General features: G+C 72.3%; 50 protein-coding genes, 1 tRNA gene and 1 pseudogene (2 of these 52 cut by a window edge). 36 read left to right on the top strand and 16 right to left on the bottom strand.

All coding sequences use genetic code 11. From position 1 onward, the window contains the following. Positions 1-496 carry the 5' portion of a lysozyme gene (locus ACZ66Z_RS06500; RefSeq protein WP_469932876.1) on the bottom strand. 344 nt of this gene lie to the left of the window's left edge, so only the first 496 of its 840 coding nucleotides appear in the window; the start codon lies at positions 494-496; its stop codon lies off the left edge, out of view. A 235-nt stretch (positions 497-731) separates the two neighbouring features. Here ACZ66Z_RS06500 and ACZ66Z_RS06495 point away from each other — a divergent pair, with 235 nt between their 5' ends. Then, positions 732-1,214: a MarR family winged helix-turn-helix transcriptional regulator gene (locus tag ACZ66Z_RS06495; RefSeq protein WP_469932875.1), complete on the top strand. Its 483-nt coding sequence runs from the start codon at positions 732-734 to the stop codon at positions 1,212-1,214. Between the two features lie 15 nt (positions 1,215-1,229). On the opposite strand, the gene ACZ66Z_RS06490 is transcribed toward ACZ66Z_RS06495, so the two are convergent. Beyond that, positions 1,230-2,057, bottom strand: coding sequence for a hypothetical protein (locus ACZ66Z_RS06490; RefSeq protein WP_469932874.1), 828 nt, complete (start codon positions 2,055-2,057; stop codon positions 1,230-1,232). A gap of 371 nt (positions 2,058-2,428) precedes the next feature. On the opposite strand from ACZ66Z_RS06490, the gene ACZ66Z_RS06485 reads away from it, so the two are divergent. The 6 genes from ACZ66Z_RS06485 to ACZ66Z_RS06460 all read left to right on the top strand — a co-directional run bounded on the left by ACZ66Z_RS06485 (position 2,429) and on the right by ACZ66Z_RS06460 (position 8,933). Then, positions 2,429-5,314, top strand: coding sequence for a sensor histidine kinase (locus tag ACZ66Z_RS06485; protein ID WP_469932873.1), 2,886 nt, complete (start codon positions 2,429-2,431; stop codon positions 5,312-5,314). Beyond that, positions 5,311-5,802, top strand: a complete 492-nt coding sequence (locus ACZ66Z_RS06480; protein ID WP_469932872.1) for a roadblock/LC7 domain-containing protein — start codon at positions 5,311-5,313, stop codon at positions 5,800-5,802. Before ACZ66Z_RS06485 ends, ACZ66Z_RS06480 begins: the two co-directional genes overlap by 4 nt. Positions 5,803-5,807: 5 nt before the next feature. Then, positions 5,808-6,221 carry a DUF742 domain-containing protein gene (locus ACZ66Z_RS06475; protein ID WP_469933190.1) on the top strand — a complete coding sequence of 138 codons (414 nt, stop codon included), beginning with the start codon at positions 5,808-5,810 and terminating at the stop codon, positions 6,219-6,221. Then, positions 6,202-6,915, top strand: a complete 714-nt coding sequence (locus ACZ66Z_RS06470) for a GTP-binding protein (RefSeq protein WP_469932871.1) — start codon at positions 6,202-6,204, stop codon at positions 6,913-6,915. Before ACZ66Z_RS06475 ends, ACZ66Z_RS06470 begins: the two co-directional genes overlap by 20 nt. 46 nt (positions 6,916-6,961) lie before the next feature. Beyond that, complete coding sequence (locus ACZ66Z_RS06465; protein ID WP_469932870.1) at positions 6,962-8,197, top strand: styrene monooxygenase/indole monooxygenase family protein; 1,236 nt, start codon at positions 6,962-6,964, stop codon at positions 8,195-8,197. Positions 8,198-8,402: 205 nt separating this feature from the next. Next, complete coding sequence (locus tag ACZ66Z_RS06460; RefSeq protein ID WP_469932869.1) at positions 8,403-8,933, top strand: DUF6584 family protein; 531 nt, start codon at positions 8,403-8,405, stop codon at positions 8,931-8,933. A 131-nt stretch (positions 8,934-9,064) separates the two neighbouring features. Here the strand turns inward: ACZ66Z_RS06460 and ACZ66Z_RS06455 are convergent. The 4 genes and pseudogenes from ACZ66Z_RS06455 to ACZ66Z_RS06440 all read right to left on the bottom strand — a co-directional run. Further along, positions 9,065-10,117, bottom strand: a pseudogene (locus tag ACZ66Z_RS06455) (MFS transporter); the annotation flags it as partial. A gap of 130 nt (positions 10,118-10,247) precedes the next feature. Next, positions 10,248-11,717: a C40 family peptidase gene (locus ACZ66Z_RS06450; RefSeq protein WP_469932868.1), complete on the bottom strand. Its 1,470-nt coding sequence runs from the start codon at positions 11,715-11,717 to the stop codon at positions 10,248-10,250. Positions 11,718-11,791: 74 nt separating this feature from the next. Continuing rightward, complete coding sequence (locus ACZ66Z_RS06445) at positions 11,792-12,109, bottom strand: hypothetical protein (RefSeq protein ID WP_469932867.1); 318 nt, start codon at positions 12,107-12,109, stop codon at positions 11,792-11,794. Positions 12,110-12,151: 42 nt separating this feature from the next. Beyond that, positions 12,152-12,874: a TetR/AcrR family transcriptional regulator gene (locus ACZ66Z_RS06440; protein WP_469932866.1), complete on the bottom strand. Its 723-nt coding sequence runs from the start codon at positions 12,872-12,874 to the stop codon at positions 12,152-12,154. A 343-nt stretch (positions 12,875-13,217) separates the two neighbouring features. On the opposite strand from ACZ66Z_RS06440, the gene ACZ66Z_RS06435 reads away from it, so the two are divergent. Both ACZ66Z_RS06435 and ACZ66Z_RS06430 read left to right on the top strand, forming a co-directional pair. Next, positions 13,218-14,330 (top strand): ferritin-like domain-containing protein, encoded by a 1,113-nt coding sequence (locus ACZ66Z_RS06435; protein ID WP_469932865.1) that lies wholly within the window; start codon positions 13,218-13,220, stop codon positions 14,328-14,330. A gap of 49 nt (positions 14,331-14,379) precedes the next feature. Continuing rightward, complete coding sequence (locus ACZ66Z_RS06430; RefSeq protein ID WP_469932864.1) at positions 14,380-15,198, top strand: hypothetical protein; 819 nt, start codon at positions 14,380-14,382, stop codon at positions 15,196-15,198. Positions 15,199-15,248: 50 nt separating this feature from the next. Here ACZ66Z_RS06430 and ACZ66Z_RS06425 read toward each other — a convergent pair whose 3' ends face one another. The 5 genes from ACZ66Z_RS06425 to ACZ66Z_RS06405 form a co-directional block, all read right to left on the bottom strand. Next, the gene (locus ACZ66Z_RS06425; RefSeq protein ID WP_469932863.1) at positions 15,249-16,727 is read right to left on the bottom strand and encodes a penicillin-binding transpeptidase domain-containing protein; all 1,479 of its coding nucleotides are present in this window, start codon (positions 16,725-16,727) and stop codon (positions 15,249-15,251) included. Positions 16,728-16,786: 59 nt separating this feature from the next. After that, positions 16,787-18,151 (bottom strand): FtsW/RodA/SpoVE family cell cycle protein, encoded by a 1,365-nt coding sequence (locus ACZ66Z_RS06420; RefSeq protein WP_469932862.1) that lies wholly within the window; start codon positions 18,149-18,151, stop codon positions 16,787-16,789. A gap of 213 nt (positions 18,152-18,364) precedes the next feature. Beyond that, on the bottom strand, positions 18,365-19,813 hold the full coding sequence (locus ACZ66Z_RS06415; protein WP_469932861.1) for an ATP-binding protein: 1,449 nt from the start codon (positions 19,811-19,813) through the stop codon (positions 18,365-18,367). Further along, positions 19,810-20,598 carry a hypothetical protein gene (locus ACZ66Z_RS06410; RefSeq protein ID WP_469932860.1) on the bottom strand — a complete coding sequence of 263 codons (789 nt, stop codon included), beginning with the start codon at positions 20,596-20,598 and terminating at the stop codon, positions 19,810-19,812. The genes ACZ66Z_RS06415 and ACZ66Z_RS06410 overlap by 4 nt, the downstream gene beginning before the upstream one ends. Before the next feature lie 307 nt (positions 20,599-20,905). Further along, a complete protein-coding gene (locus ACZ66Z_RS06405) occupies positions 20,906-23,128 on the bottom strand; it encodes a PBS lyase (protein ID WP_469932859.1) in 2,223 nt (740 codons plus the stop codon). 1,086 nt (positions 23,129-24,214) lie between these two features. On the opposite strand from ACZ66Z_RS06405, the gene ACZ66Z_RS06400 reads away from it, so the two are divergent. Further along, positions 24,215-25,825, top strand: a complete 1,611-nt coding sequence (locus ACZ66Z_RS06400; RefSeq protein ID WP_469932858.1) for a M4 family metallopeptidase — start codon at positions 24,215-24,217, stop codon at positions 25,823-25,825. Between the two features lie 814 nt (positions 25,826-26,639). Here ACZ66Z_RS06400 and ACZ66Z_RS06395 read toward each other — a convergent pair. Then, positions 26,640-26,711 (bottom strand) — tRNA-Arg (locus ACZ66Z_RS06395). A gap of 43 nt (positions 26,712-26,754) precedes the next feature. On the opposite strand from ACZ66Z_RS06395, the gene ACZ66Z_RS06390 reads away from it, so the two are divergent. From ACZ66Z_RS06390 to ACZ66Z_RS06270, 25 genes are all read left to right on the top strand, one after another. Further along, positions 26,755-27,360 (top strand): response regulator, encoded by a 606-nt coding sequence (locus tag ACZ66Z_RS06390; RefSeq protein ID WP_469932857.1) that lies wholly within the window; start codon positions 26,755-26,757, stop codon positions 27,358-27,360. Between the two features lie 69 nt (positions 27,361-27,429). Continuing rightward, on the top strand, positions 27,430-28,512 hold the full coding sequence (nrtL, locus tag ACZ66Z_RS06385) for an ArgS-related anticodon-binding protein NrtL (RefSeq protein WP_469932856.1): 1,083 nt from the start codon (positions 27,430-27,432) through the stop codon (positions 28,510-28,512). Positions 28,513-28,526: 14 nt separating this feature from the next. After that, positions 28,527-29,918 (top strand): diaminopimelate decarboxylase, encoded by a 1,392-nt coding sequence (gene lysA, locus ACZ66Z_RS06380; protein ID WP_469932855.1) that lies wholly within the window; start codon positions 28,527-28,529, stop codon positions 29,916-29,918. Positions 29,919-30,063: 145 nt separating this feature from the next. Then, entirely contained in the window at positions 30,064-31,362 is a 1,299-nt protein-coding gene (locus tag ACZ66Z_RS06375) for a homoserine dehydrogenase (RefSeq protein WP_469933189.1), read from the top strand. Positions 31,363-31,368: 6 nt separating this feature from the next. Continuing rightward, positions 31,369-32,439, top strand: coding sequence for a threonine synthase (thrC, locus tag ACZ66Z_RS06370; protein WP_469932854.1), 1,071 nt, complete (start codon positions 31,369-31,371; stop codon positions 32,437-32,439). A 282-nt stretch (positions 32,440-32,721) separates the two neighbouring features. Continuing rightward, positions 32,722-33,639 (top strand): homoserine kinase, encoded by a 918-nt coding sequence (gene thrB / locus ACZ66Z_RS06365; RefSeq protein ID WP_469932853.1) that lies wholly within the window; start codon positions 32,722-32,724, stop codon positions 33,637-33,639. Between the two features lie 416 nt (positions 33,640-34,055). Beyond that, positions 34,056-36,131 (top strand): transcription termination factor Rho, encoded by a 2,076-nt coding sequence (gene rho, locus ACZ66Z_RS06360; protein WP_469932852.1) that lies wholly within the window; start codon positions 34,056-34,058, stop codon positions 36,129-36,131. A 205-nt stretch (positions 36,132-36,336) separates the two neighbouring features. Further along, entirely contained in the window at positions 36,337-37,422 is a 1,086-nt protein-coding gene (locus ACZ66Z_RS06355; RefSeq protein ID WP_469932851.1) for an LCP family protein, read from the top strand. Positions 37,423-37,568: 146 nt separating this feature from the next. Further along, entirely contained in the window at positions 37,569-37,787 is a 219-nt protein-coding gene (rpmE, locus tag ACZ66Z_RS06350) for a 50S ribosomal protein L31 (protein WP_030321069.1), read from the top strand. A 97-nt stretch (positions 37,788-37,884) separates the two neighbouring features. Further along, a complete protein-coding gene (gene prfA, locus ACZ66Z_RS06345) occupies positions 37,885-38,961 on the top strand; it encodes a peptide chain release factor 1 (RefSeq protein ID WP_469932850.1) in 1,077 nt (358 codons plus the stop codon). Positions 38,962-39,001: 40 nt separating this feature from the next. Beyond that, the gene (prmC, locus tag ACZ66Z_RS06340) at positions 39,002-39,847 is read left to right on the top strand and encodes a peptide chain release factor N(5)-glutamine methyltransferase (RefSeq protein ID WP_469932849.1); all 846 of its coding nucleotides are present in this window, start codon (positions 39,002-39,004) and stop codon (positions 39,845-39,847) included. Between the two features lie 40 nt (positions 39,848-39,887). After that, positions 39,888-40,535, top strand: a complete 648-nt coding sequence (locus ACZ66Z_RS06335) for an L-threonylcarbamoyladenylate synthase (RefSeq protein ID WP_469932848.1) — start codon at positions 39,888-39,890, stop codon at positions 40,533-40,535. Further along, on the top strand, positions 40,532-41,179 hold the full coding sequence (locus ACZ66Z_RS06330; protein ID WP_469932847.1) for an arsenate reductase/protein-tyrosine-phosphatase family protein: 648 nt from the start codon (positions 40,532-40,534) through the stop codon (positions 41,177-41,179). Before ACZ66Z_RS06335 ends, ACZ66Z_RS06330 begins: the two co-directional genes overlap by 4 nt. A gap of 269 nt (positions 41,180-41,448) precedes the next feature. Beyond that, positions 41,449-42,696 carry a serine hydroxymethyltransferase gene (locus ACZ66Z_RS06325; protein WP_469932846.1) on the top strand — a complete coding sequence of 416 codons (1,248 nt, stop codon included), beginning with the start codon at positions 41,449-41,451 and terminating at the stop codon, positions 42,694-42,696. Positions 42,697-42,803: 107 nt separating this feature from the next. Beyond that, positions 42,804-44,147, top strand: a complete 1,344-nt coding sequence (locus ACZ66Z_RS06320; protein ID WP_469932845.1) for an MraY family glycosyltransferase — start codon at positions 42,804-42,806, stop codon at positions 44,145-44,147. A 264-nt stretch (positions 44,148-44,411) separates the two neighbouring features. Further along, positions 44,412-44,825 (top strand): hypothetical protein, encoded by a 414-nt coding sequence (locus ACZ66Z_RS06315; protein WP_469932844.1) that lies wholly within the window; start codon positions 44,412-44,414, stop codon positions 44,823-44,825. Positions 44,826-45,050: 225 nt separating this feature from the next. Continuing rightward, entirely contained in the window at positions 45,051-45,860 is an 810-nt protein-coding gene (gene atpB, locus ACZ66Z_RS06310) for a F0F1 ATP synthase subunit A (protein ID WP_190154774.1), read from the top strand. 91 nt (positions 45,861-45,951) lie between these two features. After that, entirely contained in the window at positions 45,952-46,218 is a 267-nt protein-coding gene (gene atpE / locus ACZ66Z_RS06305) for an ATP synthase F0 subunit C (protein WP_024761915.1), read from the top strand. Between the two features lie 41 nt (positions 46,219-46,259). Next, complete coding sequence (locus ACZ66Z_RS06300; protein WP_469932843.1) at positions 46,260-46,805, top strand: F0F1 ATP synthase subunit B; 546 nt, start codon at positions 46,260-46,262, stop codon at positions 46,803-46,805. Continuing rightward, entirely contained in the window at positions 46,802-47,617 is an 816-nt protein-coding gene (locus ACZ66Z_RS06295; RefSeq protein ID WP_469932842.1) for a F0F1 ATP synthase subunit delta, read from the top strand. The genes ACZ66Z_RS06300 and ACZ66Z_RS06295 overlap by 4 nt, the downstream gene beginning before the upstream one ends. A 152-nt stretch (positions 47,618-47,769) precedes the next feature. After that, positions 47,770-49,365 (top strand): F0F1 ATP synthase subunit alpha, encoded by a 1,596-nt coding sequence (gene atpA, locus ACZ66Z_RS06290; RefSeq protein WP_469932841.1) that lies wholly within the window; start codon positions 47,770-47,772, stop codon positions 49,363-49,365. Between the two features lie 20 nt (positions 49,366-49,385). Further along, entirely contained in the window at positions 49,386-50,303 is a 918-nt protein-coding gene (locus ACZ66Z_RS06285) for a F0F1 ATP synthase subunit gamma (RefSeq protein ID WP_469932840.1), read from the top strand. Next, positions 50,303-51,745, top strand: a complete 1,443-nt coding sequence (gene atpD / locus ACZ66Z_RS06280) for a F0F1 ATP synthase subunit beta (RefSeq protein WP_469932839.1) — start codon at positions 50,303-50,305, stop codon at positions 51,743-51,745. The genes ACZ66Z_RS06285 and atpD overlap by 1 nt, the downstream gene beginning before the upstream one ends. 112 nt (positions 51,746-51,857) lie before the next feature. Next, on the top strand, positions 51,858-52,232 hold the full coding sequence (locus ACZ66Z_RS06275; protein ID WP_469932838.1) for a F0F1 ATP synthase subunit epsilon: 375 nt from the start codon (positions 51,858-51,860) through the stop codon (positions 52,230-52,232). Positions 52,233-52,378: 146 nt separating this feature from the next. Then, positions 52,379-52,825 carry a DUF2550 domain-containing protein gene (locus ACZ66Z_RS06270; RefSeq protein ID WP_469932837.1) on the top strand — a complete coding sequence of 149 codons (447 nt, stop codon included), beginning with the start codon at positions 52,379-52,381 and terminating at the stop codon, positions 52,823-52,825. 55 nt (positions 52,826-52,880) lie between these two features. Here the strand turns inward: ACZ66Z_RS06270 and ACZ66Z_RS06265 are convergent, their stop codons facing one another. The 3 genes from ACZ66Z_RS06265 to ACZ66Z_RS06255 all read right to left on the bottom strand — a co-directional run bounded on the left by ACZ66Z_RS06265 (position 52,881) and on the right by ACZ66Z_RS06255 (position 56,665). Next, complete coding sequence (locus ACZ66Z_RS06265; protein ID WP_469932836.1) at positions 52,881-54,728, bottom strand: glycosyl hydrolase family 18 protein; 1,848 nt, start codon at positions 54,726-54,728, stop codon at positions 52,881-52,883. A 123-nt stretch (positions 54,729-54,851) separates the two neighbouring features. Further along, positions 54,852-55,490 (bottom strand): response regulator, encoded by a 639-nt coding sequence (locus ACZ66Z_RS06260; protein ID WP_469932835.1) that lies wholly within the window; start codon positions 55,488-55,490, stop codon positions 54,852-54,854. Continuing rightward, positions 55,487-56,665, bottom strand: a complete 1,179-nt coding sequence (locus tag ACZ66Z_RS06255) for a sensor histidine kinase (RefSeq protein ID WP_469932834.1) — start codon at positions 56,663-56,665, stop codon at positions 55,487-55,489. The genes ACZ66Z_RS06260 and ACZ66Z_RS06255 overlap by 4 nt, the downstream gene beginning before the upstream one ends. A gap of 161 nt (positions 56,666-56,826) precedes the next feature. On the opposite strand from ACZ66Z_RS06255, the gene ACZ66Z_RS06250 reads away from it, so the two are divergent. Beyond that, entirely contained in the window at positions 56,827-57,450 is a 624-nt protein-coding gene (locus ACZ66Z_RS06250) for a hypothetical protein (RefSeq protein WP_469932833.1), read from the top strand. Here the strand turns inward: ACZ66Z_RS06250 and ACZ66Z_RS06245 are convergent. Next, on the bottom strand, positions 57,367-57,671 hold the 3' portion of the coding sequence (locus ACZ66Z_RS06245; RefSeq protein ID WP_469932832.1) for a cob(I)yrinic acid a,c-diamide adenosyltransferase. It continues 268 nt past the right edge of the window; only the last 305 of its 573 coding nucleotides appear in the window; its start codon lies beyond the right edge, outside the window; the stop codon is at positions 57,367-57,369. The two genes, ACZ66Z_RS06250 and ACZ66Z_RS06245, sit on opposite strands and share 84 nt — an antisense overlap.

Genomic DNA, 57,671 nt, shown 5'->3' with positions numbered 1-57,671 from the left:
GCACGCCCGGCAGGGTCCTGCCGTCCCTCGACCAGCCCCCGCCGTTGTTGACGAAGTAGTCGGCCTGCGCGGCTCCGCCCGTCGTGTCCGGCGTGGCGAAGTGGTACGTGCCGCGGATCATGCCGACGTTGTAGGAGCCGTTGTACTGCTGGGTGAAGGACGTGTTCTTGTAGTACGTGCCTTCCGTCGCCTTGACGTAGGCCCACTTGACCCCGCTGTTCCACAGGGTGGACCAGGCCACGTTGCCGTTGTGGCTGGAGACGTCCACGCCCTCCGTCTGCGCGGCCAGGGGGGAGGCGCCGCCGGGCTTGGCGCCCTGGCCGTCGTGCGCGATCACGCCCATGCCCATGTAGGCGGAGCCGCGCGCGGGGGTCGCCTGCCGGGCGCCCGGGTCCTGGGCCGCGCCGGCGCTGCCGGAGAGGCCGAGGGGGAGGAGGAGGGCCAGGGTCGCGAGGGCGGCGCCGGCGAGGGTCGTTCCGGATCTGTGCACACGCATTGCGTGCCTCCGAAAGGCTCGGTGGGGAGCGGTGGCGGCAGGCCGCACGACACGACCTGGAATGGACATGTCATTCAGGGCTGCCGGGAAAGACGCTACGCACGTAGACCCGTCCGGCGGAAGGGGGCCTGGTCGCCGCCGTTGGTCTACGCCTGCGAAATACTGAAGGAGCTGCGGCGATGGACGCCCCGGCGGGAAACTTTCAGCGACCGGAAAGCGCGCGGGAGGTGCTGACGTGCACGGAAGCGGTACGGGAAACGAAGGCCGGGTCATCGCCGGAGGTGGTGTGGACCAGGAATTCCTGGCCCTCGAACGGGAGCTGGCGGTCTTTCTGCGCCGCGCCCGCGCCCAGTCCGGCGAGATGGCCCGCGAGGTCCACCCCGAACTGGAACCGGCCGCCTACGGCCTCTTCGTGCGCCTCGACGACGCAGGGCCCCAGCGGGCCACCGAACTCGCCGGCTACTTCGGCGTCGGCAAGGCCACCATGAGCCGCCAGCTCCGCGCCCTGGAGGACCTCGGGCTCGTCGCCCGCGACCCCGACCCCGCCGACGGCCGCGCCTCGCTGGTCCGCCTCACCGAGGAGGGCCGCAGCCGCTTCCGCAGCGTCCGCGACGCCCGGCGCGAACGGTACGTCCGCAAACTCGCCGACTGGGACCGCGCCGAGGTCGCCGAACTGGCCCGCCTCCTGAACCAGTTCAACGTCCGCTCGGAGGGCTGACGCGGGGGCCGCCGCTCAGCGGTCCCACAGCTCCGCGTACACCGCGGTCGCGTCGTCGTGGAGCTTCCAGCGGCGCGGCCGGCCCGCCCGGGCGCCGTCCCCCGGACCCCGTCCCGGGGCGCCCCCGGCGCTTCGCTCCTCCAGGTCCCGCACCCGGTGGAGCAGACCGGTCGGCCCCTCCTCGCGCAGCACGCCGAAGCAGTCCGTCCAGTCGCCCTCGCCGAACAGCTCCACCCAGCGGCTCGCCCCGTCCGTGAGCGCCGCCAGGGCCCGCACCTCCGCGCGCGGGGTCGTCCCGGCGACCGCCCGCGCCGCGACCGCCGGGTCCGCCGCCGCGGTGAAGAAGCCGCCCTCGCGGTTCCGCAGCCGGTCCGTCGCCTCCAGGGAGCGCCGCACCTCGTCCGGCACCCGGTCGAGCCGGTCGTCGAGCACCGCCCGTACCGTCCCGTCGGGAGCCTCCAGGAGGAGGGCGGAGTCGGAGAGGACGAGGTGCTCGACCCGGGCCTCGTCCCAGCGGACGAGCACCACCGTCGTCTGCGGCGTTCGCACGTGAGAAAGGTCACAGGTGTCGCGGTGGGCGTCCGCGGTGCGCCGGATTGCCAGCGACAGGATCCCGGACAGGGACATGTCCCGGCGGGAACCGGACAGTTCGGTCAAAGCTCCGCCCAGGTGCGCGGTGAACCACGGGACGGTGTGCACACAACCGTCATCACCGGCGGGAGGCGTGACGCCGTCCAGCAGGACGACCGCCCCTCCGCCGTCCGAGGTGGAGGGAACGGCGGCCACCCAGTCCTCGTTGGGGCGTTCGGGGTTGCCGGGAAGGGAGGCGACTTCGCTGCGCATGCCGTCCAGTCTGCCCGCCCCCGCGCACTCCCCCCTGAACTCCTTCACCGGACCTGCAAAAGACCGGAAAAGGCCTGTACCAACCTCGCGAACGCGACCCGGGGGACGGAAGGGGCACCTCCGGGAAGCTGCGGGCGGGCATCTTGCCAAAGCCCGCCCGGAAGATCCAACCGGCGCCCCGCACGAGCTCCCGGAACCCGCCTCCGGAAGTTGTTCGCCAACTACCGAGTGTTGTTCACTCGTTCGGGTGGCGGAGCGGCCGATGCCCGTCCCCCTGCCGTAAGCGCTGGAATGGTCGGAAGCCGTACCAGGGGTGGGGGCGCTCCATGTGACCGGCCGTCACCTCTGCTTCATCGGCGGACGAATCAAGAATGCGAGCACCGGTGCAGAAGAAGCGGCCTCGGAGCAAGAACGGCACGCAGAGCCAGACCCCCGGTGAGCCGCAGGCCCCCGCCGGCCGGCCCAAGCGCGTCCGCAACCGGCTGGTCGCCGGCGTCGCCCTCGTCGGCGTCACCGTCCTCGCCGCCGGAGCCCCCGCGATCCTCGCCGCCTCCGCCGAGCTCACCGAGTCCCAGCACCTCGTCACCCTCGCCGAACTCGACCGGCAGGCCGTCACCCTCGCGCACTCCCTCGCCGACGAGCGCGACGAGGTCGTGGCGTACATCGCCGCCGGACGCGAGACCCAGAGCGGCGACGCCCAGCACCGGCGGAAGGTCACCGACGCGCGCTCCACCCGCGTCGACCGCCAGATCGACGAGATCCGGGCCGCCGCCCCCACCGAACTCCGCCGCGACCTCGCCGGCGTCCCCTCCGCCCGCCGCAACGCCCTCACCGGCAAGGGCACGGCCCTGGAGGCCCACAGGGCGTACTCCGACGTCATCGGCAAGCTCCAGGCCCTCGCCGACGAGCTCGCCGACAAGACCCCGGCCCGCGCCTCCGACGCCGCGCTGACCGGAGCCACCCGCGCCCCCGCCGCCCTCGGCCGCGCCGTCGAACAGGCCTCCGCCACCCGCGGCCTGCTCCTCGCCGCGCTCACCGTGCCGCAGCCCGAGGCCACCGGAGAGGTCCACTACGACCCCCGGACCGGCACCTACGTCGCCGACGAGCCCGAGGGCGCCGCCGAGGCCGACCGGGCCCGCGACGGCCTCACCGCGGCCGCCCAGCAGGCCCGCGTCCGCGAACTCGCCGCCCTCGGCGACTTCGACCAGGCCGCCGGTTCGACCGCCCGCGACTCCCTCGCGGCCACCGTCACCGGCCCCGACGTCAAGACCGCCGAACTCGCCCTCGCCAGCCTCACCGACCAGCCCAGGCTGACCGAGGCCGAGCGCCGCACGGACCCGGTCGCCCTGGAGTCCGCCCTCTCCGCCCGCATCGAGCAGATGCGGGGCGTCGAGTCCGCCCTCGCCACCCAGCGGGTCGAACGCCTCGCCGCGCTCCGCGACGACGACGTCACCGCCCTCGAACTGCGCATCGCCTTCCTCGGCGGCTGCCTCCTCGTCGCGATCGGCATCTCCACCTACGTCGCCCGCACCCTCACCCGGCCGCTCGCCGTGCTCCGCCTCGGCGCCGCCCGGCTCGCCGCGGCCCCCGAGCCGCACGCCGAGGAAGCGGTCCGCTTCACCGGCCGCAACGACGAGTTCGCCCAGGTCGTCCGCTCCCTCAACGCCCTGCACGGCAAGCTCGCCGGCCTCGCCGCGCAGACCGAGCGGCTCACCGACGAGCGCGCCGACCTGGCCGCCGCCAAGGACGCCGTCGGCTCGGAACTCGCCACCCAGCGCGCCGAGCTCCAGGGCCGGGTCGCCCTCCTCGCCGCCGACCTCGAACGGCTCAGGGGCACCGTCCACCACACCTTCGTCAACCTCTCGCTGCGCAGCCTCGGGCTCGTCGAGCGGCAGCTCGGCGTCATCGAGAAGCTGGAGGAGCGCGAGCAGGACCCGGACCGCCTCGCGACCCTCTTCAAGCTCGACCACATGGCGACCGTCATGCGCCGCCACAGCGAGAACCTCCTCGTCCTCGCCGGCCACGAGCACGTCCACGGCCACGCCGGGCCCGTGCCGCTCGTCGACGTGCTGCGCGCGGCCGTCAGCGAGATCGAGCGGTACGAGCGGGTCACCATCCAGGCGCTGCCGCCGCACGCCCAGGTCGCCGGCTTCGCCGCGGACGACCTGAGCCACCTGGTCGCGGAACTCCTGGAGAACGCCACCTCCTTCTCGCCGCCCGACGCCGAGGTCCAACTCTCCGGCTGGCTCCTGGAGAGCGGCGAGGTGATGCTCTCCGTGCAGGACTCGGGCATCGGCATGACCGCCTCCCGGTCCGCCGAGCTCAACGCGCGCCTCGCCGAGGCCGACCCGGAGGCCTTCGAGGGCGAGGGGCTCGGCATGCGGGTCATCGCCCTGCTCGCCGCCCGCCACGGGGTGCGCGTCGAGCTGCGCGAGCAGAAGCAGGGCGGCACGGCGGCCGTCGTGGTCCTGCCGCTGCCCCTGCTGCCGACCGCCCCGCCGACGGCCGTGTCGGAGCCCGTACGGGTCGCCGGCACCGCGCCCGCGATCCAGCTGCCCGGCTCGATCGCGGAGGCCAACTCCAACACCCTGCCGCCCCGGCACCGCGACCCCCTCGTGGAGGCGGCGGAGGCCGCGTTCCTGACGGCGAACACGGAACAGCGGCAGGCACAGGAGCAGCCGCGGGAGCAGGCGCAGGAGCCGCCGCACGCCCCCGAGCCGGAACCGGCCCCCCAGCCGGAGGCGGCCCACGAGCCGGAGACGGCCCCCGAGCCCGCGCACGGCACCGAACCGGAGGCTGCCTACGAGCCCGCGCACGCCCCCGAGCCGGAGGCCGCGCCCGAGCCGTCGTACGAGTCCGTCTCCGAGACCACGCTCCAGGTCCGGCTGCCCGACCCGCCGCCGGAGCCGGACACCCACGAGCGCGCCGCCGACGGCGAGGAGGCGGCCCCCGCCGAGGCGACCGCCGCCGACGGGACGGTGCCCGGTCCGCGCCCCGCGCAGTGGGAGCGCGTCACCGACAAGGGGCTGCCCAAGCGCACCCCGCAGGTGGTCCGCCAGCCCGCCGCCCCCACCGCGCCCCGCCGGGGCGGCGTGGACGCGGAGGCCCTGCGCCGCCGGCTCGGCGGCTTCCACCAGGGCGCCGAGGCGGGACGCCGGGACGTGGAGGCGGAGCTGGGCACGACGGGCACAGAAGCCACGAAGACCGCACGTACAGGGGAGAACACGGGGGACACAGTCGAGGAGGCACGCAGTTGACCGCGACGGGAACGTTCGGACTGAGCACGGAAGCCCGCAACCTGCAATGGCTGCTGGGGAATCTGGTGGAGGAGGTCCCGGGTGTCCGCTCGGTGGCCGTCGTCTCCTCCGACGGCCTGATGCTGCTCTCGTCGGACCCGGCCACCCAGCAGGCCGCACCGGCCGCCGAGGACGCCGGCCGCCCCGACGGGCCGCGCGGCTCCAGCGCCGACCTGGCCACCATCGTCTCCGGCATCGGCAGCCTCACCATCGGTGCGGCCCGCCTGATGGACGGCGGCGGCGTCAAGCAGACGATGGTGGCGATGGAGGAGGGCAGCGTCTTCGTCATGTCGATCAGCGACGGCTCGCTGCTCGGCGTGCACGCCACGCCCGACTGCGACATGAGCGTCGTGGCGTACCACATGGCGCTCTTCGTGGGCCGCGCCGGTCACGTACTCACCCCCGAAGTCCGCAGCGAGCTGCGCAAGTCGATGGAGAGCACCCAGTGACGGCCATGTCCTCCGCGCACCACGCCTTCAACCTGCCGGTACGGGGGGAGGGCCGGCGCCCCGCGCGCGTGCGCCCGTACTCGCTGACCGGCGGCCGGACCCGCTTCGGCCACATCCTGCTCGTCGAGACCTTCGTGGCGGCGCTCGAAGCGCCCGCCGCCCGCAAGGTCCTGACGGACGGCGGGCCCGCCGCCCGCGGGCTGATGCCGGAGATGCGGGCCATCGTCGAGATCTGCCGCCGGATGCGGACGGTCGCGGAGATCTCGGCGCTTCTGAAGATGCCGTTGGGGGTCGTCCGGGTGCTGCTCAGCGACCTGGCCGACCAGGGAAAGATCCGTGTGTACGGGACCGGTCACGGCACCGGCCAGCCCGACCGCGCGCTCCTCGAAAGGGTGCTGAGTGGACTCCGTCGTCTCTGACGCCACCGCCGTCTCCGAAACGCCGACGGTCGCCGTCGGCATCCCCGCCCAGCCGGGGTCCGAACCGCGCGAACCGGTCGCCGACGGAACCGCCGCCGGGGTCGACACCGAAGAGGGCGCCCAGGACTGGCAGCTCGACCACTCCCGCGCCCCGATCGCGACGAAGATCGTCGTCGCGGGCGGCTTCGGCGTCGGCAAGACCACCTTCGTCCGCGCGGTCTCGGAGATCACCCCGCTCCAGACCGAGGCGCTGATGACCCGGGCGAGCGAGGAGACCGACGACCTCACCGCCACGCCGGACAAGCTCACCACCACGGTGGCGATGGACTTCGGCCGGATCACCCTCGACAACGACCTGGTGCTGTACGTCTTCGGCACGCCGGGACAGCAGCGCTTCTGGTTCATGTGGGACGACCTGGTGCGCGGGGCGATCGGGGCGATCGTGCTCGCCGACACCCGCCGGCTCACCGACTGCTTCCCGGCGCTCGACTACTTCGAGAGCTGCGGGCTGCCGTACATCGTGGCCGTCAACCACTTCGAGGGCACCGAGCTGTTCGAGGCGGACGACGTGCGGGAGGCCCTGACCGTGCCCGCGCACGTGCCCGTGGTGATCATGGACGCGCGCAAGCGGTACAGCGTCGTCGAGAGCCTGCTCACGATGGTCGCGCACGCCCTCGACGCCACGCCCGAATAGCCCGCCCCCCCGAACAGTTCGACCCGTCACGCCAGGAGCCCCGCCCATGCGGAAGATACTCATAGTCGGCGCCGGCCAGTCCGGCCTGCAGCTCGCCCTCGGACTCCAGTCGCAGGGGTACGAGGTCACCCTCATGTCGAACCGGACCGCGGACGAGATCCGGACCGGCCGGGTCATGTCCACGCAGTGCATGTTCGACACCGCCCTCCAGCACGAGCGGGACCTCGGCCTCGACTTCTGGGAGTCCCAGGCCCCGAGGATCGAGGGCCTCGGCGTCTCCGTCGCCGGCCCCGAGTCCACCCGTCTGATCGACTGGGTCGGCAGGCTCGACGGCCACGCCCAGTCCGTCGACCAGCGCGTGAAGATGGCCGGCTGGATGGACACCTTCGCCCAGCGCGGCGGCCAGCTGGTGATCCACGGCGCGGCCGTCGGCGACCTGGACTACTTCTCCCGCGGCTACGACCTGGTGCTCGTCGCGGCCGGAAAGGGCGAGCTGGTCTCCATGTTCGGCCGGGACGCCTCCCGTTCGCCGTACAGCGAGCCGCAGCGCGCCCTGGCCGTCGCGTACGTCCACGGCCTCGGCCCGCGCCCCGAGCACCCGGACTTCGACGCGGTCCGCTGCAACGTCGTCCCGGGCGTCGGCGAGCTCTTCGTCATGCCGACCCTCACCATCGGCGGCCGCGCCGACATCCTCTTCTGGGAGGGCGTTCCCGGCGGCCCGCTCGACGTCTTCCAGGGCGTCAAGGACCCCTCCGAGCACCTGGCGCTGACGCTGGAGCTGATGGAGAGGTTCACCCCCTGGGAGTACGCGCGGGCGACGAAGGTCGAGCTGACCGACGCGGGCGGCACCCTCGCCGGGCGGTACGCGCCGACCGTCCGCAACCCCATCGGCCGGCTCCCCGGCGGCGGTCTGGTCCTCGGCGTCGCCGACGTCGTCGTCGCCAACGACCCGATCACCGGCCAGGGCTCCAACTCGGCGTCCAAGTGCGCCGCCGCGTACCTCGCCGCCATCGTCGAACAGGGCGACGAGCCCTTCGACGAGGAGTGGATGCAGGGCGCCTTCGACCGCTACTGGAAGACGGCCCAGCACGTCACCAAGTGGACGAACGCGATGCTGGCGCCCCCGCCGGAGCACGTCCTGAACCTGCTCGGCGCGGCCGGCCGACTCCAGCCCGTCGCCGACCGCTTCGCCAACGGCTTCAACGACCCGGCGGACTTCGAGAACTTCTTCTTCGACCCGGAGAAGACGAACGCCTACCTGGCCGAGGTCTCCGCCGGCTAGCGGGCCGCCGCCGGCCGGTGCCCGCGCGCCGGGCCCGGCCGCCGGATCCGCCGTCACCGAGCCCCCTGGGATCCGGCCGTCGGGATCCGGCCGGTCCGGCGGCTCCCGAAACCGGTCGGTGCGGCGGCTCCGAAAACCGGTCGGTGCGGTCCGGCGGCTCCGAAAACCGGTCGATCCGGCGCCTCCCCGTGTCCGATCATGGGGCATGCCCCTGTCACAGACCCTCGCCCGCGTGGACGCGGACCTGGCCGCCGGTCGCGTGCCGATGGCGCGCCAGCGCCTGCGCGGACTCGTCTCCTCCTTCCCGTACGACCTGACCCTCCGCCACCGGCTGGCCGAGGTGTACCGGATGTACGGCGACGCGGCGCAGGCGGGGCGGTGGTCGTACCTCGAGGAGGACCGGCGTCCGGACGAGACCGCCGCCTTCGAGGAGCGGTACGGGTCTCCCGGGCGGCGCATGAAGGCCCTCGCGTGGCGCGGGCCCGAGGCGCTGGCCGCCACCGCGTTCGCCGAGCGGCAGCTCGTGTCCGTGCGGGCGGCCCGCACCGAGGAGCTGGGGCGGCCGGTCGACTGGGACGATCCCGCCTCCTACGAGGAGGACGCGGCCGAGGAACACGAGCCGGACACCGGCAGGTGGTCGCTCGGCGGCTTCGTCGCGGGCGCCGGCTGCCTGATGGGGACGGTCGTCTTCGCGGGGGTCTGGGTGCTCGGGGTCATCTCCCTCTTCAGCGACTGACGGCCCGCCTCCGCGCGCCGGACGGCGAGCGGGGTCAGGAGGCCGGTCAGGGCGAAGAGGGCCCCCACGGCGAACCAGCCGGGCCGGCCCCAGCCGATGCAGAGCGCGATGAGCAGCCCGGGGCCGAGGGCCTCGGAGAGACCGGAGCCCAGACCGAAGACGCCCAGGTACTGACCGGTGGCGTGGGGCGGTGCGAGGGCGTACGAGACCTCGAAGCCGCCCGCCGCGTGCCAGAGCTCGCCGACCGTGTGGACGACCACGGCGGTCAGGAGGAGGGCCACGGCCACCGCGACGGGCGTCCCGGCGGAGAGCGGGACGAGGGCGCAGGAGACGAGGAAGGCCGCCCCCGCGCGCCGGTAGGCGCGGCCGCCGGCCCGGGGCGAGTCGACGCCCCGGCTCGCCCGCACCTGGAGGCCGACGACGAGGACGGTGTTGGTGAGCATGGTGCCGGAGACGAGCCAGTGCGGGGCGGTGGTGGACCCCACGAGCCAGAGCGGGACCGCGACCGTGAGCACCTTGAACTGGATCGCCATGACCCCGTCGAGCGCGGTGAGCGCCAGGTAGGGCCGGTCCCGCAGCGCGACCCACCGGGGCCCGTGGGCGACGGGCGCGGGGGCGAGGGGCGGCAGCAGGAGCAGGACGGCGGCGGAGGCCGCGAACGCGAGGGCGTTCCCGGCGACCAGGACCCGGTAGGCGTCGAGGGTGCCGACCTGGACCGCCCACCCCGCGAGGAGCGCGCCGAGGGAGATGCCGATGTTGGTCACGGCCCGCAGGTGGGCGCGGAACTCCTGCGGCCGGTCCCCTCCGTGGTGCCGGACGAGCGGAGCCCGGGCGGCGAGGCCGGCCGCCTTCGCGCCGGTGGCCGCGGAGACGGCGAGGACGAACGGCCGGAAGCCGTCGACGAGTACGAAGGCCGCCGTGGCGAGCGCCTGCACCGCCAGGGTGGTCACGAGGACCCCGCGCGCGCCGCGCCGGTCCGCGAGGTGACCGACGGCGATCCCCACGGCCAGCGAGAGCAGTCCGGCGACGCCGAGCCCGAGCCCGACGGCGGCGGCCGGGAGGCGCACGGCCTGGGTGAAGTACAGCACTCCGGCGGTCAGGAAGAGGCCGCTGCCGACGGCGTTGACGAGGTTCGAGGCGGCGAGCACGCGTTGGGGCCGGGTGTCCGGCAGCGTTCTGGGCATGACGGGGCTCCGTGTCCGGGAGGGGCGGTCGGCCGTCGGTAAGGACCCGTCAAGCATGTTGCTTATTACTCGCGAGGGCAAGGGGGGTGGGGAGGGCGCGGGGGGCAAGGGGGAGGTGGTGGAAGGGAGTTCAGTTCCGGTCGTAGCCCTCGTCGCCGCCGTCCCCGGCACCGGCGGGGAGCTCGGGCGGGACGTACGCCTCCAGGGCCGTCGCCCCCGGATCGGGCCGCACGGCCCCGAGCACCGGGTTCGCCGCGAGCGGGGAGACCTTCACCTTCCCGCCCGGTCGCGGGGCCTGCACCACCAGGCCCTCGCCCAGATAGAGGGCCACATGGGTCGCGCCCGGGAAGTAGACCACCAGGTCGCCGGGGCGGAGCTCGGCCAGCGGCACCCGGGGCAGGCCCTCCCACTGCTCCTGGCTGGTCCTCGGCAGTTCCCGGCCGGCCGCCGCCCACGCCTGCTGCGTCAGCCCCGAGCAGTCGTACGCCTCCGGGCCCTCCGCCCCCCACTCGTACGGCTTGCCGATCTGGTCCACCGCGAAGCGCAGCGCCTCCGCGCCCGCCCGGGACGGGGCGCGCGGGCCGTCCAGGGCCCCGGAGTCCAGCAGCTCGCGCTGCGCGCCGGCGGTCTGGACCCGTTCGAGCTCGGTGATCCGGGTCAGCTGGTCCGGCGACAGGGCGGCGAGCAGCTTCTCCACCTCGAGCAGCTTGGCCCGCACCTCGTCGCGCCGGGTGCGCTGCGCGGCGGCGAGCCCCTGCTGCCGGTCCAGGGCCTTGCGGGAGGCGCTCGCGAGGCCGTCGGCCTGCCGCTCGGCCCTGGTGAGCCGGGCGACGGCGGTGGCCCGGTCGCGGGCCGCACGGGCCATCAGGTGCCCCTCGTCCAGGGCCGACTGGGGGTCCGCGGCGAAGAACAGCCGCAGGTACGGGGGGAACGGCGAGAAGTCGGACCTGCCCTGGTACTGGTCCCGGGCGATCCGCCCGGCCGCGGCACGGCCCTGCGCCAGCGCCGTCCGGGCGGCGGTGAGCCGGGCGGTGACCTTCTTCGTGTCGGCGGCCTGGCGCTTCAGCGCCTCCTCCGCGGCGTTGTACCGCTCGGTCGCGGCCTCGGCCTGCTGGTACGACGTCCGCAGCCGGGTGAGCAGCCCGCCGACGGAGCTCCCACCGGGGGCGGGAAGCGCGGCGGCGTCGTCCTCGGCGGAGGCGGAGGCGGAGGCGGGGGTGGGGGGAGCGGCCGTGGGGCCGGTGCCTTCGGCCGGCGGGGTGGCGGCGGGGGAGGGCGGGGGCGCCGGGTCGGCGTCGACCGGATCGGTACCGGGATCCGCACCCGGACCCGGACCCGTACCCGGACCCGGACCCGTACCCGGATCCGCACCCGCACCCGCACCCGGACCCGGGCCCGTGCTCGCCGGGGCCGGTGCGGCGGCGGGATCGACCGGGCCGACCGGTTCCGCCGCGGGGTCCGCCCAGGCGATCGGGGCTTCCGCCGGGGGGGCCACGGGCGGGTGCGGGGCGGCGCCCGCCGCCGGGAGCACCCCCGTGAGCGCCGCCGTCGCCGCGGCGAGCGCCCCCGTGCGGACCGTGCGCAGCAGCCTTCGCGACACGTCACCACCTCCATGGGGATGATGACAAGTCACTTCATGCGATTACCGTACGAATCGGGGCGCGCCCCTCCACGTCACTCGTTCGGCTCCGGCTTGGACGTCGGCTCCGACTCCGGCTCCGGCCTGGGCGTCGGCTTCGACCACGGCCACTTCAGCTCGCGCCGCTCCCGCCCCTCGGGAACGTACACGTAGACCCAGCCGCGCTGGAGTCCGAGGCGCTTCGTGTAGCCCGCGGGCTCGCGCCGGTAGGCGTACAGGGTCGGCGGCCGTCCGTCGTGCGCCGGGACCGGGACCTCGTACCACTTCGGCGGGTGGCCGGTCGGGCCGAGCAGGATCGGCAGGACCCGGCCGTCGAGGGGGCCGCCGCGGAAGGAGGTGTTCTCGCTCTTCACCCCCACAGTCTCCCCCGGCCCCGGGCCGCCGGCCCCCGGGCCTCACAGCAGGTGCGCCGCCTCGCCCACCACCGGGACCATCCGTCGGGCCAGCGTCGCCACCGGCCCCTCGGCGGTCTCCTGCGCGAGGAGCCGCTTCACGACCCCCGCCGTCTCCTCGTCGCTCGCCGTGGTCGCCGCCAGCAGGGCGATGAGGTGGTCGACGAGCCAGTCCCGCAGCTCCGGCGCCGACGGCCGCTTCCCCTCGTCGAGCCAGATGAGCGAGGCCGCCTCGACGGCGGCGATCCACGTCCGGACGAGCATGCCGAGCCGGGGGCCCGGCCGCTCCGCCCCGAGGTGGACGAGGATCTGCTCGGCGGCGGCCCGCCGCACCTCGTCCACGATCGCGGAGGTCCGGGAGGTCTCGGCGACGCTGCCGCCGCGGAGCAGCGCGCTGAACCCGGCGTCGTGCCCGTCGACGAAGTCCAGGTAGCGGTCGAGCACCCGGCCGAGCCGCTCCGTCGGCGGCCCGACCGGCGGCTCGGTGAAGCAGCGGTTCAGGGCGTCGGCGGAGGAGCGCAGGGCCGCCTCGTACAGCTGCTGCTTGCCGCCGGGGAAGTAGCGGTAGACGAGGGGGCGCGAGACGCCGGCCGCCTCGGCGACGTCGTCGAGCGAGACGTCCTCGGGCGCCCGGTGGGCGAAGAGCCCCTGGGCGGTGTCGAGGAGCTGCCCGCGCCGCTCCTCGACGCTGAGCCTGCGGTACGCGGGGGTGGCGGCGCTCGTCATGGACCGCAGCGTAACCGCGGAGCGCGTCCCTCGGGCGAGCGGCCGGAGGACTTCCGGCGCCGACGCCCCGCCCCACCCCGCGCACGCCCCGCCCCATCCCGCGCACGCCCCGGCCCATCCCGCGCACGCCCCGCCCCACGGCTCGCGCAGGCCCCGGCCCACGGTCTCGTCCACCCCGGGGCCGGCGAACCGGACGGAGCGGGCGGAAGAGGTCCGCGCGGTCTCGCCGCGGCCCGGCCCGGGCGAACTCCCGCGACAAGGCCGGAAATCCTTCCTGTACGACTTGTTGACGATCCGTCTAGCAACGTGTGAGCCTGCTGCAAACGGACGGAAGGAGTCGTCAGTGTCGACGCACGACCTCTACGTGAACGCCCCCGCCGGACCCGTCTGGGAGGTCCCCGCCGCCGGCGCCGCCCGCTTCTCCTGGGACTACGACGACGGCCGCGAACGCCTCCTCGCCCTCTACCAGAAGGGCAAGGACAAGCAGTGGGACGGCGCCACCCGGATCGACTGGGGCATCGAGGTCGACCCGTACGACCCGCTCGGCACCCCCGACGAGGTCCTGACCCTCCACGGCACCCGCCACTGGGCGAAGATGACCGAGAAGGACAAGGGCGACCTGCGCCGGCACTACTCCTCCTGGCAGTTCAGCCAGTTCCTCCACGGCGAGCAGGGCGCCATGGTCTGCGCCGCCAGGATCGTCGAGTCCGTGCCCGACCTGGACGCCAAGTTCTACTCGGCCACCCAGACCATGGACGAGGCCCGGCACGCCGAGATCTACGGGCGTTTCCTCCACGAGAAGATCGGGATGCTGTATCCGATCAACGACAACCTCGAGGGCCTCCTCGACGACACCCTGCGCGACTCCCGCTGGGACATGCCCTACCTCGGCATGCAGGTCCTCATCGAAGGCCTCGCCCTCGCCGCCTTCGGCATGATCCGCGACACCACCGACAAGCCGCTGCCGAAGCAGATCCTCGCGTACGTGATGCAGGACGAGGCCCGGCACGTCGCCTTCGGCCGGATGGCCCTGCGCGACTACTACAAGCAGCTCACCGACGCCGAGCTCCGCGAGCGCGAGGAGTTCGTGATCGAGGGCTGTCACCTGATGCGCGACCGGCTGCGCGGGGTCGAGGTCCTGGAGAACTTCGGCATCCCGAAGAAGGAGGCGGAGGACCTCAGCGAGCAGAGCGAGTTCCTGCACCTCTTCCGTAGGCTCCTCTTCAGCCGGATCGTGCCCTGCGTCAAGGACATCGGCCTCTGGGGCGAACGCCTCCAGAAGGCCTACCTGGACATGGGCGTCTTCGATCTCGGCGACTCCAACCTCGACCTGCTGATGAGCCAGGACGAGGAGATCGCGGAGGCGTTGGACCGCGAACGGTTCGCGGCGGAGGAGGCGGAGCGGGCCGCCGAGGTGGAGGCCGCGATCGAGGAGGGAGCGGTGGAGGGGACGTAGGGGAGGGAGGGGTGCGGGGCGGTCACCGGGGTGACGTAGCGTGCTGGTCATGACCATGCCGCCACCGTCGAGCCCGCCGCCCCACCACCCGTACGGGGGACCCGTACCGCCCCCGCAGCAGCCCGGCGCGTACGGGGCCCCGCAGGGCCCTCCGCCGGGGTACCCCCCGCAGGGAGCCCCGTCTCCGTACCCCGGGCCGGGCACGGGGGCCTGGGGGCGGCCGCCCGTGGGGCCGCCGAAGAAGAAGCTGTCGGCCGGAGCCGTCGTCGCCATCGTCCTCGGCTCCCTGGTCGTGGTCGGCGGCATAGGCTACGGGGTCAAGGCCGGGCTCGACCGCGTCACCGGTCCCTTCCCCGAGGCGAAGCACAAGCTGGTCGTCCCGCAGACCGTCCTCGACGGCGAGTTCACCCTCCTCTCCGACCTCTCCGACACCCAGGGCAAGGAGATCGAGGACACCCCCGACTTCACCGTGAAGGACGCGAAGGCGGCGGTCGGGCAGTACAGCGGCAAGGACGGGTCCGTCCTCGTGCTCTCCGGGATGTACGGGCAGATCAAGAACCCCGGCACCACCCGCTCGTCCATCCTCGAGGGGGCCGCCACGGACAAGGGCTCCACGCTCGTCGTCAAGCCCAGGAACTTCACCCCCGCCGGGTACGACGTGACCGTCAGCTGCCAGGTCACCACCTCGAAGGACGGACTGAGCACGACGACGCTGCCCATGTGCGCCTGGGGCGACGAGAACACCGCCGCCGCCGTCGCCCTCGTCGGCGCCGGGGAGGCCACCGCCGACCCGAAGGACGTCGACCTGGCCGGACTCGCGGAGAAGACGGTCCGGATCCGCGCCGAGATCCGCAAGCCGATCGGCTGATCGCGGGGAGGGGCCGAGGGCGGGGAGCCCGGAGGACCCGGGCGACCCGGTTACGGATTCCGCGCCTCCGCCTCCAGCCGCAGCGCCTCCTCCATCACGGCCTTCGCGATCGGCGCCGCGCTGCCGCCCCCGCTGATGTCCGTACGGGAGGCCTCCGCGTCCTCGACGACGACCGCCACCGCCACCGCCGGCTGGGCCGCGTCGTCCGCCTGCGCCCAGGCGATGAACCAGGCGTACGGGGTGCCCGTGTTGCCGAAGCCGTGTTGGGCGGTGCCCGTCTTGCCGCCGACCCGGGCCCCGGGGATCGCCGCGTTGGTCCCCGTGCCCTCCTCCACGGCCCGCACCATCAGCCGCTGCAGCTGCATCGCCGTCGAGGGGTTCATCGCCTGCCGGTAGCTGCGGCGGCCCGTGCGGTGCACGGTCGTGCCGCCGGAGGTCGTCGTGCGGTCGACGAGGTACGGGCGGGCGATCTCCCCGTTGTTGGCGACGGCCGCCGCCACCATCGCCATCTGGAGCGGGGTCGCCGTCGTGTCGAACTGCCCGATCGACGACAGCGCCAGCTGGTCCGCGCTCATCCTCCGGTCGAAGTTGGACTTCGCCACCCAGGACGGCACCCGCAGCCCCGTGTCGTTGAAGCCGAACCGTTCCACCGCGTCGACCATCCCCGGCAGCCCCACCTCCACCCCGAGCCCGGCCATCACCGTGTTGCACGACCACTGGATCGCGTACGCGAGGGAGGCGTCGCCGCAGCCCGTCGCCTCGTTCGGCAGCACCTGCCGGGTGCCGGGCAGCACGAACGGGTCCGGGGTGTCCGTCGGCGCCTCCACGTCCCGCACCGCCCCCGCGTCCAGGGCCGCCGCGGCCGTCACGATCTTGAAGGTGGAGCCCGGCGGGTACGTCTGCCGCAGCGCCCGGTTCAGCATCGGCTGGTTCGGCGAGGCGTTCAGGCGCCGCCAGGCGTCCTTGACGCCCCGTCCGGTCCCGGAGAGGACCCCCGGGTCGTACGAGGGCGAGCTGACGAGCGCGAGGATCCGGCCGCTGGACGGCTCGACCGCCACGACCGCGCCCCGCTTCCCGTCGAGCCCCCGGAAGGCGACCTCCTGCAGGGAGGCGCGGATCGTCGTCACCACGTCGCCGCCGGGCCGCCGGCCGCGGGTGAGGTCGTCCCAGAGGGGCAGCGGCGCGAGCATCGGGTCGGTGCCCGCGAGGATCCCGTCCTCGGCGTGCTCGACGAGCGTCGTGCCGTACGTCTGGGAGGCGTAGCCGGTCAGCGGCGCGTACAACGGGCCCTGCTCGTACGTCCGCTCCCAGCGCAGCTGCTGCCCGCTGTCCCGGGAGCCGGTCACCGGCTTCCCGTCGACGACGATCTCGCCGCGCGGCCGCGCGTACCGGTCGATCGCGATCCGCCGGTTGGCCGGGTCGTCGTCGAGGGAGTCGGCCTCGAGGACCATGACGCGGGCGGCGTTGACGAGCAGCGCCGCCAGGAGGACGAGGCAGAGCGCCGCCGCCCGCCGGATGTACCGGACCATCGGACCTCCTCGGGTGCCGGAGCCGGTCCCCGGCCGGTCTCCGCGGGGGCCGGAGCCGGTCACCGCGCGGCCTCCCCGACCTTGGCGAGTTCCCCGGTGTCGGTGGCGTCCGGCTGGGGCGCGCGGGCCGAGTCGCTGACCCGGATGAGGAGCGCGACGATCACCCAGTTGGTGACGACCGAGGAACCGCCCTGGGCCAGGAACGGCATCGCCATGCCGGTCAGCGGGATCAGCCCCATCACCCCGCCCGCGATCACGAAGACCTGGAGCGCCACGATCGAGGCGAGGCCGATCGCGAGCAGCCGCCCGAAGGGGTCGCGCAGCGAGAGGCCGGCGCGGTAGCCGCGGGCGACGAGCAGCGCGTACAGCAGGAAGAGCGCGGTGAGGCCGACGAGTCCCAGCTCCTCGCCGGCCGTCGCCAGGATGAAGTCCGACTTGGTGGCGAAGCCGATGAGGACGGAATGGCCGAGACCGAGCCCGCTGCCGAGCATCCCGCCCGCGGCGAAGGCGAAGAGCGACTGGGCGAGCTGCCCCGGCCCCTCGCCCGCGCGGATCGAGGCGTACGGATCGAGCCAGTCCTGCACCCTGCTGTGGACGTGCGGTTCGAGCGAGCCGACGAGGAAGGCGCCCGCGGAGGCCAGGACGAGCCCGACCGCGATCCAGCCGGTCCGGCCGGTCGCCACGTACAGCATGACCACGAAGAGGCCGAAGAAGAGCAGCGAGGTGCCGAGGTCCCGTTCCAGGACGAGGACGCCGACGCTGAGCAGCCAGATCGCCACGATCGGCCCGAGGACCCGGCCCGTCGGGAACTGGAACTTCCAGATCCGGCGGCCGGCGTACGCGAGCGCGTTGTGGTTGGCGGCGAGGTACGCGGCGAAGAAGACCGCGAGCAGGATCTTGGCGAACTCGCCCGGCTGGAAGGAGAGCCCGCCGATCCTGATCCAGATCTTGGCGCCGTTCACGGCGGGGAAGAAGATCGGCAGGATCATCAGGGCGAGCGCGGCGGCCACCGAGACGTACGCGTACCCCTGGAGCGTCCGGTGGTCGCGCAGCAGCAGGACGACCACGATGAACAGCGCCACCCCGACCGTCGACCAGACCAGCTGCGTCGTCGCCGCCTGGTCCCTCGGCGTCTCCAGGTCGAGGCGGTAGATCAGCACGAGGCCGAGGCCGTTGAGCAGGACCGCGATCGGCAGCAGCAGGGGGTCGGCGTACGGGGCGCGGAAACGGACCGCGAGGTGGGCGAGGAGCGCGAGCAGCCCGAGCCCGGCCCCGTAACGGGCGGCGTCGGGCGGCACGGCGCCGCTGCGGGCGAGCCCGACCTCGGCGTAGCCCAGGACGCAGATCAGGACCGCGCCGATCAGGAGCGAGAGCTCCACGCCGCGCCGCTTCGGGACGCGGATGCCGGGCGGGGGTGCGGTCATGGCCGCAACGTAGCAAGCGGTATGCCCTATGTCCCTTTTGTGTGACGGTGTGCCGTGTTTGTGTGGGGGCGGGGAGGGGTGCTCCGGTCGGCTTGTGCGGGGGGCGGGGCCCTCCGGCCGATTGGGGCGGGGGGCCCCGGACGGTTCGGGCGGGGGCGGACCACGCTCCGTACGGTTGGGGTGGGGGCGAGGCGCTCCGGACGCGGGCGGCCGTCACTCCTCGGATGCGGTCCCGGGCGCGTCGAACCGTACGTACTCCGGCAGCCGCAGCCGGGCCTCGGCGCCCCCGCCCGGTCCGGTGCCGAAGACCAGCTCCGCGCCGATCACCTCCGCCTGCCCCGCCGCGATGGTCAGCCCGAGGCCGTGCCCCTTGCCGCCGCTCTCGGTACGGAACCGCTGCGGCCCCGACTCGATCAGATACCCGGGATATCCCGGCCCGTGGTCCCGTACGGACACCACCGGGCCGTCCACCGTCACCACCACCGGCGGCGCCCCGTGCCGGTGCGCGTTGGCCACCAGGTTGCCGAGCACCCGCTCCACCCGTCGCCGGTCCGTCTCCACGGTGGCGTCCCGCACGATCCGCACCTCGGTCTCCGTGCCCGAGGCGCGCACCACCCGTTCGGCGAGCGGCCCGAGTTCGTGCACCGCCAGGTCCACCGTCTCGGTGCGGGCGTCGAGCCGCGAGATCTCCAGGAGGTCCTCGGTGAGCCCCCGCATCGCCCGCACCCGGTCCCGTACGAGCTCCGACGGGCGGCCCTCCGGCAGCAGTTCGGCCGCGGCCGAGAGCCCGGTCAGCGGGGTCCGCAGCTCGTGCGCCACGTCGGCGGTGAACCGCTGCTCGCTCTGCAGCTTGCGCTGGAGCGAGGAGGCCATGGTGTCGAGCGCCCCGGAGACCGTGGCCACCTCGTCCTGGGGCCGGGTCGGGTCCTTCGTGCGGGGATCGTCCACGCGCGCGTCGAGGTCGCCGGCGCTGATCCGGCGGGCCACCTGCGCGGTGAGGTGCAGCCGGCGGGTGACCCGGGTGACGGCGAAGGCGCCGACGAGCAGGGTCGCCCCGATGGCCAGGACGGAGGAGCCGAGGATCGAACGGTCGAGCGCGTCGATCGTCTCGGCGCTCTGGGAGTAGTCGAGGCGCACGGCGAGGGCGCGACCGCCGGCGGGGGCCGCGGCGGGCCGGTCGGCCGGAGCCGCGGTGCTTCGGTCGGCCGGAGCCGGGGCGGGGTTGCCCGGCGGAGCCGCGGTGGGGCTGCCCGCCGCGTGGCCTTCCGCAGGGCCGGCCGCCGGGCCTTCCGCCGAGCCCGCCGACGGGCCCGCCGCGTGGCCTTCCGCAGGGCCCGCCGCCCACATCGTCGGTCGGCCCCCGTGCTCCCCGACCATCGTGCCGCGCTCCCCGCGCGCGGCGAGCGCCCGCAGCGGGGCCGGGAGGCCGGGCGGATCGACGCCCGCGAACCGGGGGAGCGGTTCGCCCGCCTCGTAGAGCCGGCTGACCTCGGTGAGCCGCGCCAGGGCCTTCTCCCGGGAGTCGTTCACGGTCTGGTCGGCCACCGAGACGTGGACGAGGACGCCGAGCAGGGCGGCGAGGGCGCAGCACATGACCGCGATGAAGACCGCGGCCTTCCAGGTGAGGGTCGCGGTCCAGGCGGGCCGCCGGGGCGCCCTCACGGCGTCGCCTCCGGGGGGAGGGGGACGGGTGCGGGGGCCCGGTCGGCGGTCGCGCCGGGGGTCGGCGTCGGGCTCACCAGGCGGGGCGCGGGCACCATGGAGGGCCCGGTGCCGGAGGGCTTCACCCGGACGATCTCGTCCCGGGTGGGCAGCATGCTGCCCTGCTGCTCGTCCCAGGACCAGGCGGTCCGGTACTCGTACCCGGGAATGCCGGCCGAACCGACCCGCAGGATCAGGTCCCGGCCCGCCAGCTCCACGCTGATGACCTGGTCGACGGTGGACATGATCCGGGTCAGGCCGCCGTTCTCGGCGAGGTAGACCCGCACGCCGACCTGCTGTTCCGGCATGCGGATCCCGACGATCAGCTCGTCCCGGCCGTTGCCGGTGAGGTCGCGGTAGTACGGCCGCAGGACCGGACAGGCGGCCGGTGCGGTGTCGCAGGCCTCGATCGCCCGGGCGGTCTGCTCGTACAGGCCGTCCGCGCCGGTGTACGTGTCGGGACGGGCGCGCACCTCGGCGCGGACGACCGCCACCGGGTCGACGGAGTGGACGTCGTTGTCGGCGACCTCGACGCCGGGGACGCGCTGGATGTCGGACTCGCCGTAGTCGATCGGCGGGTTCGTGGCGGGCGGCAGATCGGGCCAGAGCCGGACGGGTCCCACGGCCGTGGGCGTGGGACCGGCGCTCCTGAGCCCGCCTTCGCCGCCGCCGCAGCCGGTGAGCGCGAGGGCGGGGCCGAGGGCGCACAGGACGCCGACGAGGCTCCGGATTCCGCGCGGTCTCACGCTGCTCCTCGGTCGGGTCGGTAGGGGGTGGGGCTCCCAGTAGACCTTATGCGGAGTGAAGTCCTTTTTGTCTCATCATCGGACCGCCTTCGCCCTGGGTGGCCCCGTCGGACGGCTTGCCCGATGGCCGTCGGGTGGTCCGTCGGGTGACCTTCGGAGGCCTGTCGGTCGGCCCGCCGGTGGGCCCTCGGGGAGGCTTCGACGATCCGCCGGCGGCCCTTAGGGCGGCTTTCGGGGCCCCTGATCGACCTTTCGGGCGGCTCCCGGACCAGGCTATCGACCTTTCGGGCGGCCCCGGGACCAGGCTCTAGAACGCCCCCCGCTCCATCCGGGCCAGCGCCGCCCGGCACAGGGTCAGCAGCTTCTCGTCGAGGTGGACGTCATGGCTGCCGGAGGCGCCCTCCCGGGCGTTGTGGCGACGCCTGCGGGTCAGCTCGGTGAGGACGACCAGCTGCGCCTCCGAGGCCGCCGGCCCCATCTCCGCCAGGCACTCCGCGATGTCCACGCGCGCGTGCCGGTTCTCCTCCCAGGCCGCGAGCAGCACCGGGAGCGAGGCCGAGGCCTCGCCGGACACCCGCCACAGCGCCGCCGCGCTGCGGACCCGCACCCACAGGTCCCGGGCGGCCAGACCGGGCCGCAGGGCCGGGGTCGCCGCGGCGGCCGCCGGGCCGATCTCGCCGAGGGCCTGTGCGGCGGCGCACCAGTCCGCACCCGGCGTGCCCGGCCGCAGCCACCGCTCCAGCGCGGGCAGTACGTCTCCCCGGTCCCCCTCGGCCGCCCACAGGGCCCGCGCCGCCGCCGTGGCCACCGCGGCCGAATCGGCGGCCAGGAGTCTTCGCATGTCCGGTACGGCCTCCCGGGCGGCGGGCCCGAAGGCGGCCAGGGTCCGCAGGGCGGCCTCCCGCACCCAGTCGCGCCGGTTCGCCGGTGCCTCGCGCAGCATCCGCAGGACCTCCGGCAGGGCCTGGGCGCCCCGCACGGCCGCCAGGGCGTACAGCAGCGGTGCCGCCCGGTCGTACAACCGCTCGTCGAACTCGACCTCGGCGAGCCGGCGCCGGAGCAGCGGGGCGAGCATCGCCGCGGAGGGCCCGAGCCCGTCCACGGCGTACAGCAGCTCGCGCCGCACCTCGGCCTCCTCCAGGGCGCGGGCGAGCAGCGGGACCGCGCGGGTGTCACCGGCGCGGGCCAGCGCGAGCAGCGCCCCGTCCCGTCCGGACCGCCCGACGAAGGGGCTCTGACCGCCGTCCTGCCCGGACCCGGCCGCCCCCGCGGACCCCGTTCCCGCAACGCCCTTTCCCACAAAGCCTGTTCCTGCGGCGTCCGTTCCCGCGATGTCCGGCCCCTCGACGCGCCGCCCCCCGGCGCGCCGCCCCGCAGTGCCCGGTCCCGCGGCGAGGCGGGACGCGAGCGCGTCGGCGGCGGGCGCGCCGAGCTCGAAGAGCCGCTCCAGGAAGGACGTGGCCGCCTCCCGGAGCCGGGGCTCCGGATCCTGGAGCTGGGCGCCGACGAGCCGGACGACCTCCTCGTACCGCCCGCGCCAGACCCGTATCAAACCGCCGCACAACCAGATCGCGTCCGAGCGCTGCCCCCAGTCGGGGCTGCGCAGCTGCGCGAGGATCAGCGCGATCCGGTCGTCGACCCGGTCGTCGAGCGCCGCGTGCAGGGTCCGCAGCAGCTCCTCGGTCCACGGGGCCGGCCGGCCTGCGGCGTGCTCCTCCAGGAGCTCGCGGACCTGCCCGATGAGGGTCGGCGTCGCGGTCCGCTCCGTGCCGGGAGCGACCGGACGGTGGACCGAGGTCCGGATCTCCTCCAGGAGCCCCGTCACCCACGGCACCACGTCGTCCGGGATGTCGCCGGGCGCGCAGCGCGCCCGCTGCGCGAGGGCCGCGAGCCGGAGCCCGGGGTCCTGCGCGGCGCGCGCGAGCCAGTCGAGCCAGTCGACGGTCTCGTCGCGCAGCGAGGCGTGCCGCAGGGCGATCCGCCCGACGGCGGCCACCAGCGCGAGCCGCACCTCGGTGTCGCGCTCGACGGTGAGCCGCTCCCGCAGCAGGGCCAGCACCCGGGCGGGCTCGGGGTGCAGCGAGGCCAGTGCGCACGGCGCGGCGAGCCGCACCTCGGGGTCGGGGTCCGAGACGAGTCCGAGGAAGACGTCGGCCCCGGCGGCGATGGCGGCGGCGGCCATCGCGTAGTTGGCGGCGGGGATGAAATCCTCGTCCTCGGAGCCGAGTTCGTCCAGTTCCTCGTCGTCGTCGAGCTCGATCCCGCCGATGCTGGTGAGCAGCTCGACGATGCAGCCCCGGTCCTGGACGCCGGGGTCGGCGACGAGTTCGAGGAGGAAGGGGATGCAGGCGAGCGTCGAGTCGTACACGTCGCCCTGGTGGTGCACCGCGCCGTACATGCCGTCGAGGGCGGTCTCCCGCTCCGCGGGGTCGGCGGAGGCGAGTCCGCGGAGCAGCTCCGGCACGTCGTCCGCGGGGCCGTACGCGTGCCCCAGAGAGGCCCAGTCGACCTCCTCGATCCCCGTCAGCATTGCCAGGCCGCCTTCCCCGTGAGCGCTGTGCCAGGCAGCAAGTGTGCACCACAGAAGGCAGGACAAAGCCGAACCGGCGACACCTTCCCTGCTCGGAGCGCCCGTTGCGGCCTCTTTGCGCCATGTACGGTGCGCAGCAAGGCAGTTGCGGTCGGTGCCCGTGTGTACGACGCACCGGTGCCGTACGGAGGGGGCCCGGCCCGCCCGGCACGGTCCGACCCTCCTTCCCCGCCCGCCCCACAGCACCGACCCGAGCGCCGACCCCTCCGCGAGGGCCTCGCGCGGGTCTCGTCGTCCGGAGCGGCCGGGACCCGCCGGAGCGTCGGCCGGTCGCGCAGGTGCGCGGCGATGCCGGGCGACCCGGGGCCCGGAACCCGCCCGGCTCGACGGAGCGTCGCTGCGGCTCCCGGGCCGACCGCTGAGCCCGCAGGCCCTGGGGGGCGCGCTGCGGTCCGTACGCCCTGCCGTACGGACCGCAGCCCCACCCCCAGCCGCGAGTACGACCCCGATCGCCACGAACTTCAGAGACGCCCGTCCCCGCCCCCCGAGGCCCCGGTCGTGGGAGGCGGCGCCATGAGGTCCCCGTACCACTCGAGACGTGGCGCGATGTCGCCCATGAGGACGGTGAACGCGACGGGACGGAAGGGGCTCCGAGGAGGAAGGGGGACCGCAGACGAACGACCTGAAGCACCACCGCGGAAACGACACCGCGGAAGCGACGCGACCGAAGCGCCACCGCGGAAACGCACCGCGGAAGCGACGCGACCGAAGCGCCACCGCGGAAGCGCACCGTCCAGGAAGAGCCCGATCACTCAACCGCCCCAGAAGGCCACAGGCCACTCAAAGGCCCCAGAGAACCCCAAGCCCCCCGGCGGCCCCTCCAGGGGGCTTCGTGCTGCCCGAATCTGGGCAGTGGGGGTCGCGAAGCCCCCCGAACTCCCCGCATAGCGAACAGAGTTCACCGTCCTTCGGGCAACACATGGTCAAATTCTTGTTGCAGACCTGTCAAACAGACGACTTCGCTGGCACGCTCACAGCCGCAACACCCCCCCCACATCCCCCACGCTTTTCAGCGAAGGAGCCCGCGTGACCCGCCAGCAGTCTTCGTCCCGCCGTACCACCGCCCGAGCCGCCGCGCTGATCGCATCGGCCGCCATGGTCGTCGTCGGCGTCCAGACCGGCTCCGCCAGTGCCGACGCCCAGCGCGAGGCCGGTGCCACGGCGATCCAGCTGACCGGCACCCAGCGCGCCGCCGCCATCCACGAGGCGCAGGGCGGGGCCGCGGCCACCGCCCGGGCCATCGGCCTGCCCGCCCAGGAGAAGCTGGTCGCCCGGGACGTCGTCAAGGACGCGGACGGCACCGTGCACACGCGCTACGAGCGCACCTACGAGGGCCTCCCGGTCCTCGGCGGCGACCTGGTCGTCCACCAGAAGAAGTCGGGCGCCCGCTCCACCACCAAGGCGACCTCGGCCCGGATATCCGTGGCCGGCACGACGCCCGCCGTCGACCGCGCGACCGCCGGCAAGGCGGCCCTCGCCTCCGCCGCGAACGCGAAGGAGGCCGTCTCCTCCGCCCGCAAGGTGATCTGGGCGGCCACCGGCAAGCCGGTCCTCGCCTGGGAGACGACCGTCACCGGCGTCCAGAAGGACGGCACGCCGAGCCGCCGCCAGGTCGTCACCGACGCCACCACCGGCAAGGAGCTGTCCTCGGTCGAGACGATCGAGACCGGCGTCGGCAACACCATGTACGCCGGCCAGGTCACCCTCGGCACCTCGGGCGCGTACACCCTCACGGACGCCGCGCGCGGCGGCCACAAGACGTACGACCTGAACGGCGGCACGTCGGGCACCGGCACCCTGTTCACCAACTCCACGGACACGTGGGGCAACGGCCTCGCGAGCAACCGCGCGACGGCGGCGGCGGACGCCCACTACGGCGCGGCCGTCACCTGGGACTTCTACAAGAACGAGCTGGGCCGCAGTGGCATCCGCGGCGACGGCGTCGCCGCGTACTCCCGCGTCCACTACGGCAGCGCGTACGTCAACGCGTTCTGGGACGACGCCTGCTTCTGCATGACGTACGGCGACGGCATCGGCAACACCCACCCGCTCACGTCCCTCGACGTGGCCGGCCACGAGATGTCCCACGGCCTGACCTCCTCCACCGCCAACCTCCGCTACAGCGGCGAGTCCGGCGGCCTGAACGAGGCGACCTCCGACATCCTCGGCACCTCGGTCGAGTGGTACGCCAACAACTCCTCCGACGCGGGCGACTACCTCATCGGCGAGAAGATCGACATCAACGGCAACGGCACGCCGCTCCGTTACATGGACAAGCCCAGCAAGGACGGCAGCTCCGCCGACTACTGGTCGAAGTCGGTCGGCCGCCTGAACGTCCACTACTCCTCGGGCCCGGCCAACCACTTCTTCTACCTGCTCTCCGAGGGCAGCGGCACGAAGACCATCAACGGCGTCACCTACAACTCGCCGACCTACGACGGCTCCACGGTCACGGGCATCGGCCGCCAGGCCGCGTACAAGATCTGGTACAAGGCCCTCTCCACCTACATGACCTCCACCACCGGCTACGCGGGCGCCCGCACGGCCACCCTCTCGGCCGCCGCCGACCTCTACGGCAGCAGCAGCACCCAGTACAAGGCGGTCGCCGCCGCCTGGACCGCGATCAACGTCAAGTAACCACGCCTGACACAGACGGAGGGCCCCACCCCGGCACACCCACCGGGGCGGGGCCCTCCGCCTGTCGCTCCGGGCCGGCGCGGAGGACATCGACGCGCCTGCCCCGGACGCCGCGACATCATCGAGAACATCGGTGCACCGCCCTCCCTCCAACTGCCGTGCGAGGAATGAAAACCACCCTGCCCACACCGCCCCCTGATCTGGCGAGGGGCCCGTATCCGATGACATCGGTGTGGGCGCCGCCGCCGACCGAGCACGGGCGCGCTGCCGCATACCCCGGGCGTGGACACGTCCGATGGGGCCCGACGCTCGATCACCAGCGGGTCGGGCTGGGCAACAGCACGTGAGACCCGCTCCGCGGCTGCCACGGGACGCCTCCGCCGTGGCTGCTCGTTCGTCGGTGCCGACTGGAGCTCCCGTTCGCCGTCCTGACACGGCTACGAGCTGGAGACCGGCTGGTGCCAGATGGAGATCGATCCGATCGACGGCGGCGTCGACTCCGCCCACCTGGATGACCTGGGCGACTCCTCGACCACTCCGGATGCCCCTACGAGCTGGAACTGAGCGACGAGAACAACCCTTTGATACGGGAGAGCAGAGGGTGATCAGCCCCGACCCCACGGCCTCTGGATCTGCTCCGAGGCCTTCGTAGTTCCTGAGGCTGACCTGCGCCGATGTCCCGAGGACCTGTCCACGAACAGTCCGGCGGACCCTGGCATGCGGCCGCTCACCCCGGCACACACCTGCACATACGACAAGACCCCGTGCTCAGCGTTTCCGCTGATCACGGGGTCTCTTGGCACTTCCTGCGAAGTGCCCCCGGCAGGATTCGAACCTGCGCACACGGCTCCGGAGGCCGTTGCTCTATCCCCTGAGCTACGGGGGCGTCCGCCGTGTTTCGCGGCGACGGGTAGAACCCTACCAGCTCTGTGGGCGTGCCTGTGAACAGGTATTTCCGGGGCGTCACCGGGGGGTCCGTCCCCCGCACGGGTCAGAAGTGGGTAAAACCCGGACGCAGCCGTGCGGGGCGGCCTACTCTCGTTCGTGTGTCAGGCGTGTCCGGTCGGGTGCTCGTTGTCGATGACAACAAGGTGATCCGTCAGTTGATCAGGGTCAATCTCGAACTCGAGGGGTTCGAGGTCGTGACCGCGGCCGATGGTGCCGAGTGTCTGGATGTCGTGCATGAGGTCCGTCCTGATGTCGTCACCCTGGACGTCGTCATGCCCCGCTTGGACGGGATCAGGACGGCCGAGCGGTTGCGGGCCGACCCGCGGACCCGGCATCTGCCCGTGGCGATCATCAGTGCCTGCGGCGAGCACGAGGTCGGTGGGGTCTCCTCCGGCGTCGACGCCTTCCTCGCCAAGCCCTTCGAGCCCTCGGAGCTCGTGCGCGTGGTGCGGCAGCTGATGCACCGCGAGCGGCGGGAGCGTCCCGGGGCGGCCGGCCCCGACGGGGGAGAGGAACCTGCCGCAGTCGACGGCCTCCAGGTGAAGGACCCCCGGTGCGCCGACGTGCCGGGAGCCTGCGCGGGGTGATCCGAGGCGCGGTCCCGCATGGCGAAACCGGTTCGCGTTCCGCCCCCCCTCCTCCCCTAGGCTGGTCCCGTGACCCCCGCGGACCTCTCCCTCACCGTGCAGCACGCCGTGCGCCGTGCGGTCGACGACGGTGCGCTACGGGTCGACGTCCCCCCGCGCGTGAAGGTGGAGCGGGCCCGGCCCGGTGGGACCGGGGAGTACGCCAGCAGCGTCGCGCTCAGTCTCGCCCGGCCCGCCGGGCGCACCCCCCTCGACGTCGCGGAAATCCTTCGGGAGCGGCTCCGTGAGAGCCCCGGCATCCTCGCCGTCGACATCACCGGGCCCGGTTTCCTGAACTTCACCCTGCGCCGTGACGCGGCCGGTGAGCTCGTACGGGCGATCCGGGAGGCCGGATCCCGGTACGGGCACGGCACCGCCCTCGCCGGGGACGTCGTGCGGTTCGCCGAGGTGGCCCGGGGGCGCGCCGCGGTCGTGACCGAAGTCGTCCTGCGGCTGCTCCGGAGCCAGGGGGCCGACGCCTCCTTCGGCGGGGACGAGCGGATCCATGTGCGGGGCGGGGAGTACCGGCCCGATCTCCTCGGTGTCGATGCGGGTCGGTGGGCCGTGTTGCGGGCCGCGACCCGCGACCGGGTCCTCGACGGGCCGCCCCTCCTCGTCCAGCACGAGCGCAACCCCCTCTTCCGCGTGCGGTACGCCCACGCCCGGGTCCAGCGGCTGCTCGTCAACGCGTCGCAGCTCGGTTTCACCCCCTCCTACGGCGCCGGTGCCCACGCGCCCGAGCCCGAGCCCCTCGGCGGCCGTTCCTCTTCGTACGACCCCTCCTACGGCGCCGTCGTCCGCGCGCCCGAGCCCCTCGGTGTCCGTCCCCCCGCGTTCGGCGCCGACCTCCACGCGTCCGAGCTCCTCGGCGTTCTCGGCGACCACCCCGTCGTCCTCCTCGCCGCCGCCCGCCACCGCGCCCCCGATCGGGTCGCCCGGCACCTGGAAGCCACCGCCGACGCGCTGCTCGCGTTCCAGCACACCGTGCTGCCGCTCGGCGACGAGAAACCCTCGGCCGCCCACCGTTCCCGGCTCGCGCTCGCCGAAGCCGCCGGGACGGTGCTCGCCGGTGGCCTGTCCCTGCTCGGCATCAGCGCACCCGACCAGATCTGAAAGAGCCAGTCGTCATGAGCCGTTCCGCCCACCCCGCCGGGCCCCGTCACGCCGATGTCCTTCCCGAGGGGCACTACACAGCTCCGCCCGCCGACCTCAACCGGCTCGACCCCAAGGTCTGGGCCCGGACCGTGGACCGGGACGGGCGCGGGGTCGTCACCGTCGGGGGGATCGGGGTCGACGCCCTCGCCGAGGAGTTCGGCACGCCCGCCTACTTCCTCGACGAGGCCGACTTCCGTGCCCGCTGCCGCGCCTGGGCCGAGGCCTTCGGCAAGGACGCCGACGTCTTCTACGCCGGCAAGGCGTTCCTCTCCCGCGCCGTCGTGCGGTGGCTGAAGGAGGAAGGGCTCAACCTCGACGTGTGTTCCGGGGGCGAGCTCTCCACCGCCCTCTCCGCCGGGATGCCCGCCGAGCGCATCGCCTTCCACGGGAACAACAAGTCCGAGGACGAGATCCGCCGGGCCGTCGAGGCCGGGGTCGGGCGGATCGTGCTCGACTCCTTCCAGGAGATCGTGCGGGTCGCCCACGTCGCGCAGTCCCTCGGGAAGCGCCAGCGGGTGCAGATCCGGGTGACCGTCGGCGTCGAGGCGCACACGCACGAGTTCATCGCCACCGCCCACGAGGACCAGAAGTTCGGCATCGCGCTGGCCGGCGGGCAGGCCGCCGAGGCCGTGCGGCGGGCGCTCAGGCTCGACGGCCTGGAGCTCATCGGGATCCACTCCCACATCGGGTCGCAGATCTTCGACATGGCCGGGTTCGAGGTGTCCGCGCGGCGCGTCGTCCAGCTGCTCGCCGAGGTGCGGGACGAGCACGGCGTCGAGCTGCCCGAGATCGATCTCGGGGGCGGGCTCGGCATCGCGTACACGTCCGAGGACGACCCGCGCGAGCCGCACGAGATCGCCAAGGCGCTGTCCGAGATCGTGACGCGGGAGTGCGAGGCCGCGGGGCTGCGGACCCCCCGCATCTCCGTCGAGCCCGGGCGGGCCATCGTCGGGCCCACCGCCTTCACGCTCTACCGGGTCGGCACGGTCAAGCCGCTCGAAGGGCTGCGGACGTACGTGAGCGTCGACGGCGGCATGTCGGACAACATCCGCACCGCGCTCTACGACGCCGAGTACAGCGTGAGCCTCGTCTCGCGGACCAGCGAGGCCGAGCCGATGCTCTCCCGCGTCGTCGGCAAGCACTGCGAGAGCGGTGACATCGTCGTACGGGACGCCTTCCTGCCCTCGGACCTGGCGCCCGGCGACCTCATCGCCGTGCCGGCCACCGGCGCGTACTGCCGCTCCATGGCCAGCAACTACAACCACGCGCTCCGGCCGCCCGTCGTCGCCGTCCGCGACGGCGGGGCGCGGGTGATCGTCCGGCGCGAGACGGAGGAAGATCTCCTGCGTCTCGACGTCGGCTGAGGAAATCGTCGCGTGGTGAAATAGTCGAGTGATGAAATAGATGTCTCAGGATCCGGACGAGGGGCTGAAACCCCCGTCCGGTGAGTGAGACTGGTTCCACCGTAGAAATACGACGACGAAGTAGTACGAGAAACGAGGTCGGATGATGCGTACGCGTCCGCTGAAGGTGGCGCTGCTGGGCTGTGGAGTGGTCGGCTCAGAGGTGGCGCGCATCATGACGACGCACGCCGACGACCTCGCCGCGCGCATCGGCGCACCGGTCGAGCTCGCCGGTGTGGCCGTCCGCCGGCCCGACAAGGTCCGCGGGGGAGTCCCCGCCGAGCTGATCACCACCGACGCGACCGCCCTGGTCAAACGCGGGGACATCGACGTCGTCGTCGAGGTCATCGGCGGGATCGAGCCGGCCCGCACCCTCATCACCACCGCCTTCGAGCACGGCGCCTCCGTCGTCTCGGCCAACAAGGCGCTGCTGGCCCAGGACGGCGCGAGCCTGTACGCCGCCGCCCAGCGGCACGGGCAGGACCTGTACTACGAGGCCGCCGTCGCCGGTGCCATCCCGCTCATCCGACCGCTGCGCGAGTCCCTCGCCGGCGACAAGATCAACCGCGTGATGGGCATCGTCAACGGCACCACGAACTTCATCCTCGACAAGATGGACACGTCCGGCGCCGGATACAGCGAGGCGCTCGACGAGGCCACCGCCCTCGGGTACGCCGAGGCCGACCCGACCGCCGACGTCGAGGGCTTCGACGCCGCCGCCAAGGCCGCCATCCTCGCCGGGATCGCCTTCCACACGCGCGTGCGCCTCGACGACGTCTACCGCGAGGGCATGACCGAGGTCACCGCCGCGGACTTCGCCTCCGCCAAGCAGATGGGCTGCACCATCAAGCTGCTCGCGATCTGCGAGCGGGCCGCCGACGGCGGGTCCGTCACCGCGCGCGTGCACCCCGCGATGATCCCGCTCAGCCACCCGCTCGCCTCCGTCCGCGAGGCGTACAACGCGGTCTTCGTCGAGGCGGAGGCCGCCGGGCGGCTCATGTTCTACGGCCCCGGGGCGGGCGGCTCGCCGACCGCCTCGGCCGTGCTCGGCGACGTCGTCGCCGTCTGCCGCAACCGTCTCAACGAGGCGACGGGCCCCGGCGAGTCCGCGTACACCCAGCTGCCCGTGAGCTCCATGGGCGAGGTCGTCACGCGGTACCACATCAGCCTCGACGTGGCCGACAAGCCGGGCGTCCTCGCCCAGGTCGCGACGGTCTTCGCCGAGCACGGCGTATCCATCGACACCGTGCGCCAGCACGGTCGACAGGACGGAGACGGCGAGGCCTCCCTCGTCGTCGTCACCCACCGCGCGCCCGACGCCGCCCTCTCCGGGACCGTCGAGGCGCTGCGCAAGCTCGACACCGTGCGCGGTGTCGCCAGCATCATGCGTGTTGAAGGGGAGTAAGGACCCATGACCCACAAGGGCACCCACCAGTGGCGCGGCATCATCGAGGAGTACCGGGACCGCCTTCCGGTCACGGACACGACGCCGGTCGTCACGCTCCGTGAGGGCGGCACGCCGCTCGTCCCCGCTCAGGTCCTCTCCGAGCGCACGGGCTGCGAGGTGCACCTCAAGGTCGAGGGCGCCAACCCCACCGGCTCCTTCAAGGACCGGGGCATGACCATGGCCATCACCCGGGCCAAGGAGGAGGGCGCCAAGGCGGTCATCTGCGCCTCCACCGGCAACACCTCCGCCTCGGCGGCGGCCTACGCGGTCCGCGCCGGCATGGTCTCGGCCGTCCTCGTGCCGCAGGGCAAGATCGCGCTCGGCAAGATGGGCCAGGCCCTCGTGCACGGCGCGAAGATCCTCCAGGTCGACGGCAACTTCGACGACTGCCTGACCCTGGCCCGCAGCCTCTCCGAGAACTACCCGGTGGCGCTGGTCAATTCGGTCAACCCGGTCCGCATCGAGGGCCAGAAGACCGCCGCGTTCGAGATCGTGGACATGCTGGGCGACGCCCCCGACATCCACGTCCTGCCGGTCGGCAACGCGGGCAACATCACCGCGTACTGGAAGGGGTACGGCGAGTACGCCGCGGACGGCCTCGCCACCCACCGCCCGCGCATGTGGGGCTTCCAGGCCTCCGGCTCCGCCCCGCTCGTGCGCGGCGAGGTCGTCAAGGACCCGTCGACGATCGCCACCGCGATCCGCATCGGCAACCCGGCCTCGTGGGACTACGCGATCGCCGCGCGCGACGAGTCGGGCGGCTTCATCGACGAGGTGACGGACCGTGAGATCCTGCAGGCGTACCGCCTGTTGGCCGCCCGGGAGGGCGTCTTCGTCGAGCCCGCCTCGGCCGCCTCGGTCGCCGGCCTGCTGAAGGCCGCCGCGCAGGGCAAGGTCGACCCCGGCCAGCGGATCGTCTGCACGGTCACCGGCAACGGCCTCAAGGACCCCGACTGGGCCGTCGCCGGCGCGCCGCAGCCGGTCACCGTCCCGGTCGACGCGGCCGCCGCCGCGGAGCGCCTCGGCCTGGCCTGAAAGCGACCCGGCCCCACCGGTTCCTGATCGGGTGAAACCCGATCAGGAACCTACATAGGCGCACAGGATGGCTCGCGACACGCATCGTGCGCCTCCTGTGCGCCCTATGTCGCCACAGAACCTTCCTTCGATAGGCTGTACCGAACCCGCCCCGACGCATCTGCGCGGTGTCGTCGCCGTTGTCGCCCCCGCGACCCGAACGGCCCCCGGGTTCCCGAGTACTTCTCTTGAATACCCGTTGTCTGAAACACCGTTTTCGCGATCAAGGAGAGTCAACGAGCGATGGCCGGTCCAGCGTTCCGCGCCGCCGCCGTACGGGTGCGCGTCCCCGCCACCAGCGCCAACCTCGGCCCGGGCTTCGACGCCTTCGGCCTGTCGCTGGGGCTCTACGACGACGTCGTCGTCCGGGTCGCCGACTCCGGGCTGCACGTCGACATCGCCGGCGAGGGCGCCGAGACGCTCCCGCGCGACGAGAGCCACCTGCTCGTACGCTCCCTGCGCACGGCCTTCGACCTGCTGGGCGGACAGCCGCGCGGCCTCGAGGTCGTCTGCGCCAACCGCATCCCGCACGGCCGCGGCCTCGGCTCCTCCTCCGCCGCCATCTGCGCCGGCATCGTCGCCGCCCGCGCCGTGACCATAGGCGGGGACGCCAGGCTCGACGAGGCCGCCCTCCTGGAGCTGGCCACCGAGATCGAGGGCCACCCCGACAACGTCGCCGCCTGTCTGCTCGGCGGATTCACGCTCGCCTGGACCGAGGCCGGTGCCGCGCGGGCGATCAGGATGGACCCCTCGGATTCCATCGTTCCGGTGGTTTTCGTCCCCGGGAAGCCCGTACTGACCGAGACCGCCCGCGGACTGCTGCCGCGCACCGTCCCGCACGTGGACGCCGCCGCCAACGCCGGGCGCGCCGCCCTCCTCGTCGAGGCCCTGACCCGCCGCCCCGAGCTGCTGCTCGCGGCCACCGAGGACCGGCTGCACCAGGAGTACCGGGCCCCCGCGATGCCGGAGAGCATCGCCCTCGTGAACCGGCTGCGCGCGGACGGCGTCCCCGCGGTCATCTCCGGCGCGGGCCCCACGGTCCTCGCGCTGGCCGAACACGGGACGGCCGACAAGGTCGCCCGCCTCGCGGGCGAGGGCTGGGCCGCGAACCGGCTCGACCTCGACGCGTCCGGAGCGAGTGTCCTGCCGCTGACGCCCTAGGCGTGGGGCGGCCGGGGCGCCGGGCAGCGCCCCGGACAGGAGATTGCCGGTGAGGGAGAGGGGGAATGTTTGTTGGAGCCGGTAGTGTTAACCTCAAGTCTGCACCTGACCTCTTTGTGGAGCGGTGCGGAGTGTCCCCATCAGGGACCACCCTTCTTCCGGGAGCCTCCCCAACTGCCTGAGCAGCCTGCCTGAGCAGTTTCGAGCACGCTCCGGAACCGGCACGACACCCCTCGCTCTCCTGCAGTGAGGGCCGAGCAGGGGGCGCTCGGGCCGGACCCACAGCACGTTTCCCCTCTCCGCCGTACCCGGCGGGACCACCGCCCCGGACACGGTCCACGAACCAGGACCCTGCCGGACAGCACAACCGGTCGCCGAGCCAGATGGCCGACGTCCGCTCCAGGGAAGGACCCTTCGTGAGCGACACCACCGATCTGATGGGCGTGACTGCCGACAACAGTGTCGACACCGCCGCGCCCGCCGCAGGTGCCACCGGCACCGCACGGCGCCGCCGCTCCGGCACCGGCCTCGAGGGCATGGTCCTGGCCGAGCTGCAGCAGGTCGCGTCCGGCCTCGGCATCAGGGGCACCGCGCGGATGCGCAAGGGCCAGCTGATCGAGGTCATCAAGGAGGCGCAGGCCGGAGGCCCCGCCGCCCCCGCCAAGGCCGCCGACGCCGCCGAGACCAAGCCGAAGCGCCGCGCCACCTCCAAGGCCCGCACGGGCGAGGCCGCCGAGGCCGCCGCGCCCAAGGCGGAGAAGGCCGAGAAGGCCGTCGCCCAGCAGCAGATCGACATTCCGGGCCAGCCGTCCCCCAAGGTCTCGGCCCCGGCCGACCAGGGCGGCGCCCCCGGTGACGACGCCCCGGCCGTCGAGCGCCGCCGCCGTCGCGCCACCGCCCCCGCCGGCTCCCCGGAGGGCGAGGCCAGGGCCGAGACCGCCCAGGCCGTCAAGACCGAGGCCCGTACCGAGACCCGCGAGGTCAAGGCCGAGCAGCAGGCCGACGCCAAGGCCGAGACCGTCGCCGACGGCGTCGAGGGCCGCGGTCGCCGCGACCGCGGGGAGCGCGGCGACCGCCGTGACCGCCGTGACCGTCAGCGCGACCGCAAGGGCGACGAGCAGCAGGGCGGTGGCCAGGGCGGACAGGGCGGCCAGCGTCAGCGCCAGGGCGGCCAGGGCCAGGGCGGCCAGGGTGGCCAGGGCCAGCAGGGCGGCGGCCAGCAGGCCGGTCCGCAGGACGACTACGACGACGAGGCGGGCGGTCGTCGCGGCCGTCGCGGGCGCTACCGCGACCGCCGTGGCCGTCGTGGCCGTGACGACTTCCAGGCCGGCGAGCCGCAGGTCGCCGACGACGACGTCCTGATCCCCGTCGCGGGCATCCTGGACATCCTCGACAACTACGCGTTCATCCGGACCTCCGGCTACCTGCCCGGTCCGAACGACGTGTACGTCTCCCTCGCCCAGGTCCGCAAGAACGGCCTGCGCAAGGGCGACCACGTCACCGGTGCCGTGCGCCAGCCGAAGGAGGGCGAGCGCCGCGAGAAGTTCAACGCGCTGGTCCGCCTGGACTCCGCGAACGGCATGGCCGCCGACTCCGGCCGCGGCCGCCCGGAGTTCAACAAGCTGACCCCGCTCTACCCGCAGGACCGGCTCCGTCTGGAGACCGACCCGGGCGTGCTGACCACGCGGATCATCGACCTCGTGTCGCCGATCGGCAAGGGCCAGCGCGGTCTGATCGTGGCCCCGCCGAAGACCGGCAAGACCATGATCATGCAGGCGATCGCCAATGCGATCACCCACAACAACCCCGAGTGCCACCTGATGGTCGTCCTGGTCGACGAGCGTCCGGAAGAGGTCACCGACATGCAGCGGTCGGTCAAGGGCGAGGTCATCTCCTCGACCTTCGACCGTCCGGCCGAGGACCACACCACCGTCGCCGAGCTGGCCATCGAGCGCGCCAAGCGCCTCGTGGAGCTGGGTCACGACGTGGTCGTCCTGCTCGACTCGATCACCCGCCTGGGCCGCGCGTACAACCTCGCGGCGCCCGCCTCCGGCCGCATCCTGTCCGGTGGTGTCGACTCGACCGCGCTCTACCCGCCGAAGCGCTTCTTCGGTGCCGCGCGCAACATCGAGGACGGCGGCTCGCTGACCATCCTGGCCACCGCGCTGGTCGACACCGGCTCGCGCATGGACGAGGTGATCTTCGAGGAGTTCAAGGGCACCGGCAACATGGAGCTCAAGCTCGACCGGAAGCTCGCCGACAAGCGCATCTTCCCGGCCGTCGACGTCGACGCCTCGGGCACGCGCAAGGAGGAGATCCTCCTCGGCAGCGACGAGCTCGCCGTCACCTGGAAGCTGCGTCGCGTGCTCCACGCGCTCGACCAGCAGCAGGCGATCGAGCTGCTGCTCGACAAGATGAAGCAGACGAAGTCGAACGGCGAGTTCCTGCTCCAGATCCAGAAGACCACCCCTGGAGCCGGCAACAACGACTGACGCGAGAGCTGCGTCACACGGCGGGAGCCGGACCCCGGTCCCGTGATCCCGCCGTGACCTGCGTGAACCACTGCGCCCACCGTGTCCGCACGGTGGGCGCAGTGTCGTTCCGGGGTGAAGCCCGCTCAAACCCCACAGACCCGCATGCAACCCTTTCGGGTGCTTCGCCGTCACAGAAGGTGAATCCTAGGGGTGAGGGAAGACGATGACCGAGCAGAGCAAGAGCGGGCGCGCGGGCAGCGGCCGGCGCCGCGGGCGGCCCGCCAAACGGCGCAAGGCACCGATCCTGATATCGGGGGCCGCGGCGGTCCTCGTCCTCGGCGGCGCCGGACTCGGCTACGCGTACCTCAAGCTCGACGGCAACATCCAGGGCGTCGACATCAACGCCCAGCTCGGCACCGCGCGCCCCGACGACGTCGACAACGGCTCCCTCGACGTCCTCGTCCTCGGCTCCGACTCCCGCTCCGGCGACAACGGCGCCTACGGCAAGGACGAGGGCGGCGCCCGCTCCGACACCGCGATGGTCGTGCACGTCCACGAGGGGCACAAGAAGGCGAGCGTCGTCTCCATCCCCCGCGACACCCTCGTGACCCGGCCCTCCTGCGCCGACGGGCACGGGACCACCGTCCCCGGCGAGCGGCGGGCCATGTTCAACACCGCGTACGAGGTCGGCGGCCCCGCCTGCGCGGTCAAGACCGTCGAGTCGATGTCCGGCATCCGCATGGACCACTACGTCGAGGTCGACTTCACCGGCTTCAAGAAGCTCATCGACGAGCTCGGCGGCGTCGAGATCACCACCACGAAGGCCATCGAGGACTCCAAGAGCCACCTCGACCTCGCCCCGGGCACGCACACCCTCGACGGCGAGCAGTCCCTCGGTCTCGTCCGCACCCGCAAGAGCGTCGGCGACGGCAGCGACCTCGGCCGCATCCAGCTCCAGCAGGCCTTCATGAAGGCCTTCCTCGACCGGGTCAGGAGCGTCGGCGTCCTCTCGAACCCGACCAAGCTGTACGGCCTCGCCGACGCCGCCACCAAGGCCATCACGCCCGACTCCGAACTCGACTCGGTCCAGGAGCTGATGGGCTTCGCCAAGGGCCTCTCCGGCATCGGCGCGGGCGACGTCCGCATGGTCACCCTGCCCGTCGAGTACGACCCCCGGGACCCCAACCGCGTCGTCCCCCTCGAAGCGCAGTCCCGGCAGGTCTGGAAGGCCCTCGGGAACGACCTGCCGATCCCCGCGTCGGCCACGAAGGGAACCGCCACCGGCGAGGCCGACGGCCTCGTGAGGTAGTCCGTCGCAGGGCCCGGGAATACCTCCGGACCGCCCCCCGTTTTGGGAGATGCGGCCGGTCCTGGCAGACTGGTACGTCGGCCCCGGTTCACGCTGTCCGCAACCCGCGGCGGCGACCCGGTGCCCTCCCGAAACTAGGAGACACCTTGAAGCGCGAGATCCACCCCGAGTACGTCGAGACCCAGGTCAGCTGCACCTGCGGCGCGTCGTTCACCACTCGCAGCACCCTGACCGAGGGCACCATCCGTGCCGAGGTCTGCTCCGAGTGCCACCCGTTCTACACGGGCAAGCAGAAGATCCTCGACACCGGCGGCCGCGTGGCCCGCTTCGAGGCCCGCTTCGGCAAGGCCGGCTCCGCCAAGTAGCGAGCCCCTGCGCCGGTCCTCGGCCGCCCCGCTCGGGTGGCCGGGACCGGCGCTTTGCCGTCCCCGTAGCAACTGACGAAAACCCCAGGAGCCCCCGATGTTCGAGGCGGTCGAGGAACTGGTCGGCGAGCACGCCGGCCTCGAGACGAAGCTCGCGGACCCCTCGGTCCACGCCGATCAGGCGAACGCGCGCAAGCTCAACAAGCGCTACGCCGAGCTGACCCCGATCGTCGCCACCTACCGCTCCTGGAAGCAGACCGGTGACGACATCGAGACCGCCCGCGAGCTGATGCACGAGGACCCGGACTTCGCGGCCGAGGTCAAGCAGCTGGAGAAGGACCGGGAGGAGCTCACCGACAAGCTCCGCCTGCTCCTCGTCCCGCGCGACCCGAGCGACGACAAGGACGTCATCCTGGAGATCAAGGCGGGCGCGGGCGGCGACGAGTCCGCCCTCTTCGCCGGCGACCTCCTCCGGATGTACCTGCGGTACGCCGAGCGCGTCGGCTGGAAGACCGAGATCATCGACGCCACCGAGTCCGAGCTCGGCGGCTACAAGGACGTCCAGGTCGCGGTGAAGACCAAGGGCGGCAACGGCGCCACCGAGCCCGGCCAGGGCGTCTGGGCACGGCTCAAGTACGAGGGCGGGGTGCACCGCGTCCAGCGCGTGCCCGCCACCGAGTCCGCCGGCCGCATCCACACCTCCGCCGCCGGCGTGCTCGTCACGCCCGAGGCCGAGGAGGTCGACGTCGAGATCCACGCCAACGACCTGCGCATCGACGTCTACCGCTCGTCCGGCCCCGGCGGCCAGTCGGTCAACACCACCGACTCCGCCGTCCGCATCACGCACCTGCCGACCGGCATCGTCGCCTCCTGCCAGAACGAGAAGAGCCAGCTCCAGAACAAGGAGCAGGCCATGCGCATCCTGCGCTCCCGGCTCCTCGCCGCCGCCCAGGAGAAGGCCGAGGCCGAGGCCGCCGACGCCCGCCGCAGCCAGGTCCGCACCGTCGACCGCTCCGAGAAGATCCGCACGTACAACTTCCCGGAGAACCGGATCTCCGACCACCGCGTCGGCTTCAAGGCGTACAACCTGGACCAGGTCCTCGACGGCGACCTGGACGCCATGATCCAGGCGTGCGTCGACGCCGACTCGGCGGCGAAGCTCGCCGCAGCGTAAGGCCCCCTCAAGCCCCACCCCCGCACCACGGAGGACCAGCGTGAACCTGCTGCTTGCCGAGGTGGCCCAGGCCACCCAGCGGCTGGCCGACGCCGGCGTTCCCTCACCGCGTTTCGACGCCGAGGAGCTCGCCGCGTTCGTGCACGGCGTCAAGCGGGGGGAGCTGCACAACGTCAAGGACGCGGACTTCGACGCCCGCTACTGGGAGACCGTCGCCCGCCGCGAGGCCCGCGAGCCGCTCCAGCACATCACCGGGCGGGCGTTCTTCCGCTACCTGGAGCTCCAGGTGGGGCCCGGCGTCTTCGTGCCCCGCCCGGAGACCGAGTCGGTCGTCGGCTGGGCCATAGACGCCGTACGCGCCATGGACGTCGTCGAACCGCTCATCGTCGACCTGTGCACCGGCTCCGGGGCCATCGCCCTCGCCATGGCCCAGGAGGTGCCGCGCTCGCGCGTGCACGCCGTCGAGCTCTCCGACGACGCCCTCGTGTGGACCCGCAAGAACGCCCGGGGCTCCCGCGTCGCCGTCCACCAGGGCGACGCGCTCACCGCGCTCCCCGAACTGGACGGCCAGGTCGACCTGGTCATCTCCAACCCGCCGTACATCCCGCTCACCGAATGGGAGTACGTGGCGCCCGAGGCCCGCGACCACGACCCGGAGATGGCCCTCTTCTCCGGCGAGGACGGCCTCGACACCATCCGCGGCATCGAGCGCACCGCCCACCGGCTGCTGCGCCCCGGCGGCCTCGTGGTCATCGAGCACGCGGACACCCAGGGCGGCCAGGTGCCGTGGATCTTCAACGAGGAGGCGGGCTGGGCCGACGCCGCCGACCACCCGGACCTCAACAACCGGCCGCGGTTCGCGACCGCCCGCAAGGCGATGCCATGACCGCCATGACGCACCACGTGTACGAGGAGGACGGGAACTGATGGCACGGCGATACGACTGCAACGAGGCGACCGACCGCGCGACCGGTCTGCGCGAGGCCGCGTCCGCCGTCCGCCGGGGCGAGCTCGTCGTGCTGCCCACCGACACCGTGTACGGGATCGGGGCGGACGCCTTCGGCAGCGAGGCCGTCGCGGACCTGCTCGCCGCCAAGGGCCGGGGCCGCAACATGCCCACGCCCGTGCTCATCGGCTCCCCGAACACCCTCCACGGCCTGGTCACCGACTTCTCCGAGCAGGCCTGGGAGCTCGTCGACGCGTTCTGGCCCGGCGCGCTCACCCTCGTCGCCCGCCACCAGCCGTCCCTCCAGTGGGACCTGGGCGACAGCCGGGGCACCGTCGCCATCCGGATGCCGCTGCACCCCGTCGCGATCGAACTGCTCACCGAGGTCGGCCCGATGGCCGTCTCCTCGGCCAACCTCACCGGGCACCCGGCGCCGGAGGACTGCGACGCGGCCCAGCAGATGCTCGGCGACTCCGTCTCCGTCTACCTCGACGGCGGCCCGACGCCCGGAATCGTTCCTTCCTCCATCGTCGACGTCACGGGCAAGGTGCCGGTGCTGCTGCGCGAGGGCGCGCTCTCCCCGGAGGAGCTCCGGAAGGTCGTACCCGACCTCGAGGTGGCCAGTTGACCGTCCCCGAGGGGCGTGGCATAGCGGGGCACGAAGACGGCGACACCTTCCGCATCCTCCACGTCAGCACCGGCAACGTCTGCCGCTCGCCGATCACCGAGCGGCTGACCCGCCATGCCCTGAGCGACCGCCTCGGCGACCCCCTCGGCGGCGGCCTGATCGTGGAGAGCGCGGGCACGTGGGGCCACGAGGGCGCCCCCATGGAGACCAACGCGGAACTGGTCCTCGCCGACTTCGGCGCGGACGCCAGCGGCTTCGTGGGCCGCGAACTCCTCGACGAGCACGTCATCCGCGCGGACCTGGTCCTGACGGCCACCCGCGACCACCGGGCGCAGGTCATCTCGATGGGCCACTCGGCGGGGCTGCGCACCTTCACCCTGAAGGAGTTCACCCGCCTCGTCCGCGCGATCGACCCGGCCACGCTCCCGGACCCGCGCGACGAGGGCATGGTGGAACGCGCCCGGGCCCTGGTCCGCGCGGCCGCGGCTCTACGCGGGTGGCTCCTGGCCCCCTCGGTGGACGCGGACGAGGTCAACGACCCGTACGGCGCCCCGATCACCTTCTTCCGCTCGATCGGCGACGAGATCAACCAGGCGCTGGACCCGGTGGTGACGGCCCTGACGGGCGTCTCGGCCAGGCGCTGAGGATCCGGGCCCGGCCACATGCGGCGGTCGGAGGCCGCCGCAGCGTCCCGATGCCGGGGAGGCCCCCTGGGGGCCGAGCGGTGCGAGGGGCGCGTCGGGAGGAGGGGCTCAACCAGGCGCTGGACCCGGTGGTGACGGCCCTGACGGGCGTCTCGGCCAGGCGCTGACGGGCGGTCTCGGTCAGGCCTGACGGGGGTCCGTGCCGACGGGCGGGGACGGCTGGGCGCGCCTACATTGGTGCTGACATCCCTCCACGTCCGGAGTCAGCCATGTCCGTCACCGCGCCACCCGATGAGGAGCTCGACATCCTGCGCCGGCAGGACCCCGAGGTCGCCGACGTGCTGCTCGGCGAGGTGCGGCGGCAGGCCGACAGCCTGCAGCTGATCGCGGCCGAGAACTTCACCTCGCCGGCGGTGCTCGCCGCCCTCGGCTCGCCGCTCGCCAACAAGTACGCCGAGGGCTATCCGGGCGCCCGGCACCACGGCGGCTGCGAGTACGCCGACGCGGTCGAGCGGATCGCCGTCGAGCGGGCCACCGCGCTCTTCGGGGCCGACCACGCGAACGTGCAGTCCCACTCCGGTTCCTCGGCCGTCCTGGCGGCGTACGCGGCCCTTCTCAGGCCCGGTGACACGGTCCTGGCCATGGGGCTCGGCCACGGCGGGCACCTCACGCACGGTTCGCCCGCGAACTTCTCCGGCCGCTGGTTCGACTTCGTCCCCTACGGCGTCGACGCCGAGACCGGGCTCGTCGACTACGAGCAGGTCGCCGCGCTCGCCCGCCACCACCGGCCCAAGGCGATCGTCTGCGGGTCGATCTCCTATCCCCGGCACCTCGACCACGCCGTCTTCCGGGAGATCGCCGACGAGGTGGGGGCGTACCTGATCGCCGACGCCGCCCATCCCATCGGGCTCGTCGCCGGGGGAGCGGCCCCCAGCCCCGTCCCGTACGCCGACGTGGTCTGCGCGACCACCCACAAGGTGCTGCGCGGGCCGCGCGGCGGAATGATCCTGTGCGGCGAGGAGCTCGCCGGCCGGATCGACCGGGCGGTGTTCCCGTTCACGCAGGGCGGCGCCCAGATGCACACGATCGCGGCCAAGGCGGTGGCCTTCGGCGAGGCGTCCGCGCCGGCCTTCACCGCGTACGCCCATCAGGTGGTCGAGAACGCCGGGGTCCTCGCGGCCGCCCTCGCCGCCGAGGGCTTCGCGGTGACCACCGGCGGCACCGACACCCACCTCATCACCGCCGACCCGGCGCCCCTCGGCGTCGAGGGCCGCGCCGCCCGCGCCCGGCTCGCCGCCGCCGGCGTGGTGCTCGACACCTGTGCCCTCCCGTACGGGGAGAGCCGCGGGATCCGGCTCGGCACCGCCGCCGTCACCACCCAGGGGATGGGCGTCCCGGAGATGACGAGAATTGCCGCGCTGTTCACCGTCGCGTTGCGGGATGACGCCGGGGAAACGGCCCGGGTACGCGCGGAGGTACGGGAGCTGACCTCCCGATTTCCCCCGTATGCGCGCTGACGGGAGCCCGAACGCAACCGTTCGGGGGGCCCCGGTGTCTCAGACCACATGGACGGCACGGCTAGGGTGTGGGGCTGAGATGGCCAGCGATTCCTGTGGGGCAGCCCGTGCGTGATTACCTGCTGACGCTCTGTGTCACGGCCGCGGTGACCTATCTGCTCACCGGTCCGGTGCGGAAGTTCGCCATCGCGACCGGGGCGATGCCGGAGATCCGCGCCCGCGACGTGCACCGAGAACCGACTCCGCGGCTCGGTGGCATCGCCATGTTCTTCGGGCTGTGCGCGGGACTGCTCGTCGCCGACCACCTGCAGAACCTGAACAGCGTCTTCGAGCAGTCCAACGAGCCCCGCGCGCTGCTCTCCGGTGCCGCCCTGATCTGGCTGATCGGCGTCCTCGACGACAAGTTCGAGCTGGACGCGCTCATCAAGCTGGGCGCGCAGATGATCTCGGCGGGCGTGATGGTCGCGCAGGGTCTGACGATCCTGTGGCTGCCGATCCCCGGCGTCGGCACGGTCGCCCTCACCCCGTGGCAGGGCACGCTCCTCACGGTCGCCCTGGTGGTCCTCACCATCAACGCCGTGAACTTCGTCGACGGCCTCGACGGTCTCGCCGCCGGCATGGTCTGCATCGCCGCCGCGGCCTTCTTCCTGTACGCGTACCGCCTCTGGTACGGCTACACGATCGAGGCGGCCGCCCCCGCGACCCTCTTCGCCGCCATCCTCATGGGCATGTGCCTGGGCTTCCTGCCGCACAACATGCACCCGGCGCGGATCTTCATGGGCGACTCGGGCTCGATGCTGATCGGCCTGATCCTGGCGGCCTCCGCGATCTCGATCACCGGGCAGGTCGACCCCGACGTGCTGCGGCTCTTCGAGGGCTCGACCCGTGAGGCCACGCACGCCGCCCTGCCGGTCTTCATCCCGCTCGTGCTGCCGCTGACCATCATCGCGATCCCGATGGCGGACCTGGTCCTCGCGATCGTGCGCCGCACGTGGAAGGGGCAGTCGCCGTTCGCCGCCGACCGCGGCCACCTGCACCACCGGCTCCTGGAGATCGGCCACTCGCACAGCCGGGCGGTGCTGATCATGTACTTCTGGTCGGCGCTCATCGCCTTCGGCACGCTGGCCTACTCGGTCCACTCGACCTCGATGTGGATCGTCCTCGGCGTCGTCGCGCTGAGCGCGATCGGTCTGGTGCTGCTCCTGCTGCCGCGCTTCACGCCGCGCGCCCCGCGCTGGGCCCAGTCCGTGGTGCCGCCCCGCTACCGGCGCCGCAGGCCGGCCGCCGTGACGGCGGAGTCCCTCGACTCCGCGGACTCCGCGGGGCCGGCCGATCCCGCCGATTCCGCCGAGGAGGAGCGGGAGCCCGTGCCCGCCGGGGTCAACGGGGCGACCGCCCTCGGTCACCGTTCGCGCTTCACCGACAGAAGTAAGGCCGGGGCGCGCGGTTGACGAAAGCCCCGTTCGGGGCCAATAGCAGACAAGGTGCCTCGCTGTCGCGCACACACGCGCGGGGTAACTCTCATGTGTGACCGTTGGCACACCGTATGGGTAAAGACCTATTCAAATAGTTTGTGATACGGTTCACGAGACCCGGCGACAGTGCCGAAAGACCGTAGTGCGACGGTCTGTTGGCCCCGAGACCCACCTCGGACCGGGCTTACGCTCGTCCATGACGACACCATCGCCCCCTCCAGAGCAAGCGGAGACACCGCCATGCCGTCGAACGACGCACGCATCCTCCTGCACACCGCCGTACCCTCCGCAGCCGTCGGCGCCGTCGCCACGGTCGTCAGCGGGGTGGTCGCCGGTGGCAAGGGTGCGCTCGGTGCCGTCGTCGGCACCCTGGTGGTCATCCTCTTCATGGGGATCGGGCAGCTGGTTCTCCAGCGGACGGCGAAGTCGCTTCCGCACCTCTTCCAGGCCATGGGGCTCATGCTCTACACGGCCCAGCTGCTGGTGCTCTTCATCTTCCTGGCCTTGTTGAAGAACACGACCCTGTTCGACTTCAAGGCCTTCGCCTTCACGCTGCTCGCGACGACCGTGGTGTGGGTCGCCGCACAGGCCCGGGCCTACATGAAGGCCAAGATCACGTACATCGACCCCGGAAACTCGGGGCCGAAGTCGTGAAGGGTAGGGCCGGGATAAAGCCGAGTTCGGCTTCCTGCTATCGTCCGGTGCCAACTGCGGCACTGCGGACGCGGGCATCCGAAACGGCGCCTGTCCCAGCGAGAGGCTCGATGCCGAACCGCCGCCCCCTTACCCGTAAGACCAGTCCAGTGCCGACCCGCGGCTGCGTGCCGCGCCGACACAACGAGGTTGCCGTACCTATGCGCCACGCTGAAGGAGCCCGCGGTGAGTGCTGACCAGACGCTTGCCTTCGACCCGGATTGCCACATCTTCTCTGGATGTGGCTTCCCGGCGCCGGGGCTGCACACGTTCATGTACGAGCCCATCGCCACGGTGGCCGGCATCGACATCACCAAGCCGATGCTGCTCGCTCTGCTGGGCTCCATCGTGGTCGTCGGGTTCTTCTGGGCCGCCTTCAACAAGCCCAAGCTGATCCCCGGCAAGATGCAGATGGTCGGCGAGGCCGGTTACGACTTCGTGCGCCGCGGCATCGTCTACGAGATCATCGGCAAGAAGGACGGCGAGAAGTACGTCCCCTTCATGGTGTCGCTGTTCTTCTTCGTCTGGATCATGAACCTCTGGTCGATCGTTCCGCTCGCCCAGTTCCCGGTCACCTCGCTGATCGCCTTCCCGGCCGGTCTCGCGCTGATCGTGTACTTCATGTGGATCTCGCTCACCTTCAAGAAGCACGGCTTCGTGGGTGGCTGGAAGAACATCGTCGGTTACGACAAGTCCCTCGGTGCCATCCTCCCGATGGTCGTCGTCCTCGAGTTCTTCTCGAACCTGCTGATCCGGCCCTTCACGCACGCGGTGCGACTGTTTGCGAACATGTTCGCCGGCCACCTGCTGATCGTGATGTTCTCGCTGGCCACCTGGTACCTCATGAACGGCCTGGGCTTCGTCTACGCCGGCGCCTCGTTCGTGATGGTCCTCGTGATGACCGCCTTCGAGCTCTTCATCCAGGCCGTCCAGGCGTACGTCTTCGTCCTCCTGGCCTGCAGCTACGTCCAGGGCGCGCTCTCCGAGCACCACTGAGCCGTCACGGCCCCGTAGCTCCACCCCCGAATCCATCAGTCGTCCGGTGGCCAACCCCCATCGGGTCATTGAAAGAGAAGGAAGTAACGGCATGTCCGCTGCTCTCGACATGATCAACCTCGCCGCCGAAGGTGGCAGCGCCAAGACCAACGTCGTCGGCAACGTCGCCTCGATCGGTTACGGCCTCGCCGCGATCGGCCCCGGCGTCGGCGTCGGCATCATCTTCGGTAACGGTACGCAGGCGCTCGCCCGCCAGCCCGAGGCCGCCGGTCTCATCCGTACCAACCAGATCATGGGCTTCGCCTTCTGTGAGGCGCTCGCCCTCATCGGCATCGTCATGGGCTTCGTCTACCAGTAAGCCGGACCGACTGCCCGATTCTTTTTACGGAAGGCACTGATGTGAACGCTCTGCTTCTTGCGCAGGGTGAAGAGGCGCAGCCTCCTCTCATCCCGCATCTCGACGAGCTCGTCATCGGCCTGATCGCCTTCGTCATCGTCTTCGGCTTCCTCGCCAAGAAGCTCCTCCCGAACATCAACAAGGTTCTGGAAGAGCGCCGCGAGGCCATCGAGGGTGGCATCGAGAAGGCCGAGTCGGCCCAGATCGAGGCTCAGAGCGTGCTGGAGCAGTACAAGGCCCAGCTCGCCGAGGCTCGCCACGAGGCCGCGCGTCTTCGCCAGGAGGCCACGGAGCAGGGCACCGCGATCATCCAGGAGATGAAGGCGGAAGGCCAGCGCCAGCGCGAGGAGATCATCGCGGCCGGCCACACGCAGATCGAGGCCGACCGCAAGGCCGCGTCCGCGTCGCTGCGCCAGGACGTGGGCAAGCTCGCGACCGACCTGGCCGGCAAGCTGGTCGGCGAGTCCCTCGAGGACGCCGCCCGCCAGAGCCGCACCATCGACCGCTTCCTCGACGAGCTCGAGGAGAAGGCCGAGGCTGTCCGATGAACGGAGCGAGCCGCGAGGCACTGTCCGCCGCCCGTGAGTCCCTCGACGCGCTGACCGACAACACGCCGGTCGACGCGAAGAGGCTCGCGGACGAGCTGGCCGCCGTCACCGTGCTGCTCGACCGCGAGGTGTCGCTGCGCCGGGTCCTGACCGATCCCGCGCAGTCGGGTGAGGCCAAGGCCGAGCTCGCGCAGCGACTCCTGCGCGGCCAGGTGGGCGGCGAGACCGTCGACCTGGTCTCGGGCATGGTCCGCTCCCGCTGGTCGCGCTCGCGCGACCTCGTCGACGCGGCCGAGGAGCTGGCGAACACCGCCGACCTCACCGCGGCGCAGAAGGCGGGCGCCCTGGACGACGTCGAGGACGAGCTGTTCCGGTTCGGCCGGATCGTGTCCTCCAGCAACGAGCTGCGCTCGGCGCTGACGGACAAGGCCGCCACGGCCACCGCGAAGGGCACGCTGCTGAGCAGCCTGCTCGGCGGCAAGGCCCACGCGACCACCGAGCGTCTGGTCGTCCGTCTGGTGACCCAGCCCCGGGGACGTAGCCTGGAAGCGGGACTCGAGTCCCTGTCCAAGCTCGCCGCGGCGCGCCGGGACCGGATGGTCGCCGTCGTCACCTCGGCGGTGCCGCTGTCGGACCGGCAGAAGCAGCGCCTCGGTGCCGTACTGGCGAAGCTGTACGGCCGCGAGATGCACCTGAACCTGGACGTGGACCCCGCGGTCCTCGGCGGGATCACGGTGCGCGTCGGCGACGAGGTCATCGACGGTTCCATCGCGGAGCGCCTCGGCGAGGCGACCCGTCGACTGGCCGGCTGACGGCAGCGACCACAGCAGCACCACGGCAGTACAGCTACACAGCATCACCAGCGGCCCGGTTGGGCCGTGCAGAGATTGCAGAAGATTCCTGGGGGTCGGCCCCCAGACCCCTTAAGAAACTTCGGGCCCAACAAGGAGAGCAGGGAACCCAGATGGCGGAGCTCACGATCCGGCCGGAGGAGATCCGGGACGCACTGGAGAACTTCGTCCAGTCGTACCAGCCGGACGCGGCCTCGCGCGAGGAGGTCGGCACGGTCAGCCTGGCCGGTGACGGTATCGCGAAGATCGAGGGTCTTCCCTCGGCCATGGCGAACGAGCTGCTGAAGTTCGAGGACGGCACCCTCGGTCTCGCCCTCAACCTCGAGGAGCGCGAGATCGGTGCCATCGTCCTCGGCGAGTTCAGCGGCATCGAGGAGGGCCAGTCGGTGCAGCGCACCGGCGAGGTCCTCTCCGTAGGCGTCGGCGAGGGCTACCTGGGTCGCGTCGTCGACCCGCTCGGTAACCCGATCGACGGTCTCGGCGAGATCGCGACCGAGGGCCGCCGCGCCCTCGAGCTGCAGGCCCCGGGCGTTATGGCCCGTAAGTCGGTGCACGAGCCGATGGAGACCGGCTACAAGGCCGTCGACGCCATGACGCCGGTCGGCCGTGGTCAGCGTCAGCTGATCATCGGTGACCGTCAGACCGGCAAGACCGCGCTCTGTGTCGACACCATCATCAACCAGCGCGACAACTGGCGCTCGGGCGACGTGAACAAGCAGGTCCGCTGCATCTACGTCGCCGTCGGCCAGAAGGGCTCGACCATCGCGTCCGTTCGCGGCGCCCTGGAAGAGGCCGGTGCGCTCGAGTACACGACGATCGTCGCCGCCCCGGCGTCCGACCCGGCCGGCTTCAAGTACCTGGCGCCGTACACCGGTTCCGCCATCGGTCAGCACTGGATGTACCAGGGCAAGCACGTCCTGATCGTCTTCGACGACCTGTCGAAGCAGGCCGACGCCTACCGCGCCGTGTCGCTGCTGCTGCGCCGCCCGCCGGGCCGTGAGGCCTACCCGGGCGACGTCTTCTACCTGCACTCCCGTCTCCTCGAGCGCTGCGCGAAGCTCTCGGACGAGCTGGGTGCCGGTTCGATGACCGGTCTGCCGATCGTCGAGACGAAGGCCAACGACGTCTCCGCGTTCATCCCGACCAACGTCATCTCCATCACCGACGGCCAGTGCTTCCTGGAGTCCGACCTGTTCAACGCCGGCCAGCGCCCGGCCCTGAACGTCGGCATCTCGGTCTCCCGAGTCGGTGGCTCCGCCCAGCACAAGGCGATGAAGCAGATCTCCGGTCGCCTCCGTGTCGACCTGGCCCAGTTCCGCGAGCTCGAGGCGTTCGCCGCCTTCGGTTCCGACCTGGACGCCGCGTCGAAGGCGCAGCTGGAGCGCGGTCAGCGCATGGTCGAGCTGCTCAAGCAGGCTCAGTACCAGCCGATGCCGACCGAGAACCAGGTCGTCTCCGTCTGGGCCGGCACCACCGGCAAGATGGACGACGTCCCGGTCGCCGACATCCGTCGCTTCGAGGCCGAGATGCTGGCGTACCTGCGCCAGAACCACTCGGGCCTCATGACCTCCATCCGCGAGGGCGGCAAGATGTCGGACGACACGCTGCAGTCCGTCGGCGACGCCATCGCGGAGTTCAAGAAGCAGTTCGAGACCTCTGACGGCAAGCTGCTCGGCGCTGACGCTCCCGCCGTCAACGTCTCGAAGTGACGACGGAAGGGACCTGACTCATGGGAGCGCAGCTCCGGGTCTACAAGCGTCGCATCAAATCCGTCACCGCGACGAAGAAGATCACCAAGGCGATGGAGATGATCGCCGCCTCGCGTGTCGTCAAGGCGCAGCGCAAGGTGCAGGCGTCGACTCCGTACGCGACCGAGCTCACGCGCGCGGTCACGGCGGTGGCCACGGGTGCGAACGACAAGCACCCGCTGACCACCGAGGCGGAGAACCCGAGCCGTGCCGCGGTCCTGCTCCTCTCGAGCGACCGCGGTCTGGCCGGTGCCTTCAACTCCAACGCCATCAAGGCGGCGGAGCAGCTCATCGCGAAGCTGGAGGGCGAGGGCCGGGCGGTCGACATCTACGTCGTCGGTCGCCGTGGCGTCGCGCACTTCAACTTCCGTGAGCGGAAGCTGAGCGACACGTGGACCGGCTTCACGGACGAGCCCACGTACGCGGACGCCAAGAAGATCGCGGCACCGCTGATCGAGGCCATCGAGAAGGACACGGCCGAGGGCGGTGTGGACGAGCTCCACATCGTCTACACCGAGTTCGTCTCGATGATGACCCAGACGGCGGTCGAGGCCCGGCTGCTGCCCCTCAGCCTCGACGAGGTGGCGAAGGAGGCCGGCGAGCCGGACACCCTCCGTCCGCTGTACGACTTCGAGCCGTCGGCGGAGGACGTCCTCGACGCCCTTCTGCCGCGCTACGTCGAGAGCCGGATCTACAACGCGCTGCTCCAGTCGGCTGCCTCCAAGCACGCCGCCACCCGCCGCGCGATGAAGTCGGCCACCGACAACGCGGGAGACTTGATCAACAACCTCTCCCGACTTGCCAACGCGGCCCGCCAGGCCGAAATCACCCAGGAAATCAGCGAGATCGTCGGTGGCACCGCAGCCCTGGCCGACGCGACCGCGGGGAGTGACAAGTAATGACGACCACTGTTGAGACGGCCGCCGCCACGGGCCGCGTCGCCCGGGTCATCGGCCCGGTCGTCGACGTGGAGTTCCCCGTCGACGCGATGCCGGAGATCTACAACGCCCTGCACGTCCAGGTCGCCGACCCGGCCGAGGACGGCGCGCTCAAGACGCTGACCCTCGAGGTCGCGCAGCACCTCGGTGACGGCATCGTCCGCACCATCTCGATGCAGCCCACCGACGGTCTGGTCCGCCAGGCCCCCGTGGTCGACACCGGCGACGGCATCACCGTGCCCGTCGGCGACGTCACCAAGGGTCGCGTGTTCAACACGCTGGGCCAGATCCTGAACGAGCCCGAGGCCGAGTCGGAGGTCAGCGAGCGCTGGTCCATCCACCGCAAGGCCCCGGCGTTCGCGGACCTCGAGTCGAAGACCGAGATGTTCGAGACCGGCCTGAAGGTCGTCGACCTCCTCACCCCGTACGTCAAGGGTGGAAAGATCGGTCTGTTCGGTGGCGCCGGTGTCGGCAAGACCGTTCTGATCCAGGAAATGATCATGCGTGTGGCCAAGCTGCACGAGGGCGTTTCCGTCTTCGCCGGCGTCGGCGAGCGCACCCGTGAGGGCAACGACCTCATCGCGGAGATGGAGGAGTCCGGCGTTCTGGACAAGACCGCGCTGGTCTTCGGCCAGATGGACGAGCCCCCGGGCACCCGTCTCCGTGTGGCCCTCGCCGGTCTGACCATGGCGGAGTACTTCCGCGATGTGCAGAAGCAGGACGTGCTGTTCTTCATCGACAACATCTTCCGCTTCACCCAGGCCGGTTCCGAGGTGTCGACCCTGCTCGGCCGCATGCCCTCCGCGGTGGGCTACCAGCCGAACCTGGCCGACGAGATGGGTCTCCTCCAGGAGCGCATCACCTCGACCCGTGGTCACTCGATCACCTCGATGCAGGCGATCTACGTCCCCGCCGACGACCTCACGGACCCGGCGCCGGCGACCACCTTCGCCCACCTCGACGCGACGACGGTTCTCTCCCGTCCGATCTCCGAGAAGGGCATCTACCCGGCCGTGGACCCGCTGGACTCCACGTCCCGGATCCTGGACCCGCGCTACATCGCGCAGGACCACTACGACACCGCCTCGCGGGTCAAGGGCATCCTGCAGAAGTACAAGGACCTCCAGGACATCATCGCGATCCTCGGTATCGACGAGCTGAGCGAGGAGGACAAGCTCGTCGTCCACCGCGCCCGCCGTGTCGAGCGCTTCCTGTCCCAGAACACCCACGCGGCGAAGCAGTTCACCGGCGTGGACGGTTCGGACGTTCCGCTCGACGAGTCGATCGCCGCGTTCAACGCGATCTGCGACGGTGAGTTCGACCACTTCCCGGAGCAGGCGTTCTTCATGTGCGGTGGCCTTGAGGACCTCAAGAACAACGCCAAGGAGCTCGGCGTCTCCTGAGCCCCGTGCTCGCCCGAGGGGGACGGGATCCGTCCCGTCCCCCTCTCCACGCCCCCTAGAATTGACCCCAACACCCGGCACGACCGCCGGGTGGTGACCCGAGGAGCCACCCTTGGCTGCTGAGCTGCACGTCGAGCTGGTCGCCGCGGACCGGAGTGTCTGGTCCGGCGAGGCCACCCTGGTCATCGCGCGTACCACCTCCGGCGACATCGGCGTCATGCCCGGCCACCAGCCGCTGCTCGGTGTGCTGGAGTCGGGCCCGGTGACCATCCGTACGAGCGAGGGCGCGACCGTCGTCGCCGCCGTCCACGGAGGATTCATCTCGTTCGCCGACGACAAGCTGTCTCTGCTCGCGGAGATCTGCGAGCTGGCGGACGAGATCGACGCCCGGCGCGCCGAGCGCGCGCTGGAGCGTGCGAAGACGGACTCCGACGCCGCCGCCGAGCGGCGCGCCGAGGTCCGGCTGCGCGCGGTAGCGGTCCGCTGACGGTCCGCGCCGAGTAGAAGTGCCCTCAGCCGCGGCACGGTCCGGAATACTCCGGAGCGTGTCGCGGCTGAGGCGATGCAGATGCAGGTCGTATTCGGTTCTGCCGGCCGTGCCGGCTACGGGACGCAGCGAGGAGGTCGGTGAAGATGTTCCTCGCTCTGCTCGTGTGCGGCCTGGTCGTCGCACTGGTGGTGATCGGGCTCTTCGTCTTCGGCTTGCGCCGGAGACTGATCCAGCGCGCCGGCGGCACCTTCGACTGTTCGCTGCGCTGGGACGTCCCCGACGAGCCCGATCCGACCGGCAAGGGCTGGGTGTACGGCGTCGCCCGCTACAGCGGTGACGAGATCGCCTGGTTCCGGGTCTTCTCGTACTCGCCCCGCCCGCGCCGGGTCCTGGAGCGCTCCTCCATCGTGGCCCTGGAGCGCCGTATGCCGGAGGGCGAGGAGGAGCTCGCGCTGCTCTCCGACGCGGTGATCCAGCCCTGCATGTACGAGGGCGTCCGCCTGGAGCTCGCGATGAGCGAGGACGCCCGGACGGGATTCATGGCCTGGCTGGAGGCGGCGCCTCCCGGGCAGAGGGTGAACGTGGCCTGAGGCACGAAGGAGCGGGGACGGCGTGCTGCGCCGTCCCCGCTCCTTTTCTTCGGCCCTAGCTCAGGCCGCTGTTGATGGCGCCGACCAGCTCGCCGTTGCCGGTGTCGCCGCTGAACTCCCAGAAGAACGCTCCGCCGAGGCCCTGGTTCTTGGCCCAGCTCATCTTCGAGTTCACGGTGGCGGGGGTGTCGTAGCTCCACCAGTTGGTGCCGCAGTGGGCGTACGCCGTGCCGGCGACGGTGCCGTTGGCCGGGCAGGAGTTCTTCAGGACCTTGTAGTCCTCGATGCCCTGTTCGTACGTGCCCTGCGCCGGGCCGGTCGCCGTGCCGCCGGGGGCGGACTGGGTGACGCCGGTCCAGCCGCGGCCGTAGAAGCCGATGCCGAGGAGCAGCTTGTTGGCGGGGACGCCCTTCGCCTTGAACTTGGCGATCGCCTCGGCGGAGTTGAAGCCCGCCTGCGGGATGCCGGCGTACGAGGTGAGCGGGGAGTGCGGGGCCGTCGGACCCTTCGCCTCCCAGGCGCCGAAGAAGTCGTACGTCATGACGTTGAACCAGTTCATGTACTGCGCGGCGCCCGCGTAGTCGGCGGCGTCGATCTTGCCGCCCGTGGAGGCGTCGGCGGTGACGGCCGCGGTGATCAGGTTGTTGGCGCCGAACTTGGCGCGCATGGCCTGCATCATGTTCTTGAAGGAGGCCGCGCCGCTGGTGTCGCAGGACAGGCCGCAGGCGTTGGGGTACTCCCAGTCCAGGTCGATGCCGTCGAAGACGTCGGCCCAGCGCGGGTCCTCGACCAGGTCGTAGCAGGACTGGGCGAAGGCGGTCGGGTTCTGCACGGCCTGGCCGAAGCCGCCGGACCAGGTCCAGCCGCCGAAGGACCACAGGACCTTGATGTTCGGGTAGGCCTTCTTCAGCTTGCGGAGCTGGTTGAAGTTGCCGCGCAGCGGCTGGTCCCAGGTGTCGGCGACGCCGTCGACGGACTGGTCGGCGGTGTAGGCCTTGTCGTAGTCGGCGTAGGCGTCGCCGATGGTGCACTTGCCGTTCTGGACGTTGCCGAAGGCGTAGTTGATGTGCGTGATCTTCGACGCGGAGCCGGAGGTCACGATGTTCTTCACGTGGTAGTTGCGTCCGTAGACGCCCCAGTTGGTGAAGTAGCCCATCTTCACGGCGTTCGGGAGGGGCTGGCCGCCGCCTCCGCCGGTGGTGCGGACGGTGACCGGGCCGGCGGCGGGGCCGGTCTGGTCGATCGTGTCGCGGGCGACGACGGTGTACGCGTAGTCGGTGCCCGCGGTGAGGCCGCTGTCGGTGAACGTGAGGCCGGTGGTGGTGGTCACCTTGGTGCCGTCGCGCAGGACGTCGTAGTTCTTGACGCCCTTGTCGTCGGTGGCCGCGGTCCAGGTGAGCTTCGCCGAGGTGTCCGTGACGTTCGAGGCGACCGGGGTGCCGGGGGCCGAGGGCGGGTTGTCGCCCGGCTGGGTGGTGCCGTCGCAGGGAGCGCCGTTGATCTTGCAGCCGGTGGGCGCGCCGGAGCCGGTGCCGTTGTAGCCGAAGGTGACGGAGGCGCCGGGGGCGAGGGTGCCGTTCCAGCCGACGTTCTTGGCGGTCCAGTGGGTGCCGGAGCCGGTGACGGTGGCGTCCCAGGCGGAGGTGACGGCGGTGCCGGAGGGGTAGTCCCACTCGACGGTCCAGGAGGAGAGGGTGGTGGTGCCGGTGTTCTTCACCGTCCACCTGCCCTCGAAGCCGGTGCCCCAGTCCTGGGGCTTGGCGTAGGTCGCGGTGGCCGAGGCGGCGGCTTCGGCGGGGGAGGCGAGGCCGATCATGGCGGCCAGCGGCAGGATCAGGGCGGTCAGTCCGGCGGCGGTCCGGTGTCTGAACCCTGCTCTGCGCGTCGGTGCTTGAGTGCTCAACGGTGCTCCTCAAGTTGCGGACGGACAAGGTGGGGGTGGTCCGTGAAGATGCGCGCGCCCCGCGAGCGTAGGAAGGTCTGGACCAATCGTCAAGAGGTCCAGACCAGCGTCGGCAAAGAACTGCTAAACCCCCAACTCCTGTGCCAAGACGGCCGCTTGGACCCTGCTCCGCAGCTCCAGCTTTCCGAGCACCTTGCTGACGTGCGTCTTCGCCGTCGCCTCCGCCATGTCGAGACGGACCGCGATCTCCGCGTTCGACAGGCCGAGCCCCAGCGCGGACAGCACCTCCCGCTCCCGGGGCGTCAGCGCGTCCAGCACGGCGGAGTCCGCCACCGGACGGCTCGGGGCCGCGAACTCCGCGATCAGCCGCCGCGTCACCGCCGGGGCGATCAGGCCCTCGCCGCGCGCCACCGTCCGCACCGCCGTGATCAGGTCCTTCGCGTCCGTGTCCTTCAGCAGGAAGCCCGAGGCCCCGGCCCGAAGCGCCCCGAAGACGTACTCGTCCAGGTCGAACGTCGTCAGGACGAGCACATCGGCGAGGCCCTCCGACACCACCAGCCGGGTCGCGGTCACCCCGTCCGTCCGGGGCATCTGCACGTCCATCAGGACCAGGTCCGGCCGCAGCTCGCGGGCCAGCTCCACCGCCCGCTCGCCGTCCGCCGCCTCGCCGACCACCTCGATGTCCGGCGCGCTGCCCAGGATCAGCACGAGTCCCGCCCGCACCGCGGACTGGTCCTCCGCCACGACCACCCGGACCGTCATGCGTTCCCCGCCCCCTCCTCCGCGGGCAGCACCGCCCGCACCTGCCAGACCGCCCCCGAGGCCGCTGCGCGGAACTCCCCGCCGAGCAGCTCCGTGCGCTCCCGCATGCCCACCAGACCCGAACCCGTGCCGGGCGCGCCCGGCCCCGGCCGCCGCCCGTACGGCGAGTCCACCGTCACCGTCAGCGCCCCGCCGGACCGGCCGACCCGCACCCTGACCGTACCGGGGGCGGCGTGCTTGACCGCGTTGGTCAGCGACTCCTGGACGATCCGGTACGCGGCCAGCTCCACCGGCGCCGGCAGGGAACCGCCCGGGGGACGGGTGTCCTCCAGGACGAACTCCAGGCCGCCCGCCGAGCCGTTCGTCCGGGCCCGCGCGAGCAGCGAGTCCAGGGCGTCGAGACTCGGCACCGCCCCCGGCTCCGACTCCCCGCCGCTGTCCCGCAGCAGTCCGATGAGCCGCCGCATCTCGGCGAGGCCCGCCACGCTGTTCTCCCGGATCACCGTCAACGCCCGCCGGGTGGTGTCCGGTTCGTCGAGGGAGAGCGCCGCCGTGGAGTGGATCGCGATCGCCGAGAGGTGGTTCGCGACCATGTCGTGCAGCTCGCGCGCCATCCGGGCCCGCTCGGCCACCACCGCCTGCGCCCGGTCCATCTCGGCGAGCAGCGCCGTCTGTTCGGCCCGCAGCCTGGCCGCGTCCGCCGCCTCGCGGTGGTTGCGGACGATCGCACCGGTGACGGCCGGCAGGAACGAGATCATGCCGGTGATCACGCCGACGAGCAGCGCGTACGCGTTCTGCCACCAGACCAGGAAGCCGACCGTGACGCCGACGGTGACCAGGCCGGTGCTGTAGGGGACGCGCCGGGCAGAGGAGGGGGAGCCGTACACCACCGCCGCGTAGACGACGTCCGTGAACATGAGGACGGTGACGAGGTTCCCGTGGGTGAACTGGTCCGCCACGATCGCGACCGTGCCCACGGACAGGGCCGTCTGCGGCAGGGTGCGACGCAGGGCCTCCACGGCGGCCATCACGGTCAGCGGGACGAGCGCGGCCCCTTGCTGGTCGAACACGCGGTCGCCGGTCGTGTGGAGCCCGAAGGACCACAGGAGCAGCCCGACGGCGAATCCGGCGACGGCGATGAGCAGGTCGTGAGGGTGCGGGCGGGGGAGCGTCACGCACCCATCCAACACGCCCCCGTGCGCGCGAACCTCCTCGTCGGGGCCGATCCGTGCGCGTGCCGCCCTCCGCCGAAGGATGGAGACGGACTTCGTCACCGACGACGAGGAAACGGGCCGGACCCCACGGGACGCTGGAGGGGACCGAAAGGGGAACCGCCGTGATCGTCACGCTGATCGTGCTCTGCGAGGTCGGCTTCTGGGTCCTGCTGGCCGCCGGCCTCGCCACCCGCTATCTCCTGAGGATGCCCCGGACGGGCATGGCGCTGCTGCTGGGCGAGCCGCTCCTGGAGGTCGTGCTCCTCGTCGTCACGGCGATCGACCTCAAGAACGGCGCCGACCCCAGCGGGAAGCACGGCCTCGCCGCGCTGTACATCGGCTACACCGTCGGCCACGGCCACCGCACCGTGAAGTGGCTCGACGGCCACGCCGCCCACCGCCTCGGCGGCGGCCCGCCGCCCCCGAGGCCCCCGAAGTACGGGACGGCGCGCGCCCGCCACGAGGGTGGGATCTGGCTGGGCTCGCTCGTCGGCGGCGCCGTCGCCACCGTCCTGCTCCTCCTCGCCGCGGCCTACGTCGGTGACGACGGGAACACCGACGGCCTGCGGAGCTGGATGTACGGCGCCTGGCGGGCCGTCGGCATCCACGGTCTGATCGCGCTCAGCTACCTCGTCTGGCGGAAGGAGGACCCGGCCGCCGGTTCAGCGGTCCCCGCCCGGGACCCAGAGCACGTCCCCGACCTCCTTGTTCGCCGTCCGGGCCAGGATGAAGAGCAGGTCCGATAGCCGGTTGAGGTAGGTCGCGGTCAGGGCGTTCATCGTCTCGCCGTGCGCCTCCAGGGCCGCCCAGGTGGAGCGCTCCGCCCGGCGCACCACCGTGCACGCCTGGTGCAGCAGGGCCGCGCCGGGCGTGCCGCCCGGCAGGATGAAGGAGCGCAGCTTGTCGAGCCGCTCCAGGAAGCGGTCGCAGTCGGCCTCCAGCTTGTCGACGTACGCCTGCTCGACGC

The sequence above is a fragment of the Streptomyces sp. NPDC107498 genome, assembly GCF_055582805.1.
The sequence above is the reverse complement of the archived record's forward strand: the minus strand, read 5'-3'. Positions and strand labels throughout refer to the sequence as shown.

Coding starts and splice junctions, on each gene's coding strand:
- ACZ66Z_RS06490 (WP_469932874.1), bottom strand. CDS start 2,057: ATGCGCAGCGAAGTCGCCTCCCTTCCCGGCAACCCCGAACGCCCCAAC.
- ACZ66Z_RS06485 (WP_469932873.1), top strand. CDS start 2,429: ATGCGAGCACCGGTGCAGAAGAAGCGGCCTCGGAGCAAGAACGGCACG.
- ACZ66Z_RS06475 (WP_469933190.1), top strand. CDS start 5,808: ATGTCCTCCGCGCACCACGCCTTCAACCTGCCGGTACGGGGGGAGGGC.
- ACZ66Z_RS06465 (WP_469932870.1), top strand. CDS start 6,962: ATGCGGAAGATACTCATAGTCGGCGCCGGCCAGTCCGGCCTGCAGCTC.
- ACZ66Z_RS06460 (WP_469932869.1), top strand. CDS start 8,403: ATGCCCCTGTCACAGACCCTCGCCCGCGTGGACGCGGACCTGGCCGCC.
- ACZ66Z_RS06440 (WP_469932866.1), bottom strand. CDS start 12,874: ATGACGAGCGCCGCCACCCCCGCGTACCGCAGGCTCAGCGTCGAGGAG.
- ACZ66Z_RS06430 (WP_469932864.1), top strand. CDS start 14,380: ATGACCATGCCGCCACCGTCGAGCCCGCCGCCCCACCACCCGTACGGG.
- ACZ66Z_RS06425 (WP_469932863.1), bottom strand. CDS start 16,727: ATGGTCCGGTACATCCGGCGGGCGGCGGCGCTCTGCCTCGTCCTCCTG.
- ACZ66Z_RS06420 (WP_469932862.1), bottom strand. CDS start 18,151: ATGACCGCACCCCCGCCCGGCATCCGCGTCCCGAAGCGGCGCGGCGTG.
- ACZ66Z_RS06405 (WP_469932859.1), bottom strand. CDS start 23,128: ATGCTGACGGGGATCGAGGAGGTCGACTGGGCCTCTCTGGGGCACGCG.
- lysA (WP_469932855.1), top strand. CDS start 28,527: ATGAGCCGTTCCGCCCACCCCGCCGGGCCCCGTCACGCCGATGTCCTT.
- ACZ66Z_RS06375 (WP_469933189.1), top strand. CDS start 30,064: ATGCGTACGCGTCCGCTGAAGGTGGCGCTGCTGGGCTGTGGAGTGGTC.
- thrC (WP_469932854.1), top strand. CDS start 31,369: ATGACCCACAAGGGCACCCACCAGTGGCGCGGCATCATCGAGGAGTAC.
- thrB (WP_469932853.1), top strand. CDS start 32,722: ATGGCCGGTCCAGCGTTCCGCGCCGCCGCCGTACGGGTGCGCGTCCCC.
- ACZ66Z_RS06355 (WP_469932851.1), top strand. CDS start 36,337: ATGACCGAGCAGAGCAAGAGCGGGCGCGCGGGCAGCGGCCGGCGCCGC.
- prfA (WP_469932850.1), top strand. CDS start 37,885: ATGTTCGAGGCGGTCGAGGAACTGGTCGGCGAGCACGCCGGCCTCGAG.
- ACZ66Z_RS06335 (WP_469932848.1), top strand. CDS start 39,888: ATGGCACGGCGATACGACTGCAACGAGGCGACCGACCGCGCGACCGGT.
- ACZ66Z_RS06325 (WP_469932846.1), top strand. CDS start 41,449: ATGTCCGTCACCGCGCCACCCGATGAGGAGCTCGACATCCTGCGCCGG.
- ACZ66Z_RS06315 (WP_469932844.1), top strand. CDS start 44,412: ATGCCGTCGAACGACGCACGCATCCTCCTGCACACCGCCGTACCCTCC.
- atpE (WP_024761915.1), top strand. CDS start 45,952: ATGTCCGCTGCTCTCGACATGATCAACCTCGCCGCCGAAGGTGGCAGC.
- ACZ66Z_RS06295 (WP_469932842.1), top strand. CDS start 46,802: ATGAACGGAGCGAGCCGCGAGGCACTGTCCGCCGCCCGTGAGTCCCTC.
- atpA (WP_469932841.1), top strand. CDS start 47,770: ATGGCGGAGCTCACGATCCGGCCGGAGGAGATCCGGGACGCACTGGAG.
- ACZ66Z_RS06285 (WP_469932840.1), top strand. CDS start 49,386: ATGGGAGCGCAGCTCCGGGTCTACAAGCGTCGCATCAAATCCGTCACC.
- atpD (WP_469932839.1), top strand. CDS start 50,303: ATGACGACCACTGTTGAGACGGCCGCCGCCACGGGCCGCGTCGCCCGG.
- ACZ66Z_RS06270 (WP_469932837.1), top strand. CDS start 52,379: ATGTTCCTCGCTCTGCTCGTGTGCGGCCTGGTCGTCGCACTGGTGGTG.
- ACZ66Z_RS06260 (WP_469932835.1), bottom strand. CDS start 55,490: ATGACGGTCCGGGTGGTCGTGGCGGAGGACCAGTCCGCGGTGCGGGCG.